The sequence below is a fragment of the Dactylosporangium sp. NPDC000521 genome, assembly GCF_042898305.1.
GTDB lineage: Bacteria > Actinomycetota > Actinomycetes > Mycobacteriales > Micromonosporaceae > Dactylosporangium.
In genome coordinates this window covers 115,724-172,722 of sequence record NZ_JBIAYW010000003.1, presented here as the reverse complement: position 1 = coordinate 172,722, position 56,999 = coordinate 115,724, and the positions used below count along the sequence as shown (strand labels likewise).

Sequence of the window (56,999 nt, the reverse complement as noted above, 5' to 3'; positions counted from 1 at the left end):
ATCGAGAAATACATCGCGAACAGCGCCGCGAAGAACATCAACTCGCTGGAGAGCCACACGATCGTCCCGACACTGACCATGTTGGGCCTGGTCAGTGAGTGGATCTGGCTCTTGGCAATCGCTGGGGCCGCAGTCACGCCGTCATTATTGCCCCCCGATCATCACCGACTTTTCACGGGGTCCACCAGAGAGGGACGATTCGGCCTCCGACATAGGCTGTGCACGTGTTGCTAGCTGCAGAACCAGGGCCTCCGTCCGTCGCGGCCATCCTCGGCACGGTGCACGTGTCGTGGCTGACGCTGCTGCTGGTCGTCGCCGCCGGGGTGTACCTCGCGGGCGTGCTGAGCCTGCGCCGGCGCGGTGACGCCTGGCCGATGGCGAGGGTCGTGCTCTTCCTCGGGCCGGGCCTCGGCTCGATCGCGGCGGTCACCATGTCCGGCGTCGAGCGCTATGACACGACGCTGCTGAGCGTCCACATGATCCAGCACATGATGCTGTCGATGATCGCGCCGATCTTCCTCGCCCTCGGCGCGCCCGTGACCCTCGCGCTGCGCACGCTGCCGCCGCGGGGCCGGCGGGTGCTGCTGGCCGTGGTGCACTCGCGGGCGGCGCGGATCCTGGCGTTCCCACTGGTGGCGTTCGGCTTCTTCGTGGTGACGCCGTTCGTGCTGTATTTCACCGGCCTGTACGAGCTGACGATGCGCCACGGCTGGGTGCACGAGCTGACCCACGCCCACTTCATCGCCGTGGGCTGCCTGTTCTTCTGGCCGCTGATCGGTCTCGACCCGTTGCCGGGGCGCTGGCCGTACCCGGCGCGGGCGCTGCTGATGTTCCTGTCCACGCCGTTCCACACGGTCCTCGGGCTGACGATCATGCAGAGCAAGGAGCTGCTCGGCGGCGACTGGTATCCGTCGCTGGGCCTGACCTGGGCCGACCCGGCGCACGACCAGGTCGTCGCCGGCGGGGTCCTGTGGGCGGGCGGGGAGTTCGTCTCCGTGACGATGCTCGCCGTGCTCGTCGTGCAGTGGATGCGCCAGTCGGACCGGGAGGCGAAGCGGATCGACCGGCGCCTCGACCGCGAGGAGCGGCAGCGGCTCGAGGAGCAGGAGTGGTCCGCCCGCACCGGCATCACCATCACGGATGACGGTACGATCCCCGAGGCACCCGCCACACGAGGAGCAGCGCGCACATGACACAGCACACCGTCCTGCTGTACAGCGACGATCCCGAGGTCCGCGACCGCATGCGGCTCGCCATCGGCAGCCGTCCCGCGGCCGACCTCACGGTGAAGTTCGTCGACGCCTCCACCTACGCGGAGGTCGTCAAGCTCGTCGACGACACCGACGTGGACCTGCTGGTCCTCGACGGCGAGGCGAGCCCCGGCGGCGGTCTCGGCATCGCCCGCCAGCTCAAGGACGAGATCACCGACCCGCCGCCGGTCGTCCTGGCGATCGCCCGGGCGGCCGACCGCTGGCTGGCGTCCTACGCGCGCGTCGAGGGCACGATCATGTACCCGCTGGACCCGGTCACCACGGGCAAGACGGTGTCGGACCTCCTGCGCTCGCTCCCCGTCCAGGGCTGAGCATGGGCGAGCGGACCTGGCCCCAGCTGCTCAACGCCCTGCTCCGGGGCGAGGACCTGTCCAACGACGACACCGGCTGGGCGATGGGCGAGATCATGGCCGGCTCGGCCACGCCCAGCCAGATCGCCGCGTTCGTCGTCGCGCTGCGCGCCAAGGGTGAGACGATCACCGAGGTGGCCGGCGTGGCGGAGACGATGCTGTCCATCGCGCCGAAGGTCCCGCTCACCGACGCCCAGCGCGACGCCGCCGTCGACATCGTCGGCACCGGCGGCGACCGCGCCAACACCGTCAACATCTCCACCATGGCCGCGATCGTCACCGCCGCCGCCGGCGTGCCGGTCGTGAAGCACGGCAACCGCGCCGCCTCCTCCTCCACCGGCGCCGCAGACCTCCTCGAGGCGCTCGGGGTCACCATCGACCTCGGCCCCGACGAGGTGGCCCGCTGCGTGCAGGAGGTCGGGATCGGCTTCTGCTTCGCGGCCCGCTTCCACCCCGGCATGCGCCACGCCTCGGCCACCCGCCGCGAGATGGGCGTGCCGACGGTCTTCAACTTCCTCGGCCCGCTCACCAACCCGGCGCAGCCCACCGCGGCGACCGTCGGATGCTTCGACGCGCGCATGGCGTCGGTGATGGCGTCCGTACTGGCGAGGCGCAACTTCTCCGTGCTGCTCGTCCGCGGCGAGGACGGCCTGGACGAGTTCACCACCGGCGCACCCACCCGCGTGTGGGTGGTCAGCGGCGGCACGGTCACCGAGACCGTCATCGACGCCACCGACCTGGGCCTGCCCCGCTCCGCCCCGGGTGACCTGCGCGGCGGCGACCCGGCCCACAACGTCGCGGTGGCGCACCGCATGTTCGCCGGCGAGACCGGCCCGGTCCGTGACGCGGTCCTGCTCAACGCGGCAGCCGCCATCGCCGCCCGCGACGGCCTCTCCCCCACCGACCTGCCCGCCCAGCTCCGCGCCGGCATCACCCGCGCCGCCGCCGCCGTCGACTCAGGCGCCGCGACCGCCCTGGTCGACCGCTGGGCCGCCTTCAAGCCGTAACCCCGCTCCGCTGCGCCGCCGCGTGATCGAATGGCGGATCTGGTCGTGATGACGGCCGGATCCGCTGGTCGATCCCTGTGGGCCGCACTGTTCCCTCGGTTATGTCGGGGCGCTTCGTACCCGACATAACCGAAATTTCGGATATGTTCGCGGAGCGGACATGTCCGGGGAAGTCACGCACCGGCCGCGGGCCGCGGCATTGCCGCGTGACCCCGAAGCGGTGCGGGGCGTTGACGAAGCGTGGCCAACACTCCCAACTCGCAGAAGAAGGCGCTGGTGTCGGCGGTCCTTGCCGGGGCGTTGACGCTCGGGTTCGCCGGCATGATGGCGAAGTCGTGCGGCGCGCCGGTGCAGGAGCAGGCCGAGGCCGCCAACCCCGCCCTCGAACTGGTCGACAGCCTCGCGTCCAGGCTGGTGCTCGGGCTGCAGACGGACGCGACGATCCAGTACCAGACCGCCGCCGGGGCCAACGTCGTCGTCTCGCAGTCGATGCCGCGGCGGGCCTACCGGGGGTTCGGCGTGACGTACATCGCGACGCCCGACGGCACGTACCTGTGCAGGAACGTGACCCCCTCGCCGTCGCCGAAGGCCAAGAAGAGCCCTCAGCCGGTCCCTCAGTGCGACGAAGGCCCCGGGGCGGACACGATGTCCCCCTCGCAGGCCAAGTCCATCAGCGACGCGTTCGGGGGCGAATTCCTGGCCCCTGAGGCGGCGATGGGGCGGCTCGCCACGATCGCCCGGGGCGAGGAGGTGCGGACCGGCACGTCCAAGCGCGGCGACGCCCAGTGCGTGTCGGTGACGGCGCGCGGGCTCCGCACGGAGACGGCGTGCGTCAACCCGGCGGGCCTGCTGGCGTACTTCGAGGGCACCACGGACGCCGGGAAGTACACGCAGCTCACACTGCAGTACACGACCCCGAGCGTCAGCGACGAGGCGTTCCTGCCGCCGACGGTCGAGCCGGCCGCCAAGACCACGCCGAAGGCCCCCGCGAAGGCGACCCCCAGCCCGACCCGGGCCCCGAGGCCGAGCGCTACCGAAAAGTGATGTGACACGCCGCGGGCCGTCCACAGCAGGGGCGGCCCGCGATGGCAGCGTGGCCCACATGGAGCTGCACTGCGACACCTGCGCCCGGCAGCGGATCTTCGAGCAGCCGGCGTGCCCCGACCACCCGCGGGCGACCTGCCCTGACCGGGCCTGCACGGCCTGCGGCGCCGCGATCGTGGTAGCGCCGGTCATCCTGCTGATGGACCGCCGCTCGCGGGTGATCCTCCGGCGGCGGCAGCAAGCGGCCTGAACGGCCGTTCAGCTCTCCGTGGGTACCGTTCGGCGCAAGTTCCGCGCCGGTACACATCGAGGCCGGACAATCTGTTCATGAATCTCCGGCGCGCCGCCGGCCTCGCGCTCGCTTGCGCGGTGGCCGGCATCGTCACCACCGCATCCCCCGCCGCCGCGGCCGGCATCGACGAGAAGCTGGCCGTCATGTCGTCGTGGTCACAGCCGACCGCCGCGAGCTACAACGTCTGGAACGCCGCCCGCCAGCACCAGTCCGACTGGGCGGGCTACGGCTTCGACTGGTCCACCGACTACTGCTCCAGCAGCCCGGACCAGCCGCTCGGCTTCGACTTCCGGCTGCCGTGCCAGCGACACGACTTCGGCTACCGCAACTACAAGGCGGTCGGGCAGTTCCCGGCCAACAAGTCCCGCATCGACGACGCGTTCCACCGCGACCTGAAGGCCAGGTGCGCGACGTACAACGCGTTCGTCCGGCCCGCCTGCACCAGCCTCGCGTGGACGTACTACCAGGCCGTGTCCGCGTTCGGGAACCTCGTCGTCAGCGACGGCGACCTGCAGCGCGCCGCGGACCTCAAGGAGCGCGGCGAGCTCGCCGCCGCCAGGTCCCGAGCATGACGGAGGGGGCCCACCAGGGGCCCCCTCCGACAACGGAAACTCAGTGCTCGGCGCCGCGCCGGCTGCCGGTGTAGTACTCGAACATCAGCCCGCAGGTGGCGACGATGACCGAGGCCAGGCCGACCGCGACGAGCCACCACTGGTCGAACGCCAGGCCGAGGCTGGCGGTCGCCGCGGCGAGCGCGATGCCGATCGGCCAGTAGCTGCCCGGGCTGAAGAAGCCCAGGTCACCGGCGCCCTCATGGATCTCCGCGTCGGGCCGGTCCTCGGGACGCGGCTCGATGCGGCGCGAGATCAGCCACAGCGCGCTGCCGACCATCGTGAGCAGCAGCCCCGACAGGACCAGCGCGACCACGCCGATCCACTCGACGCCACGGTGTCCGGTCTGCTCGTGCGGGGCCACGCTGGTCCACCAGCCGTAGAGCGCGGCCATCGCGAACACGAACAACGCGAGCACGAAGAACAAGCGTCCTTCTGACTTCATCGCCGTGGCCCTTTCTCAGCTCGAGGACCGCTTGGTGCGGTCGGTGTCGAACGGCTGCGTCTTCGTCGCGTAGCCCTGGTTCGGGAAGCCCATCTGCGCCAGGGCCTCCGGGGTGCTCTTACCGGCGGTGCGCAGGTCCAGGTACTGCTGGTACTGCTCCGCCGACACGACCCGCACCTCGAAGTTCATCATCGAGTGGTACGTGCCGCACAGCTCCGCGCACCGGCCGACGTAGGCGCCCGAGGCGTTGTCCTTCAGCCTGATCTCGAACCTGTTCTCCACGCCGGGGATGACGTCCCGCTTGAACAGGATGTCCGGCACCCAGAACGAGTGGATGACGTCGCGCGAGGTCTCCTTGAACTGCACCGACTTGCCCGCCGGCAGCACCAGCACCGGGATGTAGTCGTCGGCGCCGACCGTCGTGATCGGCTTGCCGTCCGGGCCCTTGGTGTCGCTGTACACGAACTGCCAGTTCCACTTCGAGGCGATGACCTCGACGTTGACGTCCGGGTTCTTCGACAGCCGGTCGACGTCGGTCTGGATGATCGCGGTGTAGAAGAACAACACGGCGATGACCACGAACGGCGCGACCGTGTACAGGATCTCGAACGGCATGTTGTACCGCGTCTGCGGCGGCAGCTCGTCGCCGCGCTTGCGGTACCGCACGACGCACCAGAAGATCAGGGCCCACACGAAGACACCGACCACGAGCGCGGCGACCACGGACCCGATCCACAGGTCATACATGCGATCGCCCTGCTGGGTGATGCCCCTCGGCCAGCCGAACCCGTTGAACGCGTCACCGACGGAGCACCCGGCGAGCAGGGTCGTCACCGCGACGGCCGAGACGGCGAGCCCCACGGCGCGCGCGGGGCTCAAACCCTTTGAGACCACCTGCTCCTGCCTCCTTAGCAGCGCCGCGCGGCCCGTCTCCGGATGCGTCACGCGGCAAGCCTCACCAACGCTGGCGAGCGTACTCGACCATGAGTGGTCCGCCCGGCTTGGGGTGGCAGTGTCCGGCTCGCGATAGCGTTGCGCAGGTGGGTGTCTACTTCGACGCGGCCACCGCCATGCCACCGCATCCCGTTGCGCGGCAAGCGTTTCTGGCCGCACTGGACGACGGCTGGGCCGACCCCGGCAAGCTCTACACCCCTGCCCGGCGGGCCCGCCGGCTGCTGGACGCGGCCCGGGCCACCGTCGCGGACGTCCTCGGCGTCCGCCCCGACGAGCTGCACTTCACCGCCGGCGGCACCGACGCGATCCGGCGCGCCGTCAGCGGCGTCAGGAGGGCCCGCGACCTGCGCCGCGTGGTCCACAGCGCGGTCGAGCACTCCGCGGTCATCAAGGCGGCGGGCGCCGACGCCGTCGCGGCACCGGTGTCGCTGACCGGCCGGATCGAGCTCGACGCGTTCGAAACGGCGCTGAATTCCCCGGAAGTGGCCCTGGCTGCGGTCCAGAGCGCGAATCATGAGGTAGGAACCCGGCAACCGGTCGAGGCGGCCGCCTCGCTGTGCGCCGCCGCCGGCGTGCCGCTGCTGGTCGACGCCGCCCAGTCGATCGGTCGCACGCCGCTGCCCACGGGCTGGTCACTGCTGGCCGGGAGCGCCCGCAAGTGGGGCGGGCCGGCCGGGGTCGGCGTCCTCGCCGTGCGCAAGGGCACCCGCTGGGAGCAGCCCTGGGAGCCGCACGAGGACGTGCCGGCGGTGGTCGCCGCCGCGGCGTCGTTGCGGGCCGTGCACGCCGAGGCGGCCGCCGAGGCCGTCCGGCTGAGCGCCCTCGTCGACGAGATCCGGGCCACGGTCGCGGCGACCGTCCCCGACGTGGAGATCGTCGGCGACCCCGTCGAGCGGCTGCCGCACATCGTGACGTTCTCCTGCCTGTACGTCGACGGCGAGGTCCTCCTGCACGCCCTGGACCGGGCCGGGTTCGCGGTGTCGTCGGGCTCCGCGTGCACCGCCGACACCCTCCAGCCGTCACATGTCCTGGCCGCGATGGGCGTCCTCACCCACGGCAACGTCCGCGTCTCGCTCCACAGTGGAGTCACCGCCGACGATGTCCGCCGCTTCCTGGCGGTGCTGCCGGGCCTGGTCGCCGACGTGCGGGCCGAGGCGGGCCTGTGAGCGCGCCGCTGGTGGTCGAGGCCATCGGCAAGCGCTGCCCGCTGCCGGTGATCATGCTGGCGAAGCTCGCCGCGACGCAGCCGGCGGGCACGCGCATCGAAGTCCTCGCCGACGACCCGGCCGCCGCCGTCGACATCCCCGCCTGGTGCCGCCTGCGCGGCCACACCTTCATCTCCACGGAAGGCACCCGCCACACCGTCGAGCTCCGCTGAACGACCCCGCCGGCGGCCGGTATGCTACGGACAGTAGCGACGCCGAACATCAACTTGGATGCCTGGGGTACGGTCGAGGAGTAGCGGAGGCCCGTCGCCGGGTCATCCGATTCGGGTCGTCGCGCCGGGCGAAGCGCTCGCGATTCGGGGTTTGCTGCGATGCGGGGTGACCGCGCCGGCGATTCGGGCTACCGCGCCGGGCGGACGCGCTTGATCAGCAGGTACGCCTCGCAACCCAGGCAGAGCCCGAAAGCGGAGTTCAGGAAGGCCGCCACCAGGGCGAACGACGCGCCGACAACGCCGAGCACGGTGACGCCCGACAGGTATCCGGCGACGGTGACCACGGTGAAGAGCAGGCCGACCCCCTGAGCGAAGCGCACCGGGGCGCCGTCCTCACGCTCGGCGGGCGGCGCGAGCCGCGGGGCGACCAGGTAGCGGTAGAGCAGCCCGTACGGCGTGAGGCGCGGGTCGTACGCACCGATGGCGAAGATCACCGCCTGGGCGAGGGCGAGCCAGCCGCTGCCGGTGAGCAGGACGATCACGAAGACGACCGTGGTGAGGGCGGCGGCGAAGCGTGGGCCGCGCGGGTCGAGGGTCATGCGGCCAGGACCTCCGTAATGGTGGCGCACAGGAGCGCGCGGTCGGGGACGCCAGCCGCGCGGCCGGCGATGGCGCCGCAGCGGGTGACCGCAGCGCGGCAGGCGAGGGTCATGCGGCCAGGACCTGCGTGATGGCGGCGCGCAACGCGGCGCGGCCGAGGACGCCGACAGCGTGGCGGGTGAAGGCGGCGCGGCGGGCGGAGGTCATGCGGCCAGGACCTCTGTGACGGTGGCGTGCAGGGAGGCGCGGTCGGGGACGCCGACGGTGCGGCGGGCGATGGTGCCGTGCGCGTCCACGATGAGCAGTGTCGGTAGGCGCCAGATGCCCAGCTCACGGACGGCGGCGAGGTGCTCCTCGGCGTCCAGTTCGACGTGGCGGACGCCGGCGACGGCGGCGGCGAGGTCGGTGCAGACGGCGCGGACCTGCCGGCAGGGGGCGCACGTCGCGGAGGAGAACTGCAGCAGGGTGACCGTGTCGCGGGCCGGGGAGAGCAGGCCCGCGGGCAGGTCACCCCCGGCGGCGCGGAGGCGACCGTAGCGGGCCCGGTAGACGAGGCCCGCCACGGTCGCGAGGGCGAGCAGCGCCACGACCACGATCGTCACAGCGGCAACTGTACGCCCACTCCTACTACACCGATAGGGATGGTTCGACCCCGGGAGGCTCAGGCGGGGAGGTGGGCGCGGATCTCGTCCGCGGCGGTGTCGCCGTACGACTCGGCGATGCGCTTGACGAACTCGGCGGGCAGGATCTCGTACTCCTGCGGGCCGACGGTCTCCAGGACCTGCGCGGCGACCATCGAGCCGACCTGCGCGGCGCGCTCCAGGCCCAGGCCCCACGACAGGGCGGCGAAGAAGCCGGCCCGGAAGCCGTCGCCGACGCCGGTCGGGTCGTTGGCGACGACGCCCTTGGCGACCGGGACGTGGATCTCGGCGGGCAGGTCGCGGCCGCGGATGAGGGCGCCGTCCTTGCCGAGGGTGGTGACGAGGACGCCGACCTTGTCCAGCAGCGACTCGGTCGTGAGCCCGGTCTTCGACTCGAGGAGCTCCTTCTCGTAGTCGTTGGTCAGCAGGTACGCGGCGCCGTCGATCAGCTTGCGGATCTCCTCGGCGGACATGCGGGCGAGCTGCTGCGAGCAGTCGGCGGCGAACGGCACGCCGAGCGCGCGGGCCTCCTCGGTGTGCCGGACCATCGCGACCGGGTCGTTGGCGCTGATCAGGATGAGGTCGATGCCGCCGACCCGGGCGTTGACCGGGGACAGCTCGATGTTGCGGGCCTCGGACATGGCGCCGGCGTAGAAGGAGGCGATCTGACACAGGTCGTCGTCGGTGGTGCAGACGAACCGGGCGGTGTGCGCGATCTCGCTCACGTAGACGGAGTCGCAGTCGACGCCGTGGCGGGTGAGCCAGCTGCGGTAGTCGCCGAAGTCGGCGCCGACGGCACCGACGAGGATCGGCCGGAGGCCGAGGAGGGCCATGCCGTACGCGATGTTGGGTGCGATCCCGCCGCGACGGACGGTCAGGTCGTCGACGAGGAACGACAGCGAGACCTTGTGCAGCTGGTCGGGCAGGAGCTGCTCGGCGAAGCGGCCCGGGAAGTGCATCAGGTGGTCGGTCGCGATCGAGCCGGTGACGACGATCTTCATGGAAACCTCGGTCTCAAGACGGCAGGGCCTGAACAGCCTACTGGCCCGGTCCAGCCCCTGCGGACACCCCACAGAAGCCCGGGAAGAGCACCAAAAGCCGCCCTCCGGAATCGGAGAGCGGCCCTTGGGGAGAGGCAGAGACTTAGTGGAAGGAGTCGCCGCAGGCGCAGGAGCCCTGGGCGTTGGGGTTGTCGATGGTGAAGCCCTGCGCGTCGATCCGGTCGGCGAAGTCGATCGTCGCGCCGGTGAGGTACGGCACACTCATGCGGTCGACGACGACCTCGAAGCCGTCGTAGGTGCTGACCTTGTCCCCGTCGAGCGAACGCTCGTCGAAGAACAGCTGGTAGCGCAGGCCGGAGCAGCCGCCGGGCTGGACCGCGACGCGGAGCCGCAGGTCGTCCCGCCCTTCCTGCTCGAGCAGTGCCTTCACCTTGACAGCGGCATCCGCGGTGAGGCCGATGCCGGCCGGGTTGTCCGTCTGAACAGGCTCGGCAAACTTCGAAGCGGTCACGATCAAGGCTCCCTGCGGTGATGTCTACAGTTCCACCGGTTGCCAACGCGGAGGCGACCGACGGCATTCCCTCTCATAGTGACACGGTTTCGTGCTAGCGGCTCCACTGCAGAGCCAGCCGTTCGCCCAGTTCCCGCAGGCCGTCGGCTGGTCGGGCGAGCGCCTCGGCGACGCTGCCGAAGTGCTGGACCAGGGAATGTGCCTCCGTGACGCCGATGCTGGCGGCCTCCCGGCGGCCCGCGTCGACCCGCCCGGCGACCACGACGCAGGGCACGCCGAGGTCGCGTGCGGCGTTCGCCACACCCGCCACGACCTTCCCGCGCAGCGACTGCTCGTCGAAGGAGCCCTCACCGGTCACCACCAGGGAGACCTCGTCCAGCGCGGCGTCCAGCCGGGTCAGCTCCCGGACCAGGGCGATGCCGGAGGTGACCCGGCCGCCGAGGGCGAGCAGGGCGGCGCCGAGCCCGCCGGCGGCGCCCGCGCCGGGCTGGTCGGCGAGGCCGGCGGGGGCGGTCGGCAGGGCCTGCAGGACGCCGGCCCAGCGGGTCAGCGCGGCGTCGAGCAGGAAGACGTCCTCCCTGGTCGCGCCCTTCTGCGGGCCGTAGACGGCGCTCGCGCCGTGCAGCCCGAGCAGGGGGCTGTCGACGTCCGTGGCGGCGATGACCGTCGCGCCGCGGAGTCGAGGTGTACCGCCGAGCGAGGCGCACTCGCCGAGGGCCGCTCCCCCGTACGGCAGGGCGTAGCCGGATGGGGACAGCGGTGCGGCGCCGAGGGCGGCGAGCAGGCCGGCGCCGCCGTCGTTGGTGCCGCTGCCGCCGAGCCCGACGACGAGGGTGGTCGCGCCGGCCTCGACCGCGGCGAGCAGCAGCGTGCCGAGCCCGAAGGTCGTGGTGTGCTTCGGGTCACGTTCGTCGTCGGCGAGCAGGTGCAGGCCGCAGGCCTCGGCGCTCTCGATGTACGCGGTCGTGCCGTCGAGCACGACGTGCCCTTCGGCCGGGCGGCCGAGGGGGTCCGTGGCCGGCACGGTCAGGACGCGTGCGTGCGGCAGCGCCGCCGCCAGTACACCCGCGAAACCCGGACCTCCGTCCGACAGCGGCCGCAGGACGAGCTCGTCGCCGGGCCTGGCCGCGAGCCAGCCGGCGCTGAATGCCTCGGCGGCGTCGACGGCCGGAAGGGTCCCGGCGAACTTGTCGGGGCACACGAGGACGCGCATCCGGACATTGTGGTCGTAAGGGGGTCCGTGGCCCGGGCGGGGGTGCGCGTCTCGTAGGTCACAGTTCCGTGGTACCGCACGCGTGGGACGATCGAGGGGTGACCTGGGCTGAACCGTCGTCAACCGCCACCGCGCTCCTGCTGCTGGGCCGCGGCACCGACCCTGACACCGAGAAGGGTGTCGAGTGCCCCGGCGATCTGCCCGCACCGAGCGACCCCGACCTCGTCGAGCGCGCCCGGCGCGCCAAGGCCGCCCTCGGCGACCGCGTCTTCGTGCTGGGCCACCACTACCAGCGGGACGAGGTCATCCAGTTCGCCGACGTGACCGGCGACTCGTTCAAGCTGGCGCGGGAGGCCGCCGCCCGGCCCGACGCGGAGTACATCGTGTTCTGCGGCGTGCACTTCATGGCCGAGAGCGCCGACATCCTGACCTCCGACCGGCAGCAGGTCGTGCTGCCGGACCTGGCCGCCGGCTGCTCGATGGCCGACATGGCCGCGCTCGTGCAGGTGGAGAAGGCCTGGGACCACTTCACCGAGCTGGGCATCGCCGGCGACGTGGTGCCGGTGACGTACATGAACTCGACCGCCGACATCAAGGGGTTCGTCGGCCGCCGCGACGGCGTCGTGTGCACGTCGTCCAACGCGGAGACGGCCCTGAAGTGGTCGTTCGAGCAGGGTTCGAAGGTGTTCTTCCTGCCGGACCAGCACCTGGGCCGCAACACCGCCGTGCTGAAGCTGGGCATGAGCCTCGACGACTGCGTGCTGTACGACCCGCACAAGCCCGCCGGTGGGCTGACCGACCAGCAGCTGCGTGCCGCGAAGATGATCCTGTGGCGCGGCCACTGCTCGGTGCACGGCCGGTTCACCCTCGACAGCGTGCGCGACGTGCGGGAGCGGGTGCCGGGCGTCAACGTGCTGGTCCACCCCGAGTGCAGGCACGAGGTCGTCACCGCCGCCGACCACATCGGCTCGACCGAGTACATCATCCGGATGATCGAGGCGGCGCCCGCCGGCTCGGCGTGGGCGGTCGGCACCGAGCTCAACCTGGTCCGCCGGCTCGCGCTCGCGCACCCGGACAAACAGATCATGTTCCTGGACCGCAACGTCTGCTACTGCTCGACGATGAACCGGATCGACCTGCCGCACCTCGTGTGGGCGCTGGAGGAGCTCGTCGCCGGCCGCGTGCCGAACGTGATCACGGTCGACGCCGACACCGCGCACCACGCCAGGGTGGCACTCGATCGGATGCTCGCCCTGCCGTAACGCTGACCGTTCCGTCACCTTCTGTAATGATTCAAGGTTGATCGCTGTCGGAGTCCCGTCTTCGTGCCATGACTGACGTGCGGTCTGCGCTCGCATGCCGTAGATGTGGTTATGCTGCTGCGCGGGTTCACGCTCCGTCAGCACATCAGCCTTCAATCCCTGCCTGCAGGAGGGTCTTCCGTGACCAACTACGACGCCGGTGACGTCCTCACCGTGCACGGTGGCGCGCCGCTCAACGGCGAGCTGCGGGTGCGCGGCGCCAAGAACCTCGTGTCCAAGGCGATGGTCGCGGCGGTGCTGGGCGAAACCCCGAGCACGCTCTTCGACGTGCCGGCGATCCGCGACGTCGAGGTGGTCACCGGCCTGCTGGAGCTGCACGGGGTGAAGGTGACCCGGGGCCCGCTCGACGGCGAGCTGCGCTTCGACACCTCCGACGTCGAGTCGGCCAACGTCGACGAGATCAACGTCCACGCCGGCTCCAGCCGCATCCCGATCCTGTTCTGCGGGCCGCTGCTGCACCGCCTCGGCCACGCGTTCATCCCCGACCTCGGCGGCTGCAACATCGGCGGGCGGCCCATCGACTTCCACATCCAGGCGCTGCGGGAGTTCGGCGCGGTCGTGGAGAAGTCCGAGAAGGGCATGGACATCACCGCGCCCAACGGGCTGCACGGCGCGAAGCTGCAGCTGCCGTACCCGAGCGTCGGCGCGACCGAGCAGATCCTGCTCACCGCCGTGCGCGCCGAGGGCGTCACCGAGCTGCGCAACGCCGCGGTCGAGCCGGAGATCATCGACCTCATCTGCGTGCTGCAGAAGATGGGCGCGATCATCAAGGTCCACACCGACCGGGTGATCGAGATCCAGGGTGTACCGCGGCTCACCGGCTACACCCACCGCCCCATCCCCGACCGCATCGAGGCGGCCAGCTGGGGTGCGGCCGCGCTCGCCACTCGCGGCGACGTGTTCGTCCGCGGCGCCCGCCAGGCCGACATGATGACGTTCCTCAACCTGTTCACGTCCGTCGGCGGCGCGTTCGAGATCGACGACACCCCCGGCGTGGGCGGCATCCGCTTCTGGCACCCGGGCGGCGAGCTCAACGCCGTGGCGATGGAGACCGACGTGCACCCCGGTTTCATGACCGACTGGCAGCAGCCGATGGTCGTGGCGCTCACGCAGGCCCGGGGGCTCTCGATCGTGCACGAGACGGTGTACGAGCGGCGCCTCGGCTACACCGCCGCGCTCAACCAGATGGGCGCCACGATCCAGACGTACCGGGAGTGCCTCGGTGGCACGCCGTGCCGCTTCGGCCGGCGCAACTTCATGCACTCCGCCGTCATCGCCGGACCGGCCAAGCTGCACGCCGCCGACCTGGTGATCCCCGACCTGCGGGCCGGGTTCAGCCACCTGATCGCGGCGCTCGCGGCCGAGGGCACCTCCCGCGTGTACGGCGTGAAGCTCATCCAGCGCGGCTACGAGGACTTCGAGGGCAAGCTCAACGGCCTGGGCGCCCACGTCGAGCTGGGCTGACGCCGTTCTTCACCGACGGTGTGCGGTCGGCCCGTGGCGTTGGGCCGCTCGCACACCGTCCGCTACCCTTCACGGCGTGCCGTCGTTGTTTTCCCGTAAGTCAGCAGAGCCCGCCGCCGCACCCGCCCCTGAGCCCGCCGAGCCCGAGGTCACGGCCGGTAGGCGCCAGACGCTGAGCAAGCGCGAGCTGGGCAAGACCACGCCCAAGCGGGTCGTGGCCGGTCGGCGCGTCGCCGAGCCGCCCGCGGCGAACCGTCGCGAGGCCGCGAAGAAGATGCGGGAGCGGCAGCGGGCGGAGCGCCTCGAGGCCCGCGAGGGCATGGCCAACGGCGACGAGCGCTTCCTGCTGGCCCGCGACAGGGGGCCGGAGCGGCGGCTCGTGCGCGACATCGTCGACTCGCGGCGGACGATCGGCACGTTCTTCTTCGGCACGACGTTCCTGGTGATGCTGGTGGGGTTCAACAAGAACCTCAACCCGAGCATCTACTTCGCGGCGAACGCCCTCTTCGGCGTCATGGCCGTCGCGACCGCGATCGACAGCTTCCTGATCTCGCGGACCGTCAAGCGCCTCATCAAGCAGCGCTTCCCCAACAGCACCGAGAAGCTCGGCCGGCTGTACTTCTACGCGATCATGCGCGCCATCTCGTTCCGCTTCATCCGCAACCCGAAACCGCAGGTGAAGATCGGCGCCTCGGTTTAGCAACTGCCTGGCCGGCGGATCCGGCTCCTCGGGCGACAACGATTCGGCGGCGGCGCTCCGTCCGACGGTGGCGGTGGGAGGGTCCCAAGCCGTACCCTCCCTTCGCGACCGGACCACGATTTCACCGGGTAGGCGCGTGGCGGGCGCCGGTGCATGACTGGCGCCGGTGTGGGGCGAGGAGAGCGAAGCTGTGAGCGACGAGTACCCGGGGGAAGAGCCGGGAACCGCCGCGCCCACCTGGGCCGCAGCGCAGACGATGCCGTGGACCAGGGTGCCGGAGCAGCGACGTGACGAGCAGGCGCCGTCGGGTCGCGGCGGTCCGGAGCACGGTCCGCACCATCAGGGCGGCGAGCAGTGGGGCGACGACCCGTCCGGCCGCCGCCAGCAGGGCCGGCCGTTTGGCGGCGACCCGCGGCACCCCGGCGACCCGCGCCTGACCGATCCGCGCGCCGGTGATCCTCGCGGGCCCGTCGACGAGCACGGCCGTCCGCAGCCACGCTGGGTGCAGGGCGGGCCTCCGCCGCAGGGGTACCAGCCGCCGCAGGTCCCGCAGCAGGGCCGTCCCCCGCAGCAGGGGCGTCCGCAGCAGGGCGGCTACCCGGGACAACAGGGGTATCCGCAGGTGCCGCAGCAGGGGCGCCACCCGCAGCAGGGGCGCGACGACCGCCGCGGGCACGAGCGCGGCCACGACGGCCCGTACGACGACCGGCGTGGCTACGACGCGCCCTTCGACGACCGCCGCGGGTACGACCCCGGGTATGACGCGGGGTATGACGACCGGCGGGGGCACGCCGGTCACGACCCCCGCCGCGACGACCGGCGCGGCTTTGACGACGACCGGCGCGGGGATCCCCGGCGCGACGACCGGCGGGGCTACGACGACGACCGCCGGGACGACCGGCGCGGCGAAGTCCGGCACGACGACCGCCGCGGATACGAGCCCGGGCACGACGACCGGCGTGACGACTTCCGGCGCGACGACCGCCGCGGGTACGACGACCGCCGCGACGACCGGCGCGGGTATGACGCCGGCTACGACGAGCGGCGCGGCGACTTCCGGCACGACGACCGCCGCGGATACGAGCCCGGGTACGACGACCGGCGGGGTTACGACGACCGGCGGGGCTTCGACGGTCCGCCGCCCGGGTACGGGCACCCGCAGCAGGGGCACGGCCGGCCGCGCAACACCGCCCTGAACGAGCCGACCGACGAGGTCCCCCGCGTGCGCCGCGGCGCCGCTCCGCCGGCCGCACCGCAGTCGGCCCCGCCCGGCGCGGGCCGGGCCACGGTCTACGGCGCTCCCCCGCCGGTGGACGCGCCGATGAGCGCACCGCCGGCCGGGACGACGTACGGCGGTCAGGGCCGCTCCACCGTCTACGGCGCCCCCGCCCAGCCGGGTGGCGGACCGGGCCAGCACGGCGCCCCGCAGCAGGGACGCACCTACGGCGCCCCGGTCCAGGGCGCCCCGGCGCACGGCGACCACGGCATGCCCGACGCACCCGTGTCGGCCGCGCCGGTCTCGTCGGCACCGGTCTCGTCGGCACCGGTCTCGGCCGCGCCGCACTCCCAGGTGCCGGGTCACGGCCGGCACGAGGACCTCGCCGACCAGCCCGTGTCGTCCGCGCCGGTGTCGTCCGCCCCCTCGTGGCACGCCGGGCACGGCCGGCACGAGGACCCGGGCAACCGGCCGGTGTCCGCGGCGCCCGTCTCCTCGGCCCCGATCTCCGCGGCGCCCGTCTCCTCGGTGCCGGTCTCGTCCGTGCCCGTCTCCGCCGCGCCGGCGCAGGCCGCTCCCGTCCCGGCCGCTCCCGTCCCGGCCGCTCCCGTGCCGGCGGCGCCCGTGGCCGCGGCGCCCGTGGCCGGCGGGGGCGGTGCGGTGGCCGAAGGTGTGAAGCCGCCGGCCGGCGACGAGGTGGTCGTGACGGTCGCGCCGCTGAGCGCGCCACCGCTGGACGCGCCGGACGTGCAGTTCAACGCGTTCGGGCCCGCCGGAGGCGGCGACGCGGAAGGGCCGGCGCAGGCAGTACCGACGCCGCAAACGGAACCCGAGGGGTCCGGCGCGGTGCAGCAGACGGCGATGGACGCCTATCGCTCCGCGCCGCTGACCGGGGCGGGCGTCGACGGGCTGCAGGCGACGGGCTATCTGCCGATCGTGCGGCCCGGTGCGGAAGGGTTCCCGGCCGAGCTGGCGGCGCTGCTGCCGACGTCGCCGGCGGCGCCCGGGCGCGGCGAGCAGAAGCCGGAGGAGGCCGCGGGGCCCGACCCGGAGCAGGTCCTCGCCGGGTACGTGTGGCGCTTCGACCCCGACACGCTGCGTGAGCAGATCGAGGGCGACGAGGTGCGGGAGCTCACCGAGATCCGCGACTCGCTGACCGCGAAGCTGAACCGCGTCGAGGACAACCCGACGCGGGCGCGGCTGCTGAGCCTGCGCGCCGTGGTGTCCCGGATCCTGAACGACCTGCCGAAGGCGTTCGCGGACGGCAAGCTCGCCCTCGCGCACGCCGAGGCGACCGGTGAGCTGCGCCGGATCGCGATCGCGCAGGCACGGCTGGCGCACGTGCTGCAGTGGCGGGAGGAGTTCGAGGAGGCCGACCGGCTCTTCACGCTCGCCAACTCCAGCGAGCTGCCGGACCGGCTGCGCGCCACCATGCACCAGCACGCCGGCAAGTGCGCCTACGACCAGGGCCGCTACATGGAGGCCTGCAACCACTTCGAACGGGCCCTCGACCTGCGCAAGGAGGAGGACCCGGAGCTCATCGCGCAGACCGAGCTGGCGCTCGACGCGGTGTTCCGGCGGGTCGCCGAGAAGGGGTGGGGCCCGTACCCGCGCAGCCGCGAGGAGATCCTGCAGATCCGCAAGGCGCCGACGCCCGCGTTCGACGAGCAGAGCCAGCGCTGGGGGTACATCGAACCCGACGGCAACTTCTGCATCGGCCCCGGCTACCTGGACGTGCAGCCGTTCCGCGACGGCGTGGCGTGGGTGCAGCGGCAGGGGTCCGAGACGTGGGAGCTCATCGACGACACCGGCAAGCTGCTCATCGAGCCCAGCGCCGGGTACCTGGGCGTCGGCAGCTTCTCCGACGGGGTCGCCTGGGTGTCCCGCGACGGCACGAACCGCTGGATCGCGATCGACAAGACCAACGCGGTGCTCATCTCGACCGGGTACGACGACGTGCGGCCGTTCCGGCGCGGGGTCGCGGCGGTCCGGCGCGGCGAGCACTGGGGCGCCGTCGACAGCGTCGGCCGGGTCGTCGTGTCGTTCCAGTACGACGGGTTCGCCACCGCGCTGCTCGACGGCCGGTACATCGACGGCTTCAGTGACGAAGGTCTCGCCGTCGTTTCGCTGGACGGGCGCAAGGGTGTCGTGGACCGGTCGGGCCGGGTGCTGGTGCCGCCGATCCACCACACGCTGATGATCCACCCGGTCGCGTTCCTGTTCGTGGACGACTCGCAGCGGTGGGGCGCTCTCGACCGGCGCGGCCGGACCGTGATCGAGGCCACGTTCCCGAGCCGGACCGGGGTGACGGACGAGATCGACCGTCTGCTCGCCGACACGCGCCCCGTCATGTAAGCAGTTAGTCATGGAGTTTCGTCACCTCGGCCGGTCCGGGATGCTCGTCAGCGAGATCTCGTACGGCAACTGGATCACCCACGGCTCGCAGGTCGAGGCGGAGCAGGCGACCGCCTGCGTGCACGCCGCCCTCGACCTCGGCATCACCACGTTCGACACCGCCGACGTCTACGCCGGCACCCGGGCGGAGGTCGTGCTCGGCGAGGCCCTGAAGGGGCAGCGCCGCGAGGGCCTGGAGATCTTCACCAAGGTCTACTGGCCGACTGGCCCGGGCCGCAACGACCGCGGCCTGTCACGGAAGCACATTCTCGAGTCGATCAACGGCTCGCTCCGTCGCCTGCAGACGGACTATGTCGACCTGTACCAGGCTCACCGGTACGACTACGCGACCCCGCTCGAGGAGACCATGGAGGCGTTCGCCGACGTGGTGCGCAGCGGCAAGGCGCACTACATCGGCGTCTCGGAGTGGCGGGCGGACGAGATCAAGGCCGCTCACGCACTCGCGCGCGAATTGAAGATCCAGCTGGTCTCCAACCAGCCGCAGTACTCGGCGCTGTACCGGGTCATCGAGGCGGAGGTCGTCCCGACGTCGCAGGAGCTCGGCATCGGCCAGATCGTGTGGTCGCCGCTGGCTCAGGGCGTCCTCACCGGCAAGTACCTGCCGGGCCAGCCGCCGCCGGCCGGGTCGCGGGCCACCGACGAGAAGTCGGGCGCCGGCTTCATCTCCACGCTGCTGCGCGACGAGGTGCTCACCGCGGTGCAGCAGCTCAAGCCGCTCGCCGAGCAGGCCGGGCTGACCATGGCGCAGCTGGGCGTCGCGTGGGTGCTGCAGAACCCGAACGTGTCCTCGGCGATCGTCGGGGCGACCCGCCCCGAGCAGCTGCAGGACAACGTGAAGGCGGCGGGCGTGAAGCTCGACACGGAGCTGCTCAAGCGGATCGACGAGGTGCTCGACCCGGTCGTGGAGCGCGACCCGGGCAAGACGCAGAGCCCCGCCAAGCGCCCCTGACCGGTTGAGGCGGGGCCGTTTCGACGGGTCCCTGACCGGTTGTGACGGGGGCCGCTGCGACGGTTCCTGATCGGTTGTGACGGGGGCCGTTTCGACGGCCCTCGTCTCACGACCAGAAGCGGAACAGGTTGAGACCGTCGCTGACGAGCTCCCTCGGCAGGCCGAGCACGTCACCGATGCCGAGCACGATGGTGAAGAACCACGCGTTGATCACCGGTGACCACAGCAGCGCGATCAGCAGCAGCATCCCGTACGGCGCGACGTGGTTGAACCCCCGCTGCCACTGCGGGCTCAGCCACGGGAAGAGCAGGTTGCCGCCGTCCACGCCGGGCATCGGCACGAAGTTGAGGATGCTCGCCGTCAGCTGCAGAAACGCCAGGAACGCCAGGGCGGCCCAGAACGCCTCGGTGCCGCCGTGGTCCATGCCCATCGCGAACGGCAGGACCAGCACGACGGCGAGGACCATGTTGGTGGCCGGCCCGACGAAGCTGATCAGGCTGTCCATGAACCGGCTGCGGATCACCGAGTGGTTGACCCACACGGCGCCGCCGGGCAGGCCGATGCCGCCGATCAGCAGGAACACCACCGGCAGCACGATGGACAGCAGCGGGTGGGCGTACTTCAGCGGATCGAGCGTCAGGTAGCCGCGGTGCGCCACGTCGTGGTCGCCGCCCTTGTACGCGACGAGGGCGTGCGCGTATTCGTGCAGGCACAGTGAGACCGTCCAGCCCGACGCGACGAACAGGAACACGTCGACCTGCTCGCTGCCGAACCCCGTCCAGGTCATCCAGCCGGAGACCGCGAACAGCGCGAGGATGCCGAGGAAGAGCGGGCTCGGCCGGAACGCCTCACGGGGCAGCCCCGCGACGCGCCCCGGCGACCGGCCGAAGGCCACCGTGTCAGCCCTCCGCCGCCGGCAGAAGGCTCATCTTGTACTCCGTGCGCTCGTCCTCGGTCAGGATCGCCGTCGTAGCGCCCTTGGCGACCAGCTCACGCCAGCTCTGGCCGAGCCAGGACTCCGCGTCGGACTGGCTGGAAAACGCCTCGTTCGGGCCGTCGACCGTCCGGCTCTCAGCGTCTTCGAACTGCCATGTCCACGCCATCAGTCACGCTCCCGTCCCAGGTAGGTAGTTTCGAGCGTATCGGCAAGACCGCGATGTGCCGATGCCGCCCACCGGAAAGTGAACCCCGGGCCATAAAGTACGGGGCATGCGGTTGCTGGTGCTCGGTGGAATCCGGTCCGGGAAGTCGGAAGTGGCGGAGTCGCTCGTCGCGGACGCGGAGCGGGTGCGCTATGTCGCGACCACGCCCGAGTTGCCGGGCGGACTGACCGATGAGGCGTGGTCGGCGCGGCTGGCCAGGCACCGGGAGCGACGGCCCGCGGGCTGGAGCACCGAGGAGATCGGCACCGAGCCGGAGCGCCTCGCGGACCTGCTGCACAGCGCGAAGCCCGAGGACGTGCTGCTCGTCGACGACCTCGGCGGGTGGCTCACCGCCGTGTTCGACACCGCCGGCGACTGGTCCGACGCGCACGCCGCGGACGGACGCATCGCCGCGCTCGCCGACGCCGTCCGCGGCTGCCCGGCGGCGCTGCTGGTCCTGGTCGCGCCCGAGGTCGGGCTCGCTGTGATGCCCGCCACTGAGGCCGGGCGCACCTTCGCCGACGCCAACGGGCTGCTCAACCAGCGGGTCGCGGCCGCCAGCGACGGGGTCGCCATGGTCGTCGCCGGGGAGGTCACCTGGCTGCGCGGCGGCGCCGGCGTCGGCTTCGCGGGCGGCCGGGAGGCCGCCGCCCCTGTCGTGGCCGCCGCGCCGTTCTCCTTCACCGGTGCGGTCGCCGGGGCGGTGCTGTCGACGGCCGACGGCGGCGAGGCCCTGTCGTTCCAGCCGGGCATGGAGCTGCCGCTGCCCGACGAGTCGACCGCGGCCGAGGCCGGCGAGCGACTGCTGACCCTCAAGCTCAACGGCGCCGGCCTGGGCGGGCTCGTGCCCGTCGTCCGCTTCGCCGGCGGCGCCCAGGGCCGGCCCGACCCGCGCCCGTGGCAGCAGCCGCGGATCCTGGTCCTGCGGGGCGACCGGACCGGCGGCTTCGCGGCCGGTGACTCGTCGGCGGCCGCCGACGAGCGCCTCCAGGACGTCGTGGAGGGCACCGGCACCCTGGCGATGCTCGCCGCCACCGCCGGCGCCAGCGTGCAGGCCATCGACTGCCCCGAGGCGGGCCCCGCCGAGCTGCACGACGCCCTCGACGACACCAGCGTCGACGCGGCGCTGACCCTCGGCTGGCGGCTCGCCGACGCCGCCGCCAACGAGGGTGTCGACCTGCTCGTCCTGGGCGCCTGCGGCTCCGGCTCCGACGCGGCCGCCGCGGCGATCGTGGCCGTCCTCACCGGCGGCGAGCCCGCCGCGCTGCTCGGCCGGGTCGTCGACGCGACCGGCTTCGTCGACGACGCCGCCTGGATCCGCAAGGTCGGCGCGATCCGCGACGCCCGGCACCGCATCCGCGCCCGCAGCCGCGAGCCGCACACGATCCTGTCGATGCTCGGCGGCGGCGACATCGCGGTCGCGACCGGCGTCCTGCTCGGCGCCGCGTCCCGCAAGCTGCCCGTCATGATCGACGGCCCGGTGGGCATCGCCGCCGGCCTGGTCGCCCGCGACTACGGCGCGCAGACCCGCCACTGGCTCCTCATGCCCGACCACGGCGAGAACCCGACGGTGAAGCTCGCCGCCGACGTGCTCGGCGTGACCCCGTTCCTGCAGCTCAAGCTCAGCCTCGGCGAAGGCGGCACGGCCCTGGCCACGCTGCCGCTGATCAACACGGCGCTCACCCTGGCCGCGGCGACCCCGCCCCGCGTGCCGGTTCCCGCCGATCCGCCCTCCGACGGCCTCACCGAGCAGGAGCGGATCGAGGCGGAGATCCAGCGGGTCGTCGCCGACTCCCCCACCGCCGAGATGCCGTACGTGAAACCGTCGTGGGAGGACTGAGGCTCGCCCTGACCCTCTTCACGATCGCCCCGCTGGGCGTGTCGCGGGTCGACCGGCCGGCGGCCCGCACGGCGATGGCCGTGGCTCCCCTGGTCGGCGTCATACTGGGAGTCGTACTGGCGGGCGCCGCCCTCGGGCTGCGCTCCGCGGGCGCGTCGCCCCTGCTGGCCGCGGCCGCGACGGTCGCCCTCGCCGCCGTCTGCACCCGCGCCCTCCACCTGGACGGCCTGGCGGACACGGCCGACGGCCTGGGCTCGTTCGCCCCGACCGACAGAGCCCTAGAAATCATGAAAAAATCGGACATCGGCCCTTTCGGCGTGGTGTCCATCGTGTCGGTGCTGCTGCTCGACACGGCCGCCCTGACCGGCATCCTGTCCCACCCGTGGCCGGCCGCCCTGACCATGATCGTCACCGGCGTCGCCGCGGGCCGCCTCGGCGCCACGATCGCCTGCCGCGCGGGCCTGCCGGCGGCGCGCCCCGAGGGCCTCGGCGCCCTGGTCGCCGCGACCCTCCCCCGCCCGCTGATCGCCACGGTCACCCTGCTGCTCGCCGCCGCCGCGGCCGGCCTGGCCACCACGACGGGCTTCACCGACCCGATCCGCGCCCCGCTCGCGGTTCTCCTGGCCGCCGCCACCGCCTGGTCCCTGACCCACCACACGAGACGCCGCCTCGGCGGCATCACCGGCGACGTGATCGGCGCCGCTGTGGAACTTGCCACAACGACCGCCTGGCTGGTCCTCGCCACCACCCCTTGACTGACTGACACCGACTGACTGACACCGCCGAGCGCTGGCGACGCTGCTCGCACGCCCCCCACCGTTGATCCAAGGACGAATCCGGCCGTGCGCACAGCCACGGCCATCCTTGGATCACGCCATCAGGACCAGCCCCCGCCACCACCCACCGCCGGCGGTTTGAGAACCACAGACGCAAGGACGGCGACGCGGCGATGGCACCTCCGCCCGCAGCCCTGCCGTCGACGCCCGCACGCCACCCGGAAACGCCTCATCAGCAGACGTTCGACTGCACGAACGGGGACTCCACGACGAAGACGGCCGGGCAACGGCCACGGACGTCCCGAGCGGCCTCAACATTGGCCGACGCTGGTGGCGCCGCTCGCACGCCACCCCCACCGTTGATCCAAGGACGGATCCGGCCGTGCGGACAGCCACGGCCGTCCTTGGATCACGCCACGAGGACCAGCGCCCGCCACCCACCGACCTACCCTCGGGCAAAGTGATGGCGTACCACCGCCGCCGGTGCGCGAGGACGGCGACGCGGCACGCCTCATCAGCGGACGTCCGACCGCACGAACTGGGGCTCCACGACGCAGACGGCCGGGCAACGGGCGCGGACATCCAGGGCGGCCTCGCCACCCTCCGGCACCCCTGCCGAGGTGTCGATGCTCCGGCACTCCTGTCTAAGTGTCGATGAGGGCCAAGCCGATGCCGACCTTACGGATCGGGGACGACGTGCCGCCTCGCCGCCGTCGCTGCCTGGGTCCTGGCCCAGCACGCCAGACCACTGCCTCAGCGGCGTCACCGGCGACGTGATCGGCGCCACTGTGGAACTTGCCACAACGACCGCCTGGCTGGTCCTCGCCACCACCCCCTGGCCCGGCCCCGCGCCGTCCTGTCGGCAACCGCCCCGCCGCTCAGGTGCGACGCGAGGCGGACGTCTCTCCGCAAACCGCTCGCCCCGCCGCTGAGGGGTGACGTGAAGCGGGCGACGCAAGGCGGGCGACGCAAGGCGGGCGTCTTTCGGGGCGACGCGGGGGCGGGCATCGCGCCGGGCTGTTGCGCGGGCGGGCGGGCGCGGGTAGGCGGGGTTAGGCGGCTGGTCGGGACAGGGCATGCGGTCACGGCGTCGTTGCTCGAATGGCGGGGAGGCGGGCCAGGCCGGTGTGTGCCTGCTCCGCTTTCTGCACCCTACTCCCACCATCCTAATTGATCTTCAGAAGCGGAGTCGATCAATCACGAAAGGCGATAACCGCTGCTCCGGGCGGGGCGTGCAATGGCAGTCCCGCCCGGAAGCAGTAGAGCGTCAGCGGACGTTGGACTTCACGAACGGGGGTCTCACGACGCGGACGGTGGAGCGGCGGCCGCGGACGTCCAGGGCGACCTCGTCACCCTCCGACACCCCGGCCGAGGTGTCGATGAGGGCCAGGCCGATGCCGACCTTGCGGGTCGGGGAGAACGTGCCGCTGGTCACCTCGCCGATCGGGGTGTCCCCGGAGGCCGGGAGAACGGCCATGTGGGCCCGGGGGATGCCGCGGTCCAGGGACTCGATGCCGAAGAGGAGGCGGCGCGGGCCGGCGGCCTTCTCGGCCAGCAGGGCGTCGCGGCCCCAGAACTGCTCCTTGCTCCAGCCGACGGCCCAGCCCGAGCGGGCCTGGACGGGGCTGATGTCCAGCGACAGGTCCTGGCCGTGCAGGGGGTACCCCATCTCGGTGCGCAGCGTGTCGCGGGCGGCGAGGCCGCACGGGCGGGCGCCGGCGGCGGTGATCGCGTCCCAGAGGGTGTGGGCGTCATGGGAGGGCACGACCAGCTCGTAGCCGTGTTCGCCGGTGTACCCCGTGCGGCACACCACGACGTCGCTGCCTTCGAAGGCCGAGACGGTGAAGCTCATGTAGTCGTGGCTCGTCGGCAGTCCGATGCCGGACAGCAGCTCCGCGGAGCGGGGGCCCTGCACGGCGAGGACGGCGAAGATCTCGTGCTGGTCGACGACGCTGATCCCGGTCGGGGCCGCGGCGACGAGCCGGCGGACGACCTCGGCGGTGTTGGCCGCGTTGGGGATGAGGAAGACGTCGTCGTCGCCGAAGCGGTACGCGATGAGGTCGTCGACCACGCCGCCGGATTCGTCGAGGCACAGGGTGTACTGCGCCTGACCTGCGGCGATACGGTTGAGGTCGTTGCTGAGGCAGCGGTTGACGAAGTCGGCGGCGCCGCGGCCGCGGACCCGGGCCTTGCCCAGGTGCGACACGTCGAACACGCCGGCGTCCTCCCGGACCGCTGCGTGCTCCTTGAGCACGCCGCCTCCGGCGTATTCCAGGGGCATCTCCCAGCCACCGAACGCCGCGAACTTGGCACCGAGCGCCGCATGGCGGTGATACAACGCGGGGTGCCGCAAGGGTTGCGTCATGCCCGCAACCTATCGCGTTGGTTATCGTGTCCAGCACCCGATTCGACGGCATGCTGAAGGTGCGGTACCGCCGCAACCGACGCTGACGCAGAACACACCAGTGATGTGGAGCCCGAGTGACCGCCCTGAACCTGGTCGACACCGACCCCGCCGAGCTCGCCGTCGACGCCGTGGTCGTCGGCGTGTACGCACACGACGGCGGTGATGCCAAGCTGCTGCTCGCCTCCGGAGCGGAGAGTGTCGCGGCGGCGTTCAGCGATCGGCCGGGTGGCGGGCTGGCCGAGACGCTGCGGATGCTCGGCGCGACCGGGGCGGTCGGCGAGGTGACGAAGGTCGCCGCGTTCGGCGCGGTGACGGCGCCGCTCGTGGTGGCGGTGGGGCTCGGGCCGGAGCCGGCGGGTGCCGCTCCCGCGGCGGAGACGCTGCGGCGGGCCGCCGGGTCGGCGACGCGCGCCCTGGCCGGGTCCACGTCGGTGGCGCTCGTGCTGCCGCTGTCGGACCGGGACCCGCTCACCGACGACGAGCTGACCGCGGGCGTGCGGGCCGTCGCCGAGGGCGCGGTGCTGGGGGCGTACCAGTTCGCCGGGTACAAGACGAAGGCGGTCCGCAAGGACCCGGTCCGCAAGGTGGTGCTGCACGTGCCCGACGCGGCGGCGCGCCTGGCGAAGGCGGCGGTGAAGCGGACCGGGACGGTGACCGCGGCCGTGACCCGGACCCGCGACTGGATCAACACCGCGCCGAACGAGCTGCGCCCGCCCCAGTTCGCCGCGCAGGCGAAGGAGGCCGCGGAGGCGGCGCAGCTGGACGTGACCGTCCTGGACGAGAAGGCTCTGGCGAAGCAGGGGTACGGCGGCATCCTCGCGGTCGGGCTCGGCTCGGCGGCGGCGCCGCGGCTGGTGCGGATCGCGTACGAGCCGGCGGGCGCGACGAGAAGGGTGGCGCTGATCGGCAAGGGCATCACGTTCGACACGGGCGGCGTGTCGATCAAGCCGGCGCAGGGCATGTGGGAGATGAAGTCCGACATGTCGGGTGCGGCGGCGGTCGTGTCGACGATGATCGCGATCGCGGCGCTGAAGCCGAAGGTCGCTGTCGTGGCGTACGCGCCGATGGCCGAGAACATGGCGTCCGGCAGCGCGTACCGGCCGGGCGACGTCGTGACGATGTACAACGGCCGCAAGGTCGAGGTGCTCAACACCGACGCCGAGGGCCGCATGATCCTCGGTGACGCGATCGCCCGGGCGTGCGAGGACGAGCCCGACTACCTGTTCGAGGTGTCGACGCTGACCGGCGGCCAGGTGATCGCGCTCGGCAAGCGGATCTCCGGGGTGATGGGCACGCCGGAGCTGTGCGAGCGGGTCCGCGCCGCGGGCGACCTGGCCGGCGAGCCGGCGTGGCCGATGCCGCTGCCGGAGGACGTCCGCAAGGGCATGGACTCCGAGGTCGCCGACATCTCGCAGGTCAACGCGGGCATGGACCGGGCGGGGCACATGCTGCAGGGCGGCGTGTTCCTGTCCGAGTTCGTCGCCGAGGGCGTCCAGTGGGCGCACATCGACATCGCCGGCCCCAGCTACCACTCCGGTGAGGCGTTCGGCTACTGGGCGAAGGGCGGCACCGGCGTGCCGGTGCGCACCCTGATCGGCCTGGTGGAGGAGATCGCCGCCGAGGCCTAGCCGGCAACGAGGAGACGCCGCCGAGAGCTGGTCGAGAGCTGAGAGCTGGCCAAGTGCTGGCCGAGCACTAGACGCGCTTGTTGCGGGCGTTGTAGTCGCGCATCCGCTGCGGGTACCCGACGAGCGCCACGTCGTAGATCGGCATGCTCAGCTTGTGGGCGAACTGGCGGGCCGCCTGCGGGTCGTCGACGCGGCGGCGGGTCCACTCGCCGTCGTGTGCGATCAGCAACAGTGTCGTTTCTGTCACTGCCGTGCGGGGCTCGATGAACCCTTCGACGCCCCGCCGGGACCGGACGAACTCCTCCAGGTGCCGCAGGTCCTCACGGTTGGCGGTGCGCCCACCTGCGGCGGTTCTGTTGCGGCGGAACCAGGCCACGATCCGTGCCCCTCCCCGTGACGATGCCGTGACGACCTCCCGCGAACGGGCACCCGGCGTACGACGTCGGGGCACCTACCGTCGCAGGCGGACAGCGGTGGTGACAAGATGGCCAAGGATCGTCATGCCATCACGGACCCAACCGGTCCGTGCATCACCTGGGAGAATTCGTGAGCGACCCACACGCCAACTCCTTCGACGTCCTGATCCTGGGCGGCGGCAGCGGCGGCTACGCGGCGGCGTTCCGCGCGGCGCAGCTCGGCCTGTCCGTCGGCCTGGTCGAGAAGGACAAGCTCGGCGGCACCTGCCTGCACCGCGGCTGCATCCCTACGAAGGCGCTGCTGCACGCAGGTGAGGTCGCCGACGCGGCCCGCGAGGCGGAGCAGTTCGGCGTCCAGGCGAAGTTCAACGGCGTCGACATGAAGGGGGTCAACGCCTACAAGGACGGTGTCATCACCAAGCTCTACAAGGGGCTGCAGGGCCTGGCGAAGGCCCGCAAGGTGACGCTGATCGAGGGCGAGGGCCGGCTCGTCGCCGCCGACACGGTCGAGGTGGCAGGCACGCGGTACAAGGGCAAGAACGTCGTCCTGGCGACGGGCTCCTACTCCAAGTCCCTGCCGGGCCTGGACGTCGACGGCGAGCGGGTGCTGACCAGCGAGCACGCCCTGGCCCTGGAGCACGTGCCGGCGTCGGCGGTGATCCTCGGCGGTGGCGTGATCGGCTGCGAGTTCGCCAGCGCGTGGAAGTCCTTCGGGGTGGACGTGACGATCGTCGAGGCCCTCCCGCGGCTCATCGCGGTCGAGGACGAGGCGAGCTCGAAGGCCCTGGAGCGGGCGTTCCGCAAGCGTGGGATCAAGTTCAAGACCGGCAAGCCGTTCGAGAAGGTCGAGCGCTCCGGCTCCGGCGTCAAGGTGACGATCCAGGGCGGCGAGACGATCGAGGCGGAGCTGCTGCTCGTCGCGGTCGGCCGCGGCCCGACGACGGCCGGCCTCGGCTACGAGGAGCAGGGCGTGAAGATGGAGCGCGGGTTCGTCATCACCGACGAGCGGCTGCGCACCAGCGTCCCCGGCGTCTACGCGGTCGGCGACATCGTGCCGGGTGTCCAGCTCGCGCACCGCGGCTTCCAGCAGGGCATCTTCGTCGCCGAGGAGATCGCCGGGCAGCACCCGCAGGTGATCGACGAGGCCGGCATCCCACGCGTCACGTACTCGGAGCCGGAGGTCGCCTCTGTCGGGCTCAACGAGTCGAAGGCCCGTGAGCTGCACGGCGACAAGATCGAGGTGCTGCAGTACGACCTGTCCGGCAACGGCAAGAGCCAGATCCTGAAGACCGCCGGCTTCGTGAAGCTGGTGCGGGTCAAGGACGGTCCCGTCGTCGGCGTCCACATGGTGGGCGCCCGGGTCAGCGAGCTGATCGGCGAAGGTCAGTTGATCTACAACTGGGAGGCCTTCCCGGGCGACGTCGCCCCGCTCGTGCACATGCACCCCACGCAGAACGAGGCCATCGGTGAGGCGTTCCTGGCGCTCGCCGGAAAGCCGCTGCACGTCCACTGATTCCATCTGGGACCCGACCGCCACAAGCACTGTTCGAGGAGACTGTTCATATGCCGGTATCGGTCACCATGCCCCGGTTGGGCGAGAGCGTCACTGAGGGCACCGTCACTCGCTGGTTGAAGCAGGAAGGCGACCAGGTCGAGGCCGACGAGCCGTTGCTCGAGGTCTCCACCGACAAGGTCGACACGGAGATCCCGTCACCGGCGGCCGGGGTGCTCACGCGCATCGTGGTGCAGGAGGACGAGACCGCGGAGGTCGGCGCCGAGCTCGCCGTCATCGGTGACGCCGGTGACGCGGGCGGTGCCGCCCCGGCCGAGGAGCCGGCCGCCGCCGAGGAGCCCGCTCAGGCGGAGGAGCCGGCCGCCCAGGCCGAGGCACCCCAGGCCGAGGCGCCCGCCGCGGAAGCGGCGTCGGGGGAGACCACGTCGCTGAAGATGCCGGCGCTGGGCGAGTCCGTCACCGAGGGCACCGTCACCCGCTGGCTCAAGCAGGTCGGCGACGCCGTCGAGGCCGACGAGCCGCTGCTCGAGGTCTCCACCGACAAGGTCGACACGGAGATCCCGTCGCCGGTCGCCGGCACGCTGCTGGAGATCAAGGTCGCCGAGGACGAGACCGTCGAGGTCGGCGCCGAGCTGGCCGTCATCGGCGCCCCGGGCGCGAGCGGTGGCGGCGCCCAGCCGGCGCAGCACGCCCCGGCCGAGGAGGCCCAGCCGGTGCAGCAGGCCCAGCCCGCCCAGCAGGTGGAGCAGCCCAAGCCGCCGGCCGAGCCCAAGCCGGAGCCGAAGCAGGCCGCCGCTCCCGCGCAGGCGGCCACCCCGGCTCCCGCGCAGCCGGCGCAGACCAAGCCGGCCGCGGCCGCTCCGGTCGCCGCGGGCCCGGCCACCTCGGTCGAGCCGAGCGCCAACGGCAAGGCCGAGGGCGACGCCGGGTACGTGACGCCGCTGGTCCGCAAGCTCGCCTCCGAGCACGGGGTCAACCTGGCGACGCTGTCCGGCACCGGGGTCGGCGGGCGCATCCGCAAGCAGGACGTCCTCGACGCCGCGGCCAAGGCCAAGCAGGCCGCGGAGGCCAAGCCGGCGGCGGCCCCGGCCGCGGAGCCCAGGGCGGCGGTCCCGGCGGCGAAGGCGGCGCCGAGCCCGCTGCGCGGCCAGACGCAGAAGCTGACCCGCATGCGCGCGCTCATCGCCCGCCGCATGGTCGAGTCGCTGCAGGTGTCGGCGCAGCTCACCACGGTCGTCGAGGTCGACGTCACCAAGGTGGCGAAGCTGCGGGCGAAGGCGAAGCAGCAGTTCCTCGACACGCACGGCGTGAAGCTGTCGTTCCTGCCGTTCTTCGCCCTCGCGGCGGTCGAGGCGCTGCGGGTCCACCCGTCGGTGAACTCCTCGATCGACCTGGAGGCGGGCACCGTCACGTACCACGACGCCGAGCACCTCGGCATGGCCGTCGACACCGAGAAGGGGCTCATCGTCCCGGTCATCCGCAACGCGGGCGACCTGAACCTCGGCGGCCTCGCCAAGCGGATCGCGGACGTGGCCGAGCGCACCCGCACCAACAAGCTGAACCCGGACGACATCACGGGCGGCACGTTCACGCTGACGAACACCGGCAGCCGCGGCGCCCTGTTCGACACGCCGATCATCAACCAGCCGCAGGTGGCGATCCTCGGCACCGGCGCGGTCGTGAAGCGTGCCGTCGTCGTCAACGACCCGGAGCTCGGCGAGATCATCGCGCCGCGGTCCATGGTGTACCTGGCGCTGTCCTACGACCACCGGATCGTCGACGGCGCCGACGCGGCCCGCTTCCTGACGACGGTCAAGGAGCGTCTCGAGGGCGGCAACTTCGAGGCCGACCTCGGCCTGTAACACCGCACGTGAAACAGGGGCGCCCAGTGGGCGCCCCTGTTTGTGGTTTGTGGGCGTCCGGTGGGCAAGATGAAGGGTATGCAGATCCTCATCGCGGGCGCGTCCGGGTTTCTCGGCGGGCGGCTCGTGCCGCACCTGCGCGCCGCCGGGCACCAGGTCACCCGGCTCGTGCGGCGGCCCGTCCGCGACCCGGGCGAGCTGCGCTGGGACCCGGCCGCCGGTCTGCTCGACGCGTCCGCCCTCGCCGGCAAGGACGCCGTCATCAACCTGGCCGGTGCCGGTGTCGGCGACCGGCGCTGGACCGAGCAGTACAAGCGGACCCTGCACACCAGTCGCGTCGACACCACCGGGACCCTCGCGAAGGCGATCGCCGCGGCCGGGCCGGACCGGCCGAAGGTGCTGCTGAACTCGTCCGCGGTCGGGTTCTACGGCGACACCGGCGACCGGGCCGTCGACGAGCAGTCACCGGCCGGTGAGGGGTTCCTCGCCGACCTGTGCCAGGTATGGGAGGCCGCGACCCGCCCGGCGGAGGACGCCGGGACGAGGGTCGCGCTGCTGCGCACCGGCCTGCCGCTCGCCCGTGACGGCGGGCTGCTGAAGCCGCTGTACCTGCAGTTCAAGCTGTTCGCCGGCGGGAGGATGGGCAGCGGCCGGCAGTACCTGCCGTGGATGTCGCTGCCGGACTGGCTGAACGCCGTCGAGTTCGTCCTCCAGCGGGACCTCGCCGGGCCGGTGAACCTCACCGGTCCCGAACCGGTCACCAACGCCGAGTTCTCCGCGGCCCTGGCGAAGGTGCTGCACCGGCCCAACCTGCTGCCGGTGCCCGGGTTCGCGTTGAAGGCGGCCGCCGGCGAGTTCGGCGGCGAGGCCCTGGCCAGCCAGCGGGTGCTGCCCGGGGTCCTGGTGCGCGAGGGTTTCCCGTTCGCGCACCGGACCGTCGAGGCGGCGCTTCAGCAGGCGGTGTCGGCGACGACGTAGAAGTTCGGGCCGGTCTGCTGCAGGCCGTGCGTGGTGAACACGTTGTAGAGGCCCATCGCCTGGTTGGACCCGTTGGCGTACACGTAGCCGCCGCTCTGGTGCGCCCGCCCGGCGGTGACGTGCGCATAGTTCGACGCCCGGACACAAGGACCGGCGGTCGGCGTGGGAGAAGCCGAAGGCGTCGCGGACGGCGAAGCGGTCGGCGAGCCCGTGGGGGTCACGCCGCCGTCGAGGCCCCAGTCGAGCGCCTGGTAGTAGGACGAGCAGATGGTGTCCTTGTAGTACGTGCCGGCCGTCCCGCACTGCGACGTGGCCGAGCCCGGGTCGACGGGCGTCGCGTGCGTCATGCCCTGCACCAGGTACACCTTGACCTTGTCGCCGTAGTTCGACAGGGACGTGCCGCCGGGCAGCGACGCGGTCGACGTCGGGGTCTGCGAGACGCCGAGGACGTTCGTCCACTGGTCGCGCAGCTCGGTCGCGTTCGCCGGGGCGACGGTCGTGTCCGACGTGCCGTGCCAGACCGACACCCGCGGGCGGGCGCCCGTGTAGCCGCTGTAGGCGTTGCGGACCAGGTCGCCCCAGGCCGCGGGGGTCTTGTCGACGCCCGGGTTCATGCAGCTGAAGGCGCTCGTCGTCGAGGTCGCGCAGCGGTACGGGATGCCGGCCATGATCGCGCCGCCGGCGAAGACGTCCGGGTACGTGGCGAGCATCACGGCGGTCATGGCGGCACCGGCGGACAGGCCCGTCACGTACACCCGGCCGCGGTTGACCTGGTAGTTGGTGGCGGCGTAGTCGACCATCTGCTTCACGGACAGCGCCTCGCCGGAGCCGCGGGCCGTGTCGCCGGTCTCGAACCAGTTGAAGCAGCTGGAGCTGTTGTTCGCGGACTTCTGCTCCGGCAGGACCAGGGCGAAGCGCCACAGGTCCGCGTACTTGCGCCAGCCGGCGTTGGTGAAGTAGTCGGTGGCGTTCTGGGTGCAGCCGTGCATGGCGACGACCAGCGGCGCGTTCGCCGGCAGGCCGTCGGGCCGGTAGCTGTACATGGTGAGGTTGCCGGGGTTGGAGCCGAAGCTCGGCACCGCGGTCAGCGACGCGGCGTAGGCGGGGGTGGACACGACGGTCAGGCCGGCGGCGGTCGCCACGGCGGCGATCACGGGCAGCATGAAGCGCAACCAGCGGGGCATGGCGGTGCCCTTCCTCTCGGGGATGCCCACGCTAGGTGTGACGCTTCACGCACCACTATGTCCGTTGTCCACACATTCCAGCCCCGGTCGGCGTGCGGGTGCTGGCGTTACGCTGAGGCGTGACCAGCATTCTGGGTTTTGAGGTTGTACGGGCCGGCCTGGTCGACTACGAGACGGCCCTGGCCGAGCAGCGGCGGATCCATGAGGCCGTCGCGACCGGCGCCGCGCCCGACACGGTGCTGCTGCTGGAGCACCCGAGCGTCTACACGGCGGGCAAGCGGACCGAGCCCGCGGACCGCCCGTTCGACGGCACCCCGGTCATCGACGTCGACCGCGGCGGCAAGATCACCTGGCACGGCCCGGGGCAGCTGGTGGGCTACCCGATCGTCAAGCTGCCCGACCCGATCGACGTCGTGGCGTACGTGCGCCGCATGGAGCAGGTCCTGATCGACGTCTGTGCCGAGTTCGGCCTGGCCACGGTCCGGGTCGAGGGGCGCAGCGGGGTGTGGGTCGCCGCCGACGAGCGCGGGCCGGACCGCAAGATCGCCGCGATCGGGATCCGGGTCGCCCGGGGGGTGACGCTGCACGGGTTCGCCATCAACGCCGACTGTGACCTGTCCCGCTACGACATCTTCGTCCCGTGCGGCATCCGCGACGCGGGCGTGACGTCGCTGTCGGCCGAGCTGGGCCGCGACGTCACGGTCGACGAGGTCCTGCCGGTGGTCGAGCGGCACCTCGCGACGCTGCACCAGGGCTGAGGCCGGCGGCGGGCCTGGCCGGCACCGGGCAGGCCCGCCGGACATCGACGGGGTCGCGCTCCCGGCATAGACCATCGACGTGTCGTGGAGCGCCACGGATGCGTGATCGCCGGGTGTACGGACCGGGAACCCTCGTGGACGTGACGTCAATCGCGTTCCCGTCGGCTGGGCTGGCCTCGGGCGTAGGCTTTCCCGTGTGACTGCCGTTGTTCCGGAAGGCCGTCGTCTGCTGCGCATCGAAGCGCGAAACGCGGAGACGCCGATTGAGCGCAAGCCGCCGTGGATCAAGGTCTCCGCGAAGATGGGGCCTGAGTACACGCACCTGCGAGGCCTCGTGCAACGCGAGGGCCTCCACACGGTGTGCCAGGAGGCCGGCTGTCCCAACATCTACGAGTGCTGGGAAGACCGCGAGGCGACGTTCCTCATCGGCGGTGACCAGTGCACCCGGCGGTGCGACTTCTGCCAGATCGACACCGGCAAGCCCGCCGAGTTCGACGCCGACGAGCCGCGCCGGGTCGCCGAGTCGGTGGCGACGATGGGCCTGCGCTACGCGACGGTGACCGGTGTCGCCCGCGACGACCTGCCCGACGGTGGCGCCTGGCTCTACGCGGAGACCGTCCGGCAGATCCACGGCCTGGTCGACGGCTGCGGCGTGGAGCTGCTCATCCCCGACTTCAACGGCGAGCCGAAGCTGCTCGGCGAGGTCTTCGAGGCCGGCCCCGAGGTGCTCGCGCACAACGTGGAGACCGTCCCGCGGATCTTCAAGCGGATCCGTCCCGCGTTCCGCTACGAGCGGTCCCTCGACGTGATCACGCAGGCCCGCACCGCCGGTCTCGTCACCAAGTCCAACCTGATCCTCGGCATGGGCGAGGAGCGGGCCGAGGTCACCCAGGCGCTGCGCGACCTGCACGACGCCGGCTGCGAGCTGGTGACGATCACGCAGTACCTGCGGCCGACGCCGCGGCACCACCCGGTGGAGCGCTGGGTGAAGCCCGAGGAGTTCGTGGAGCTGCGCGAGGAGGCTGAGCAGATCGGCTTCGCCGGCGTGCTCAGCGGGCCGCTGGTGCGCTCGTCGTACCGCGCCGGCCGCCTGTACCGGCAGGCCCTGGACAGCCGCGCGCTGAAGGCGTGACGGCTGGGCGCTGACGGTGTGGCGGCCGGGCGCTGAAGGTGTCGGTGGTTCCCACTAGAGTGGGAGGTATGGCAAAGGCCCAGGAGCCGGAGAAGGTCTCCTTCTTCACGCGGCTCAAGCAGATCGGCATGGTGTTCTCGTTCACCGCCAAGCGGGACAAGCTCTTCGTCCCGCTGGTCCTGGTGGTGGTCCTCGTGCCGCTCATCGCCGTCGGCGTGGCCATCGGCCTCGGCGTGTCCTGGGTGTGGGCGCCGATCGGCGTCCTGGCCGCGCTGCTGGGCACCGTCATCGTGCTCAACCTGCGCTCACAGAAGGCCATGATGCGCGAGGCCGAGGGGCAGCCGGGCGCGGCCGCCTCGATCATCGAGAACATGCGCGGCGACTGGCGGGTCACGCCCGCGATCGTCTCCACGACGCAGTTCGACATGGTGCACCTGGTCATCGGCCGGCCCGGCGTGATCCTCCTCGGCGAGGGCAACCCGAGCCGGGTCCGCGGCCTGATCAACCAGGAGCGCCGCCGCCTGGTGAAGGTCATCGGCAACGCGGACCTGCGCGACTTCGTGATCGGCAACGAGGAGGGTCAGCTGCCCCTCGCGAAGCTGCGCAACACGCTGGTCCGGCTGCCGCGCACGATCACCGGCAAGGACGTCAACGCGCTCGACAAGCGGCTCACGGCCCTGTCCGCGCGCCCGCAGATGCCGCGCGGCGCGATGCCGAAGAACATGAAGCCCCCGAAGGGCGCGTTCAAGGCGATGCGCGGCCGCTGAAAAGCGTTACGAAGCCGCCGGCTGGGTGCTCACGACCCACGAGCCGGCGGCTTTGTCGTGCAGCCCCCGGCCGTCCTTGTCCATGATCAGCGCCGGCACGAACAGCAGCAGCAACACGCCGCGCAGGATCGCCCGGGGCACGCCGATCGGGCCGCCTGTGGCCATTGACACACACCGGATGCGCATCAGCCGCATCCCGAGGGTCTGGGCGAAGAAGCCGAGGAACAGCCCGTACACCACCAGCAGCAGCCCCGGCGCGAGCCACGGCGCCTCGACCGGATCCGCGAACGCCCTGCTGATGAGCAGGCACAACAGCCAGTCGACGAAGATCGCGCCGAAGCGCCTGGACAGCGATGCCGCGGTGAGCTCCACGGCGGGCCAGCCTACCGGGCGTCTCACGGGTCGCCGTTCAGCGAATCCCCCACGGCGAAACACAGCGGAAACAATCGAGACATGCCTGGGCAATCGCGCGGTTCTACGGTCGCCTCCAACCAGCCACCTTCACACTGAAGTGATCACCACGAGACTGGTACTGCCTGCGACCTGGAGGACGAGTGTTCGCCAATTCTGACGAGCTGCTGCGATACGTGAAGGACGAGGGCGTCCGCTTCGTCGACATTCGCTTCTGCGACCTGCCGGGCGTCATGCAGCACTTCAATGTCCCCGCCGAGGCGTTCGACGAGAGCGTGTTCAGCGACGGTCTCGCGTTCGACGGTTCGTCCATCCGTGGCTTCCAGGCGATCCACGAGTCGGACATGATGCTGCTGCCCGACCCGACGTCCGCCTTCATCGACCCGTTCCGGATCGAGAAGACCCTGGCGCTCAACTTCTTCATCCACGACCCGTTCACGCGTGAGGCCTACTCGCGTGACCCGCGCAACGTGGCGAAGAAGGCCGAGGCGTACCTCGCGTCGAGCGGCATCGCCGACACCGCCTACTTCGGCCCCGAGGCCGAGTTCTACATCTTCGACTCGATCCGGCACGAGACGTCAGCCAACCAGGCCTACTACTACATCGACTCGGTCGAGGGCTGGTGGAACTCCGGCAAGGACGAGCCGGGCGGCAACCGCGGTTACAAGACCGCCTACAAGGGTGGCTACTTCCCGGTCCCGCCGGTCGACCACTACGCCGACCTGCGTGACCAGATCGTCCAGCGCCTCCTCGGCGCCGGCTTCGTCGTCGAGCGCTCGCACCACGAGGTCGGCACCGCCGGCCAGGCCGAGATCAACTACCGCTTCGGCACGCTGCTGCAGGCCGCCGACCAGCTCCAGCTCTTCAAGTACATCGTGAAGAACACCGCCTGGGCTGCCGGCAAGACCGCGACCTTCATGCCGAAGCCGCTCTTCGGCGACAACGGCTCCGGCATGCACACCCACCAGTCCCTCTGGCTGGGTGGCGAGCCGCTGTTCTACGACGAGGCCGGCTACGGCGGCCTGTCGGACACGGCCCGCTGGTACATCGGCGGCCTCCTGCACCACGCGCCGTCGCTGCTGGCCTTCACCAACCCGACGGTCAACTCCTACCGTCGCCTGGTCCCCGGCTACGAGGCCCCGGTCAACCTGGTCTACTCGCAGCGCAACCGCTCCGCGTGCACCCGCATCCCGGTCACCGGCACCAACGCCAAGGCCAAGCGCGTCGAGTTCCGCGTCCCGGACCCGTCGGCCAACGTCTACCTGGCCTTCGCGTCCATGCTGATGGCCGGCCTGGACGGCATCAAGAACAAGATCGAGCCGCCGGCCCCGATCGACAAGGACCTCTACGACCTCCCGCCGGAGGAGGTCGCCAACGTCCGGCAGGTCCCCGCCTCGCTCGACGAGGTCCTCGACACCCTCGAGGGCGACCACGGCTTCCTCCTCGAGGGCGGCGTGTTCACCCAGGACCTGATCGACACCTGGATCTCCTACAAGCGCGCCAACGAGGTCGACCCGGTCCGCCTGCGCCCGACCCCGCACGAGTTCGCCATGTACTACGACGTGTGATGTAGCGTCAGCGCTCTGATCCGGTTCTCGACCCGCTGCCAAACTCGCGGGAACAGACCCGGCACGACGCACGCAACGGCGGTCATGCCCGGCTCACAGCCGGCGTGACCGCCGTTTCGCGTCTCCAGGTACCCCTACCTACCCCCTCCGGCGAGCGAACGGATGCAGCCTGCCCGCTCACGCATGTCCGTGCCGAGGGTGATCACCTGCGCGAGCGGCCAAACCCCGGCCGGACGTCTTGCGGCTTTCCGCCCCCGACCGACCAGCCGCCAGCACGGCCAGGGCGGGGCGGCTCCGGCTGGACGAGGGGGTTCCGGCTGGACGGAGAGTTCAGCCGGCGCGGGTATCGGCGACCCGGCCGACGGCTTCGAGGTCGTCGACAGTAATCCCGACCGGCGGCGGCGAGTCCGTCGAGGGCGATCCCGACCCGGCGGCGAGTCCGTCGAGGGCGATCCCGACCCGGCGGCGAGTCCGTCGAGGGCGATCCCGACCTGCGACGGCACTACAGAGGCGGGACGAAGGTGCCGACGCCATCCAAGCGCGGCAACACGTGGACGTGCACCGCGACGCCACATGGCCGCTCGGCGACCTTGCCATGCGAGACGCAGCCCAGCGGCACGCCGGAGCGGGACCAAAGGCATCGACGCCGTCCAGGCGTACGTGGCAGTGCGCGGCAACGCGTGGACATGCACCGCAGCGCGACGTCGCGTCTCAGCGGCCTTGCCGTGCGTGATCCGGCCGGGCAGCACAACACGGGCGCGGCCGGTGGCGGTGACAACACACGACGGCCCGACAGCACGACAGCACGTGGAATGCACCGCGACACGACTTCGCAGCTCAGCAAGCTTGCCATGCGAGACCCAACCCGACAGCACAAACCGCGTGCGACCGGGAACCGGTGACGACGCACGACAGCGTGGCAGCGCCCGGCAACGCGGCAACTTGCACCGCGGCGGGGCGTTGCAGCTCAGCGAGATTGCCGGGCGGGACACGGTCAGGCGGCGCGGCGCGGGTGTGGCCGGTGGTGGTGCCGACCTGCGCGAGACCCGGCGCGGGCGTGCGGGACCTGGGTGGCGATGCGGGCGGCGAGAAGCCGGCCGTGACCGACGTGACCTTCGACCCCGAGGCGAAGCGACCCGCGGATCCGGGTGCACCGGGACCGGCGGCCGTCCGAAGGACGGGTGGCGCGGTCAGCCGTAGCGTTCGGTCCGGATGCTTCTGGTGTCGTGGCCGAGGGCGACCATGATGTCGGCGACGGTCTCCACGAAGCCGGTCGGGCCGCAGACGAAGACCGCGGGGGCGAAGTCGGCCGGCCAGGCGTGGGTGTTGACGTCGGCGACGCCGACCCGGGAGCCGCGCACCCTGGTGTGGACGAACCGCACGTCGAGACCGCGGTCGTCACGGGCGCGCTGCCGGAGCTCGTCGGCGTAGATGACGTCCTGCGGGGTGCGCACCGAGTAGAGCAGCCGGAACGGGGTCCGCACGCCGTGTGCCGCCCGGGACCGGATCATCGCCATCAGCGGGACGATGCCGGAGCCGCCCGCGACCAGCTGCACCGGCGCGGGGTCGGTGTGCCGCCACACGAACCAGCCGCCGACCGGCCCGCGCAGCTCGATGGGCTGCCCGATGTCGTAGACGTCGGCGAGGAACGGGCTGACCTCGCCGTCGTCGAGCCGCTGCACGGTGATCTCCAGGGCACCCGCTGCGGCGGGACCCGACGCCGACGCGATCGAATAGCTGCGCTGTGCCGTGTACCCGTCCTCGGCGGTCAACCGCACGTCGACATGCTGGCCCGGTAGGTGCCCCGGCCAGTCCGGCACATCGAAGACCAGGGTCCGCGCCGACGACGTCTCCCAGCGCGCCGCCGTCAGCGTCGCCTTCCGCCAGGTCAGTCGCCCTCCGCTGCGCTCCGGCCGCCTGACCTCCGGACTGTGCCCATGCTGCACGGCTCCTCCGCTCCGCTCCAGACCGTTCAGTCGCCCTGGTACCGCTGCTCGCGCCATGGGTCTCCGTAGTCGTGGTAGCCGGCCGTCTCCCAGAAGCCCGGCTCGTCCTCCAGCATCAGCCGCAGGCCGTGCACCCACTTCGCGGACTTCCAGAAGTACAGGTGCGGGACGAGCAGCCGCGCGGGGCCGCCGTGCTCGGGGGTGAGCGGCTCGTCGTCGTAGCGGTAGGCCACCCACGCCTGGCCGTCGAGGAGGTCTTCCAGGGGGAGGTTGGTGGTATACCCGTCGTAGGAGTGCGCCATCACGAAGTCGGCGGCCGACTCGACGTCCTCCATGAGTGTGTCGATCGACACGCCCCGCCAGCCGGTCCCCAGCTTCGACCACTTGGTGACGCAGTGGATGTCGACGGTGACGTCCTCGTGTGGCAGCGCGGTGAACTCCGCCCACGTCCACGTCGTCTGCGCCCCGGACTCGGTGGTGATGACGAACTCCCACCGGTCCGTGCTCAACCGAGGCGTCGGCCCGGCGGACAGCACAGGGAAGTCATGGGCGAGATACTGCCCCGGCGGCAGGTCAGGCTCCTGCGCCCGCCGCTTGCCAGCAAACCCCGGGGTCACGAAACTCATGCAGCCATCCTGCCCCAGCCACAACCCCACGCCATCAGTCAAAAGACTGGTCAGCGCGTGACGTGAGGCAGCCCACGGTCGTGTCCAGCTCAGCCTGCGCGCCGAGCACCACCGTCTCCTGCCCGGCCCCGTGCCCGATCCGCAGCCCGCCCAGCACCGGCACCCCCAGACCGCCGAGAAACGCGCGCAGCACGTCCACGACCGTCGGTCCCGCGCCCACGCAGTCCGTGAACTGCCCCACAGCCACCCCCGCGACGCCTTCGAACGCGCCCGCCCGCCGCAGGTGCGTCAGCATCCGGTCCACCCGGTACGGTGCCTCGCCGACGTCCTCCAGCACCATGATCTTCCCGGTGAACGAGGGCATGTCGACGGTGCCTGCCGTGCTGGCCAGCATCGAGAGGTTCCCGCCCAGCAGCACCCCACGGACCACCGGGCCGGGCACCGTCACCGCGCTCGTCTCCTCGTCGTCGCTCGCGTACGACCGCAGCGGCCCCGACGTGAACAGCGCGGCCCGCAACGACTCCGCCGAGGAGGCCGGCAGGCGGTCGTCGAACCACGCACCGCCCGGCCCGTGCACGCTCGCCCACCCGGCCCGCCGCCACACCGCGAGCTGCAGCGCGGTGATGTCGGAGAACCCGACCAGATGCCTCGGCCCGCCCAGGCGCAGCCCGTCGACGACGCGTTGTGCGCCGTACCCGCCTCTCGTACACACGACGGCGCGGATCTCGGGATCCTCGAACGCGTCGTTGAGGTCGCTGAGCCGGTCGTCGTCGGACCCGGCCAGGTAACCGCTCCGGTCGAACACGTGCCGGCCCGCGCGGACCTGAAGCCCCCAGCCCGACAGCAGCTCGATGCCGCGGGCCACCCGGTCCGGCCTGGTCGGGCCCGACGGTGACACCAGTCCGACCACGTCTCCGCGTCGCAGCTCTCGCACGCCGTTATTGTCGGGTCGTGACGATCGAAGGGTCCCCGCGGGGACGGGTGGCGCTCGTGGTGGAGAACGACCCCAGCGACGGCCTGGCGCGCCTCGGCGGCTGGCTGACCGGCGGCGGCCTGGAGCTGGCCGTCGTCCGCCCGCACGCCGGTGAGGAGCTGCCCGCCGACCTGGAGGGGTATGCCGCGCTCGTCGTGCTCGGCGGCGAGCAGGACGCGTTCCCCGGGCCCGGCGGGGAGCGGGCCGCGCCGTGGTTCGCCCAGCTGGAAGGCCTGCTGCGCAAAGCGGTCCGGCACAAGGTGCCGACCCTCGCGATCTGCCTGGGCGCGCAGCTGCTCGCGCAGGCACACGGCGGCACGGTCGAGCGCAGCTCCGCCGGCCCGGAGATCGGGGTGCGGCTCGTCGCCCGCCGCGACGTCGCCGACAACGACCCGGTGTTCGCCGCGGTGCCGTTCGCCCCGGACGTGCTGCACTGGCACCGCGACGAGATCGTCGAGCTGCCCGTCACCGCGACGCTGCTCGCCGCGTCCACCCACTACCCGGTGCAGGCGTTCCGGATCGGGCCGTCCGCGTGGGGCCTGCAGTTCCACATCGAGTGCGACCTGGAGATGTTCGCCGCGTGGGCGATGGACGGCGTCGGCACGCTGGGCGAGCTCGGCATCGATCCGATCGAGCTGCTCGAGAGCGTCGAGGCGGCGCTGCCGGACGTCGCCGAGGTGTGGCAGCCGTTCGTGGAGCGGTTCGCGGCCGTCGCGCTGGGCCGGACCCCCCGCGGCGACGGCGGCCTGCGGTCCCTGCCGCTGCTGGGGCCCGCCTGATGCCCCCCGCCGGTCACCTCGCCCGGTTCGGGTTCACCGACGACGCCCGCTCCTCCGCGCTCGCCGGCCCCGAGGGGCTGCGGCTGTGGGACGCCGAGGCGCGCCGGCCCGTCGACGACGCCGCCGCGACGCTGCTCGACACGCTGTACTTCGCCGCCGACCCCGACCTGGCGCTGTTCCAGCTGCACCGGCTCGTCGAGGCGGCCGGGGAGGAGGTCCGCGAGGCCGTCCTCACCGACCGGTCGCTGCGGCAGCGGCTCATCGGGGTGCTCGGCGTGTCCGCGACCCTCGGCGACCTGCTCGTCGCCAACCCCGACGAGTGGAAGGAGCTGCGCGGCGAGCAGAACAAGCGCCCCGCCGGCTTCGCGACCCGCGACGTGTCGACCGTGCCGTCGTTGCGCAGCTCGTACCGGCGGGAGCTGCTGCGCATCGTCGCGGCCGACCTGACGGGTGCTGCGGACGTCGACGTCACGATGCGCCGCCTCACCGAGCTCGCCGACGCCACACTGGCCGCCGCCCTGGCGATCGTCCAGGTCGAGCACCCGTCCTTCGCCGACGTCTGCACGTTGTCGGTCGTCGCGATGGGCAAGTGCGGCGGGCGGGAGCTCAACTACGTCAGCGACGTCGACGTCGTGTTCGTCTGCGAGCCGGTCGGCGGCGCCGACGTCGAGGCCGCGATGCGGGCCGGCAGCACCCTCGCCGCCGGGATGATGGAGATCTGCGGCTTCGTCGCCTGGCCCGTCGACGCCGCCCTGCGCCCCGAGGGCAGCCGAGGTGCGCTGGTGCGGACCGTCGCCTCGCACCTCGCGTACTACCGCAAGTGGGCGAAGACGTGGGAGTTCCAGGCGCTGCTGAAGGCCCGGCCCGCCGCCGGCGACCTGGAGCTCGGCGCCCGCTGGCTGGCGGAGCTGCAGCCGCTGATCTGGTCCGCCGCCGAGCGCCCCGAGGCCGTCGACGAGGTCCGCGCGATGCGCCGCCGGATCATCGAGCAGATCCCGCGCAGCGAGCTCGACCGGGAGATCAAGCGCGGCCCGGGCGGGCTGCGCGACATCGAGTTCGCGGTGCAGCTGCTGCAGCTCGTCCACGGCCGCGCCGACGAGTCGCTGCGCACCCCGACCACGATCGCCGGCCTGCGGGCCCTCATCGAGGGCGGGTACGTCGGCCTCGCCGACGGTGAGGCGCTGCTGCGCGCGTACCGGTTCCTGCGCACCGTCGAGCACCGCCTCCAGCTGCAGCGCCTCCGGCGCACCCACACGGTGCCCGACGACCCGGCCGCGCTGCGCTGGCTCGCGCACGCCCTCGGCTACCGTCCCAACGCCGCGCGCGACGCCGTCGAGTCCTTCAGGGCCGACTGGGTCCGGCACGCGCAGGAGGTACGGCGGCTGCACGCGAAACTCCTCTACCGTCCGCTGCTGGAGGCGGTCGCCCGGGTCCCCAGCGAGCAGCTGCGGCTCACCGCGACCGCCGCCATGGCCCGCCTCGAACTGCTCGGCTTCGCCGACCCGGCCGGGGCGCTGCGCCACATCGAGTCCCTCACCGGCGGTGTCTCCCGCACCGCGGCGATCCAGCGGCAGCTCCTGCCGGTCCTGCTCAGCGAGTTCGCCGACGCCCCCGAGCCCGACCGCGGGCTGCTGGCCTACCGGCAGGTCTCCGACAAACTCGGCAACACCCCCTGGTACCTGCGGCTCCTGCGCGACGAGGGCCCGGTCGCGCTGCGCCTGGCCCGGCTGCTCGCCCTGTCCCGCTACGTCACCGAGCTGCTCGTCCACGACCCGGAGGCGCTGCGGCTGCTCGCCGACGACGCCGAGCTCGTCCCGCGCACCGCCGCCCAGCTCGCGACGCAGTTCGCCGCCGCCGCGGCCCGCCACGACCACCCCGAGACCGCGATCAACGCCGTCCGCGCCTCCCGCCGCCGCGAGCTCTTCCGCATCGCCTGCGCCGACCTGCTCGGCTTCCTCGACGTCTCCGCCGTCGGCGAGGCCCTGTCCGCCGTCATCGACGCCACGCTGCGGGCGACCCTCGACGTCACGTCGGCGCCGGCCGCCGATCGCGGCCTCGAGTTCGCGATCATCGGCATGGGCCGGCTCGGCAGCGAGGAGACCAGCTACCCGTCGGACGCCGACGTCCTCTTCGTCTACGAACCACCGGCCGGCATGGCCGACGACGCCGCCAGCGGGCTCGCCCTCACCGTCGCCGAGGACCTGCGCCGCCTCCTCGCCCGGCCCGCCCCCGACCCGCCGCTCGGCGTCGACGCCGACCTGCGCCCCGAGGGCCGTCAGGGGCCGCTGGTGCGCAGCCTCTTCGCGTACCGGCAGTACTACGCCCGCTGGTCGAAGGTGTGGGAGGCGCAGGCCCTGCTCCGCGCCCGCCACGTCGCCGGCTCCGCGGGCCTCGGCGGACGGTTCCTGGAGCTCGCCGACACGATGCGCTTCCCTGACGGCGGCCTCACCCGCGACCAGATCCACGAGATCCGCCGCCTGAAGGCCCGCGTCGACTCCGAACGCCTCCCCCGCGGCGCCGACCCCGCCACGCACACGAAACTCGGCCGCGGCGGCCTCGCCGACGTGGAGTGGACCGTGCAGCTGCTGCAGCTCCTGCACGGCCGGACCGTCCCCGGCCTGCGCACCACCCGCACCCTGTCGGCCCTGGCCGCCGCCACCGACGCCGGCCTCGTCGACCCGGCGGACGCCGCCGCGCTGCGCGCCGGCTGGGAGCAGGCCTCGCGCGTCCGGAACCTGCTGACCCTGGTCCGCGGCCGCGCCACCGACCAGCTCCCCCGCCAGGGCCCCGACCTGGCGGCGGTGGCGAGGATCCTGGGCGGCGTGGAGCCGCAGGAGTTCCTGGACGAGTACCTGCGCGTCGCCCGCCGGGCCCGCCAGTCCGTCGAACGCGTCTTCGCGGCCTGACCCAGGGACGGGGGCGAGCATGGTGGTCTTCCGTGAGGACGAGGCGTGCCGTCAGCTGGCACGGGTCCACGGCTGGGACCCCGCCGCCCTCGACGCCGCCCGCGAGCACGCGCTGGCCCGGAACCTGCGGTGCGTGTGGGAAGGGCCGTGGAAGGCTGCCCCGGCCGGCGGCACCGGGCCCGCGGCGTGGCCGGGATCGCGCGGGACGGCACCGGGTGGGCCCGGCTGGAGGTCGCGACCAGCGCCGGCACGCCGGTCGCCCGCAGCGAGGGGGCACCGGCGTCGTGCGACACGGCGGACCTTCGATGGCTGTGCCGGACAGTACGGTGGAACTCGCCGACCCAGGTCACGATGGTGGCCGCCGTCGATCCCTACGGCTGGCGGCCGCAGGGGCTGCTGACGGTCAGCACCGCCGGCGACGCCCCGCCGCCGCCCCGCCGGGAGGCGCGCTTCCACCCGCCGCGCCGCCCGGCGTGACCCGTACGACTACATGATGCCGAGGTAGCGCTCGCGCTCGAACGGGGTGACGACGCGGCGGTACTCTTCCCACTCGGTGCGCTTGTTCTTCAGGAAGAAGTCGAAGACGTGCTCGCCGAGGACCTCGGCGACCAGCTCCGAGCCGGCCATGGCGTCGACGGCCTGGGACAGGTTCTCCGGCAGCGACTCGTAGCCGGCGGCGCGGCGCTCGCCGTCGGTGAGGGCCCACACGTCGTCCTCGGCGCCCGGGGGCAGCTCGTAGCCCTGCTCGATGCCGCGCATGCCGGCGCCGAGCATGACGGCGTAGGCGAGGTAGGGGTTCGTGGCCGAGTCGAGCGAGCGGACCTCGACGCGGGCCGAGTTGGGCTTGCCGTAGGCGGGGACGCGGACCAGGGCGGAGCGGTTCGTGTGGCCCCAGCAGACGTACGCGGGCGACTCGGTGATCCGGTTCGGCACCGACTGCGGGAAGAGCCGCTTGTAGGAGTTGACCCACTGGTTGGTGATCGCCGTGTACTCCCGCGCGTGCACCAGCAGGCCGGCGATGAACGCCTGGCCGACCTTCGACAGCTTCATCGGGTCGCTCGCGTCGTGGAACGCGTTGCGCTCGCCCTCGAACAGCGACAGGTGCGTGTGCATGCCGCTGCCGGGCTGGTCGGTGAACGGCTTCGGCATGAAGGTGGCGTGCACCCCGTGGGAGAGCGCGACCTCCTTGATGACGTGCCGGAAGGTCATGATGTTGTCGGCGGTGGTCAGCGCGTCCGCATACCGCAGGTCGATCTCCTGCTGGCCGGGCGCGACCTCGTGGTGGCTGAACTCGACCGAGATGCCGATCCGCTCCAGGGCGAGGACCGCCTGGCGGCGGAAGTCGCGGGCGACGGCGTGGGTGGTGTGGTCGAAGTAGCCGCCGGTGTCGACCGGGACCGGCAGCGAGCCGTGCTCACCCAGCGACTCGAGCAGGAAGAACTCGATCTCGGGGTGGGTGTAGAAGGTGAAGCCCTTCTCCGCCGCCCGCGACAGGGCCCGGCGCAGCACGTGGCGCGGGTCGGCCCACGACGGCGAGCCGTCGGGCAGGGTGATGTCGCAGAACATGCGGGCGCTCTCCCCCGACATGCCACCCTCGAACGGGAACACCTGGAACGTGGTCGGGTCCGGCTTCGCGACCATGTCCGACTCGTACACCCGGGCGAAGCCCTCGATCGCCGAGCCGTCGAAGCCGATGCCCTCCTCGAACGCCGACTCCAGCTCGGCCGGCGCGACCGACACGCTCTTCAGCGTGCCGAGCACGTCGGTGAACCACAGACGTACGAAGCGGATGTCGCGCTCTTCGAGCGTCCGGAGCACGAACTCCTGCTGACGGTCCACGGTGGTTCCCCCACGAGCTGCGGTATTCGGCTGATTCGGGCAAGTCTCGCCCGGACGTATTACGCCCAAGTTACCGGACCAGCCCATCCTGCCCCGCACTGGAGTGAACGTCACAGGAGCACCGGGTCCGGCGTTGGTCCACACTTGAGGCATGCCACGGTTGCGCCTCGCGCTCGCCCAGATCGACCCGACCGTCGGGGACCTCCCCGGCAACTCGTCCCTGGTGCACGGCTGGACCAGCAAGGCCGCCGGTGCGGGCGCGCACGTCGTCGCGTTCCCGGAGATGATGCTGACCGGGTATCCGGTCGAGGACCTCGTGTTCCGCCGGTCCTTCGTCGCCGCCTCCAAGCGGGCCGTCGCCGACCTCGCCGCCCAGCTCGCGACCGACGGCCTCGGCGAGACCGTCGTCATCGTCGGCTATCTCGACGCCGACGAGGTCGGCCCGCGCAACGCGCTCGCGGTGCTGCACCGCGGCGCGCAGGTCGCCACGTACTTCAAGCACCACCTGCCCAACTACGGCGTCTTCGACGAGGACCGTTACTTCGAGCCGGGTGACTCGCTCACCGTCATCCGGGTCGGCGGGGTCGACATCGCCCTCACCATCTGTGAGGACCTGTGGCAGGAGGGCGGCCCGTTCGCGGTCGCCGCGGCCGCGAAGGTCGGCCTGGTCGTCAACATCAACGGCTCGCCGTACGAGCTGAACAAGGACGACACCCGCCTGGCGCTCGTCGCCCGCCGGGCCGCGGAGGCCCGGGCGACCGTCGCCTACGTCAACACCGTCGGCGCGCAGGACGAGCTGGTCTTCGACGGCGACTCGATGGTCGTGCGCCCCGACGGGTCGCTGATCGCCCGGGCGCAGCAGTTCGCCGAGCAGCTCATGGTGCTCGACCTGGACCTGCCCGCCGCGGAGCCGGCCCCGCCCGTCGTCGAGGACGCCGAGATGCGGGTCGTCAACGTCCTCATCTCCGACAGCGTCATGGCGAGCGACCAGCCGGCGCCCGCCCCGGAGATCGCCGCCCGCGTCACCGACGAGGCCGAGATCTGGCAGGCGCTCGTCCTCGGCCTGCGGGACTACGTGCGCAAGAACGGCTTCCGCGGCGTCGCGGTCGCCCTCTCCGGCGGCATCGACTCCGCCGTCGTCACCGCCATCGCCTGCGACGCCCTCGGCCCGGACAACGTCACCGCGGTGTCGCTGCCGAGCGCCCACTCCTCGCAGCACTCCAAGGACGACGCCGAGGACATGGCCCGCCGCACCGGCCTGGACTACCGGGTCGAGCCGATCCAGCCGATGGTCGACGGCTTCCTGGCCAACATGGCGCTGTCCGGCCTCGCCATGGAGAACCTGCAGGCCCGCGTCCGCGGCGTCGTCATGATGGCCATCTCCAACCAGGAGGGCCCCCTCGTCCTCACCACCGGCAACAAGAGCGAGCTCGCGGTCGGGTATTCCACGCTGTACGGCGACTCCGTCGGTGCGTTCAACCCGCTGAAGGACGTGCCGAAGACGCTGGTCTGGAAGCTCGCCCGCTGGCGCAACGAGGAGGCCGAGCGCCGCGGCGACGTGCCGCCGATCCCCGAGCGCTCCATCACCAAACCGCCGAGCGCCGAGCTGCGCCCCGGCCAGCTCGACTCCGACTCGCTCCCCGACTACGAGGTCCTCGACGCCATCCTCGCCGGCTACGTCGACGGCGACCTCGGCCGCGACGACCTGATCGCCGCCGGCCACGACCCCGCCGTCGTCGACCGCATCCTGCGCCTGGTCGACCTCGCCGAGTACAAGCGCCGCCAGAGCGCCCCCGGCACGAAGATCTCCATCAAGGCCTTCGGCCGCGACCGGCGCCTCCCCATCACCAACCGCTTCCGGGAGACCCCCTCCTGACGCCACCGCTTGGCTGGGCCGGTTATGTCGGCTCGCTGCGCTCCCCGACATAACCGAAATTTCGGATATGTTCGCGCAGCGGACATGTCCGGGGAGATTCCGCGCAGCCGACTCATCGCGGGCGGCCGGAGCCCCGGGCCTCACGGCGCAGAGGATCCGCCGCCACGGACGCGACACAGTGCACAAGCCGGCGCCACGGCGCAGGCCGGACCCGATCGCAGTCGCCATCGACACCGCCGGGCCCACAGCACATCGACCCTCTCCTCGCAGCGGACGGGCGGGGCCGGTTATGTCGGCTCGCTCCGCTCCCCGACATAACCGAAATTTCGGGTATGTTCGCGCAGCGGACATACCCGGGGAGAGGCCGTGCGGCGGACATATCCGGGGAGAAGCCGTGCGGCGAACCTGTCGGCGAGGATCCGCACCACAAGCGCGACAGACCTGCGGCGACGACGCCAGGTCGCCGCTCCGCGCCGTTCGCTCCGACACGACGCCGAGTCGGGGTGGCCGCGGAATGCACGCGTGAGCGGCATCCTGCCGCGCGTCAGCGCAGGCAGTGCGCCGCGCAGCGGCGCATTGGGGTGCGGGTGAGAATCCCCGCCGGGACCCGCCGCGCCAGCGGTGGGGGCGGAAGCGCGGTGACCTCGGCCTGCCGCGCCAGCGGCGGGCCGAGCTCAGTGAGATTCAGCATCCGCCCTGCCGGAAGGCGGAATGCGGTGCGACCATCGGGGGGTAAGGCCCGGGGACCCCACGACGGGGCCTCGAGGAACCCGAAGGAGGACAGTGATGTCCGAGGTTCAGTCGCTGTACGGCGGTGCCGTCAACCGCCGGGTGCGCACCAGGGACCTGCTCGCCGCCAAGGAGCGCGGGGAGCGGTGGCCGATGCTGACGTCGTACGACCAGTACACGGCGGGCATCTTCGACGAGGCCGGCATCCCGGTCCTGCTGGTCGGTGACTCGGCCGCCAACAACGTGTACGGCTACGCCTCGACCGTGTCGGTCACCGAGGACGAGCTGCTGCCCCTCGTCAGGGCCGTGGTCCGGTCCACGAAGCGGGCGCTCGTCGTCGGTGACCTGCCGTTCGGCTCGTACGAGGAGGGGCCGGCGCAGGCGCTGCGGACCGCGGTGCGGTTCATGAAGGAGGGCGGCTGTCACGCCGTCAAGCTGGAGGGTGGCGTGCGGGTCGCGCCGCAGATCGCCGCGCTGACCGGGGCCGGGATTCCGGTGATGGCGCACATCGGGTTCACGCCGCAGAGCGAGCACACCATCGGCGGGTACCGGGTGCAGGGCCGCGGGGACGCCGCCGACGAGGTGGTCGCGGACGCGCACGCGGTCGCGGATGCCGGCGCGTTCGCGGTGGTCCTGGAGATGGTGCCGGGTGAGGTCGCGAAGCGCGTCACCCACGAGCTGCGGATCCCCACGGTCGGCATCGGCGCGGGCGCCGAGACCGACGCGCAGGTGCTCGTCTGGCAGGACATGGCGGGGCTGCGCACCGGCAGGACGCCGCGGTTCGTGAAGCAGTACGCGGACCTGGCCGGCGTCCTCGGCGACGCGACCCGGGCGTTCGCCGACGAGGTGCGCTCCGGGGTCTTCCCGGCCCAGGAGCACACCTTCTAGCGGTCCGCCCGGGGAACACGTCCTCCAGCGGTCCGCGGGGCAGCAGCCCGTACAGAAGCGGCAAACGCGAACGTCGGAACGTGAAGTGCGTGACCGGCTGGCGCAGGTCCTGCGACATCTGCGCCAGTTCGGTCGCGCTGCCCTGACAGGCCGCTACAGCGAGACCTCGAGCTTCTCCAGGCCTCTGATCACGAACCCCGGCTTCCACTGCGGCTCCCGTTCCAGCCGCAGGCCGGGCGCCTTCGCCAGCAGCGCGCCGAACGACGCGGCGAGCTCGATCCGCGCGAGCGGGGCGCCCAGGCAGTAGTGGATTCCGGCGCCGAAGGAGATGTGCGGGTTGTCGCGGCGCTCGATGTCCAGGCGCTCCGGGTCGCTGAACACGGCCGGGTCGTGGTTCGCCGAGCCGAACAGCAGCGCCACCTCCTGGCCTTTGCGAATGGTGTGCCCGCGCACCTCGATGTCCTCGAGCACCCACCGTTCGAACATCTGCAGCGGCGTGTCGTAGCGCATCAGTTCTTCGAGCGCCGTCGGTACCAGTGCGGTATTTGTCCGAAGTTTTTGCAGTTGCTCCGGATTGCGGAACAGGGCCCACCATCCGTTGCCCGTCACATTGACGGTCGCCTCATGCCCGGCGTTGAGCAGCAGCACACAGGTGCCGATGAGCTCGTCCTCGCTGAGGCCTTCGACCGCGGTGAGGGCGCTGATCAGGTCGTCCTGCGGGTCGCCGGCGCGACGCCGGGCCAGGGTGCGCAGGTAGTCGGAGAACTCCTCCGCGGCGCGGACCGCCGCGGCCGCCGTCTCCCGCGGCGGATTCAGCTCGTACATGCCGCAGATCGCCGCCGACCAGGGTCGCAGCAGGTGCCGGTCCGGCTCGGGAATGCCGAGCAGCTCGGCGATGACGGTCACCGGGAGCGGCTCGGCGACCTCCGCGATCAGGTCACCGCCGCCCTTGGCGACGAACGCGTCGACGAGGCCGTCGGCGAGCCGCTGCACCACGGGGCGCAGCGCCTCGACCCGCCGCGGCGTGAACGCCTGCGACACGAGCCGCCGCAGCCGGGTGTGGTCCGGCGGCTCGCGGTCGAGCATGCCGTTGTTGTTGAGCTTCCAGAACGGGTCGTCCTCCGCCGGCGGCGGCGTGCGCCCCATCTCCTCGTGCGTGGCGACGTGCAGGTAGGTGCGGCCGAGCCGGCGGTCCCGCAGCAGCGCGTTGACGTCCTCGTGCCGCGACACGAGGAACTGGCCGCTCGGCTCGAACCAGACGACCGGGTCCTGCTCCCGCAGCCGCCGGTACGCGTCGTAAGGGTGCGCGACGAACGCCGGCGACCACGGGTCGAAGGTGCTCACAGGTCCGTCACCCGCACGCCGGCGTGAACCTTGTACCGCTTGTTGATCGCGATCAGGTTGGCCGTGAGCGCCTCCACCTGCCCCGCGTTGCGCAACCGCCCCGCGAACACGCCCCGCATGCCGTCGACCTTCTCGGCGATGGCCTGCACCTGCAGCGCCGCGTCGCGGTCGTCGCCGAGGACGAGCACGTCCAGGTCGATCTTCGCGATCTCCGGGTCGGTCAGCAGCGCGGCGCTGACGTGGTGGAACGCGGCGCACACCCGCGCCTCCGGCAGCAGCGTCGCCGCCTGCTCGGCGGCGCTGCCCTCGGCCACCGGCAGCGAGTACGGCCCCTGCTTGTCGAACCCGAGCGGGTTGACACAGTCGACCACGATCTTGCCGCCGGTCAGGTGCGGCGCCAGCTCGGCGACCGTCGACTCGTGGCCCTCCCACGGCACCGCGATGACCACGACGTCGGCCTGGCAGGCGAAGGTGTTGTCGCCGCCCTCCGCCTGCTGCTGGACACCCGGCAGCGCGTTGAGCTCCTCGGCGGCCTGCGCCCCGCGCTCCGTGGAACGCGAACCGAGGACGACCCGCAGGCCGGCCCTGGCGAACCGGTACGCGAGCCCGCGCCCCTGCGGGCCGGTGCCGCCGATGATGCCGATCCGCAGCGCCGAGACGTCGGGCAGTTCGATCTGGTCGTAGGTCATGACTCAAGTCTTACCGTGCTGAAGAGCACCTTGCGGCTGGCGGGGTCCGCAGCTGTGAGGATTACCCGGATCCGCTCCCCCAGCGGCAGCCCGTCGCCCTCGCAGCGGGCCCGGACCGGCGGCTCGTCGAGGGCGATGTCCGCCCGGTGCTTCTCGACGTCCAGCACCGCCGCGTCGAACTCCTCCCCGATGCGGTGCTGCAGCAGGACGGCCTCCACGAGGTCGACCGCGCCCCGCTCGGCGGCGTTGGCGACCCGGTCGGTGCGGCTCATGACCTCCGGCAGCCGGGGCAGCGCCTCCCGCGCCCACCCCGGCACCTCGGTGCCGTTGTGCAGGGCCAGGCAGACCTCGGTGACATACCGGTCGGCGAGCCGCCGCAGCGGTGCGGTGACGTGGGCGTACGGGGCGGCGACGGCACCGTGCAGCGGCTGCTCCGGCCGCGCGCCGTCGAACGGGGTGTAGCCGGCGCCGCGCATCATCTCGGCGGCCTGGTCGATGAGCGCCGCCGCCCGCGGGTCCATCGGGTCGAGCGCCGCGATGACCTCACCCGGACCCTGCCCTTCGGGCCACTCCAGACGCAGCGCCTTCGCCGCCAGCCGCAGCTTGCGCACCGCCTCCTCCTCCGGCGGCGGCATGGTGCGCAGCAGCCCGACGCCGTGCTCGAGCATGATCTGCGCGGCGGCCATGCCCGTCAGCAGCGAGATCTGCGCGTTGTACTCCTCGACCGGCACCGGCCCGCGGATGGCGAGCCGCCAGCCGTCGCCGTCGGGCTCGATCTCCTGCTCGGGCATCGGCAGGTTGATCGCCCCGCGCTCCAGGCCCTTCTGTACCAGCAGCTTGCCGATCTCCGGCAGGCTCGCGATCGACGGGTGCACGGTGCCGGCGTCGACATCGCGCTGGACCTGCTCGTAGCTGAGCTTCGCGCGGCTGCGGACGGTCGCCCTGCGCACGTCGACCGCCGTGGTGGTGCCGCTCTGGTCGATGTCGATCGTCCACAGCACGGCCGGCCGGTCCTGGTCCGGCAGCAGGCTGGCGGCGCCCTCGCTGAGCACCGCCGGGTGCAGCGGGACCTTGCCGTCCGGCAGGTACACCGTCTGCCCCCGCCGCCAGCTCTCCTGCTCGATCGCGGGCGCGCCGCTGGTGAACGCGGCGACGTCGGCGATGGCGTAGTACACCCGATAGCCGCCGTCGGTGCGCTCCAGGAGCAGCGCCTGGTCGAGGTCCTTGGACGTCGGGGGGTCGATCGTCACGAACTCGAGCGCCGTGCGGTCCTCCCGGTCGTCGTGCGGGTCCTTGGCGGCGGCTTCCGCCTCCCGGTCGGCCGCGTCGGGGAAGCCGGTGGGCAGGTCGAGCTCTCGGCGCAGCCCGGAGAAGTCGATGCGGGCGGCTCGGATACGTCGTAAGGCCACGGCACAGTCTTACCACCGGCACCCCGTCACACGGCAGCGCCACGGCCCTTCGTGCGGACCGTGGCGCTGCTGTGGCTGGTTCCTGTCGTTACCGGCTGCCTGCCGGCCGCGTGCCTGCCGCGCCCTTACGGGCGGGCGAGGCTCGCCCAGTCCTCGGGCGTCATGCTCGAGGCCTCTTCGACGTTGTTGCCGTTCTCGCGGCCGGGGATCGCCTCGGTGGCGGCGCCACCGGCGGGCGCCATCGAGGCACCCTCGACGTCACCGGCGCTGCCCGCGTCGAGCCCACCCTCGGACACGACGGCCGGCGGGGTCGCCGCCTCCACCGTCTCGGCGGCTGGCGCGCTCTGCGTGCCGGCTTCCGGCGTGGCCGGTTCCTGGGCCGGGGCTGGCGTTTCGGGGGCCTCCCGCTCCGCCGCCGCGGTCGTGCTCGGCGCCGCCTTGGTGGCCTTGCTCGGCGTGGCCTTGCTGGCCGCGGTCTTGCTCGGCGTGGCCTTCTTGGCCGCGGCCTTGGTGGCCTTGGCCGTCTTCGCCGGGGCCTGCGCCGCTGCCGACTCGGTCGCTGCCTTGTCGGTCGCCGCCGGCTCGGTCGTCGCCGGGGCCGCCTCGGTCGTCGCCGGGGTCGCCTCCGTCGCTGCCGGCGCGGTCTCGGCCGGCTCCGGGGTGGCCTTGGCCGCGGCGGTCTTGGCCGCCTTGGCCGGGGCTGCCTTCGCCGTCGTGGCCTTCGCCGTCTTCGCCGGGGCTGCCTTGGCCGCCTTCGCCGCCTTGGCCGGGGCCGCCTTCGCCGCGGTCTTGCTCGGCGCCGCCTTGGCGGTGGTGGCCTTGGCCGCGGGGGCCGTGGCGGTGGCGGGCGTCGCCGGCGTCTCCGCAGCGGTCGCCGCCGTGCTCGTGGCCGTGGCCGCCTTCGCCGGGGCCGCCTTGGCACCGGTCGACTTCGCGGCGGTCGCCTTCGCGGTCTTCGCCGGGGCCGTCTTCGTGGCCGGGGCGGCCTTGGCGGTGGTCGCCTTGGCAGCCGTCGACTTGGCGGTGGTCGCCTTGGCAGCTGCCTTCGCCGGGGCCGCCGCCGTCTTGGCCGGGGCCGCCTTCGCCGCCGTAGCCTTCGCCGTCTTCGCGGGGGCCGCCTTCGCCGCCGTGGCCTTCGCCGTCTTCGCGGGAGCCGCCTTCGCCGTGGCCTTGGCCGCCGTCGACTTCGCGGCGGTGGCCTTGCTCGCCGTGGCCTTCGTGGCCGCGGGCGTCGCCTTGGCCGTGGCCGCCTTCGCCGGAGCCGCCTTCGCCGTGCTCTTCGCAGCGGTGGCCTTCGCCGCCGTCGCCTTCGCAGCGGTGGACTTGGCAGCCGACTTGGCCGGAGCCTTCGCCGGGGCCGCCTTGGCGGTGGCCGCCTTCGCGGCGGTGGCCTTCGCGGTCTTCGCCGGGGCAGCCTTCGCCGCCGTGGCCTTGGCCGTCTTGGCCGGGGCAGCCTTCGCCGCCGTGGCCTTGGCCGTCTTGGCCGGGGCAGCCTTCGCCGCCGTGGCCTTGGCCGTCTTCGCCGGAGCCGCCTTCGCCGTGGCCTTGGCCGCCGTCGACTTCGCGGCGGTCGACTTCGCGGCGGTGGCCTTGCTCGCCGTGGCCTTCGTGGCCGCGGGCGCCGCCTTGGCCGTGGCCGCCTTCGCCGGAGCCGCCTTCGCCGTGCTCTTCGCAGCGGTGGACTTGGCAGCCGACTTCGCCGGAGCCTTCGCCGGGGCCGCCTTGGCGGTGGTCGCCTTGGCGGCGGTGGCCTTCGCGGTCTTCGCGGGGGCCGCCTTGGCAGTGGCCTTCGCTGCCTTCGCCGGAGCCGCCTTCGCCGTGGCCTTGGCCGCCGTCGACTTCGCGGCGGTCGACTTCGCGGCGGTGGCCTTGCTCGCCGTGGCCTTCGTGGCCGCGGGCGTCGCCTTGGCCGTGGCCGCCTTCGCCGGAGCCGCCTTCGCCGTGCTCTTCGCAGCGGTGGCCTTCGCCGCCGACTTCGCCGGAGCCGCCTTGGCGGTGGTGGCCTTCGCGGTCTTCGCGGGGGCCGCCTTCGTCGCCGTGGACTTCACGGCCGCCTTGGCGGGGGCCGACTTGGCCGCGGTGGTCTTCGCCGGGGCCGCCTTCGCCGTGGACTTGGCAGCGGTGGCCTTGGTAGCCGCGGTCTTGGCCGGAGTCGCCTTCGCCGTCGTGGCCTTGGTGCCGGTGGACTTCGCTGCCGGGGTCGCCTTGGCCGTCGTCGACTTGGTGGCTGCCGTCTTGGCGGGCGCCGCCGCCTTGGCCGTGGTGGCCTTCGCCGCCGTCGACTTCGCGGCCGGGGTCGCCTTAGCCGTGGTGGCCTTCGCCGCCGTCGACTTCGCCGCCGGGGTCGCCTTAGCCGTGGTGGCCTTCGCCGTGGCCGTCTTCGCCGCTGTGGACTTCGCGGCCGGGGTTGCCTTCGCGGTGGTGGCCTTCGCCGCCGTCGACTTCGCGGCCGGGGTCGCCTTCGCCGTGGCCGTCTTCGCCGCCGTGGACTTCGCGGCCGGGGTTGCCTTCGCGGTGGTGGCCTTGGCTGCCGTCGACTTCGCGGCCGGGGTGGCCGTGGTCGCCTTCGCCGCCGTGGACCTCGCGGCGGGGGTGGCCTTCGCCGTCGTCGCGTCGGCGGTCGTGGCCTTCGCGGCGGGGGTCGCCGACCTCGTCGTGGCCCGGCCGGTCGTGGACCTCGCCGCCGCCGACTTCGCCGCGGGGGTCTTCGCCACGGAGGCGCCCGTCGACTTGGCCGCCGGGGTCTTCGCGGTGGTGGCACCCGTTGCCTTCGCTGCCGGGGTGGCCGACTTCGCCGCCGCCGACTTCGCCGCCGGGGTCTTCGCCGCGGAGGCGCCCGTCGACTTGGCCGCCGGGGTCTTCGCGGTCGTGGTGTCCGTGGCCTTCGCCGCCGGGGTCTTCGCCGCGGTGGCACCCGTTGCCTTCGCTGCCGGGGTGGCCGACCTCGCCGCCGCCGACCTCGCCGCCGGGGACTTCGCCGCGGAGGCGCCCGACGTCTTGGCCGCCGGGGTCTTCGCGGTCGTGGTGTCCGTGGCCTTCGCCGCCGGGGTCTTCGCCGCGGTGGCATCCGTTGCCTTGGCTGCCGGGGTGGCCGACTTCGCCGCCGCCGACTTCGCCGCGGAGGCGCCCGTCGACTTGGCCGCCGGGGTCTTCGCGGTCGTGGTGTCCGTGGCCTTCGCCGCCGGGGTCTTCGCCGCGGTGGCATCCGTTGCCTTGGCTGCCGGGGTGG

The 56,999-nt window shown here is 72.4% G+C and carries 52 protein-coding genes (1 of these 52 cut by a window edge); 29 read left to right on the top strand and 23 right to left on the bottom strand.

Going from position 1 to position 56,999, the window contains the following annotated elements; all coding sequences use genetic code 11:
- Positions 1-137: the 5' end (the start) of a heme-copper oxidase subunit III gene (locus ACFY3L_RS10980; protein ID WP_389321506.1), read on the bottom strand. 463 nt of this gene lie to the left of the window's left edge; only the first 137 of its 600 coding nucleotides appear in the window; its start codon is at positions 135-137; its stop codon lies beyond the left edge, outside the window.
- 87 nt (positions 138-224) lie between these two features.
- Here ACFY3L_RS10980 and ACFY3L_RS10975 point away from each other — a divergent pair, with 87 nt between their 5' ends.
- The 6 genes from ACFY3L_RS10975 to ACFY3L_RS10950 all read left to right on the top strand — a co-directional run bounded on the left by ACFY3L_RS10975 (position 225) and on the right by ACFY3L_RS10950 (position 4,536).
- Positions 225-1,193, top strand: coding sequence for a cytochrome c oxidase assembly protein (locus ACFY3L_RS10975; RefSeq protein ID WP_389321504.1), 969 nt, complete (start codon positions 225-227; stop codon positions 1,191-1,193).
- Entirely contained in the window at positions 1,190-1,582 is a 393-nt protein-coding gene (locus ACFY3L_RS10970) for a hypothetical protein (RefSeq protein ID WP_389321502.1), read from the top strand. Before ACFY3L_RS10975 ends, ACFY3L_RS10970 begins: the two co-directional genes overlap by 4 nt.
- 2 nt (positions 1,583-1,584) lie before the next feature.
- Entirely contained in the window at positions 1,585-2,628 is a 1,044-nt protein-coding gene (gene trpD, locus ACFY3L_RS10965) for an anthranilate phosphoribosyltransferase (protein WP_389321500.1), read from the top strand.
- Between the two features lie 240 nt (positions 2,629-2,868).
- A complete protein-coding gene (locus tag ACFY3L_RS10960) occupies positions 2,869-3,672 on the top strand; it encodes a hypothetical protein (protein WP_389321498.1) in 804 nt (267 codons plus the stop codon).
- Between the two features lie 58 nt (positions 3,673-3,730).
- On the top strand, positions 3,731-3,922 hold the full coding sequence (locus ACFY3L_RS10955) for a hypothetical protein (protein WP_389321496.1): 192 nt from the start codon (positions 3,731-3,733) through the stop codon (positions 3,920-3,922).
- A gap of 77 nt (positions 3,923-3,999) precedes the next feature.
- Positions 4,000-4,536 (top strand): phospholipase, encoded by a 537-nt coding sequence (locus ACFY3L_RS10950; protein ID WP_389321494.1) that lies wholly within the window; start codon positions 4,000-4,002, stop codon positions 4,534-4,536.
- Positions 4,537-4,576: 40 nt separating this feature from the next.
- Here the strand turns inward: ACFY3L_RS10950 and ACFY3L_RS10945 are convergent, their stop codons facing one another.
- Positions 4,577-5,020, bottom strand: coding sequence for a cytochrome c oxidase subunit 4 (locus ACFY3L_RS10945; RefSeq protein ID WP_389321492.1), 444 nt, complete (start codon positions 5,018-5,020; stop codon positions 4,577-4,579).
- Positions 5,021-5,035: 15 nt separating this feature from the next.
- Positions 5,036-5,899, bottom strand: a complete 864-nt coding sequence (gene coxB, locus ACFY3L_RS10940) for a cytochrome c oxidase subunit II (RefSeq protein ID WP_389321490.1) — start codon at positions 5,897-5,899, stop codon at positions 5,036-5,038.
- A 104-nt stretch (positions 5,900-6,003) separates the two neighbouring features.
- Here coxB and ACFY3L_RS10935 point away from each other — a divergent pair, with 104 nt between their 5' ends.
- Both ACFY3L_RS10935 and ACFY3L_RS10930 read left to right on the top strand, forming a co-directional pair.
- A complete protein-coding gene (locus tag ACFY3L_RS10935; RefSeq protein WP_389321488.1) occupies positions 6,004-7,140 on the top strand; it encodes a cysteine desulfurase family protein in 1,137 nt (378 codons plus the stop codon).
- Positions 7,137-7,352 carry a sulfurtransferase TusA family protein gene (locus ACFY3L_RS10930; protein ID WP_389321486.1) on the top strand — a complete coding sequence of 72 codons (216 nt, stop codon included), beginning with the start codon at positions 7,137-7,139 and terminating at the stop codon, positions 7,350-7,352. Before ACFY3L_RS10935 ends, ACFY3L_RS10930 begins: the two co-directional genes overlap by 4 nt.
- 188 nt (positions 7,353-7,540) lie before the next feature.
- Here ACFY3L_RS10930 and ACFY3L_RS10925 read toward each other — a convergent pair whose 3' ends face one another.
- The 5 genes from ACFY3L_RS10925 to ACFY3L_RS10905 form a co-directional block, all read right to left on the bottom strand.
- Complete coding sequence (locus ACFY3L_RS10925) at positions 7,541-7,951, bottom strand: DUF4395 domain-containing protein (protein WP_389321484.1); 411 nt, start codon at positions 7,949-7,951, stop codon at positions 7,541-7,543.
- Positions 7,952-8,155: 204 nt separating this feature from the next.
- A complete protein-coding gene (locus ACFY3L_RS10920; RefSeq protein WP_389321482.1) occupies positions 8,156-8,554 on the bottom strand; it encodes a TlpA family protein disulfide reductase in 399 nt (132 codons plus the stop codon).
- A 59-nt stretch (positions 8,555-8,613) separates the two neighbouring features.
- Positions 8,614-9,594 carry a carbohydrate kinase family protein gene (locus ACFY3L_RS10915; RefSeq protein WP_389321480.1) on the bottom strand — a complete coding sequence of 327 codons (981 nt, stop codon included), beginning with the start codon at positions 9,592-9,594 and terminating at the stop codon, positions 8,614-8,616.
- A 142-nt stretch (positions 9,595-9,736) separates the two neighbouring features.
- Complete coding sequence (locus ACFY3L_RS10910; protein WP_389321478.1) at positions 9,737-10,105, bottom strand: HesB/IscA family protein; 369 nt, start codon at positions 10,103-10,105, stop codon at positions 9,737-9,739.
- Between the two features lie 94 nt (positions 10,106-10,199).
- Complete coding sequence (locus ACFY3L_RS10905; RefSeq protein ID WP_389321476.1) at positions 10,200-11,318, bottom strand: glycerate kinase; 1,119 nt, start codon at positions 11,316-11,318, stop codon at positions 10,200-10,202.
- Between the two features lie 98 nt (positions 11,319-11,416).
- Here ACFY3L_RS10905 and nadA point away from each other — a divergent pair, with 98 nt between their 5' ends.
- From nadA to ACFY3L_RS10880, 5 genes are all read left to right on the top strand, one after another.
- On the top strand, positions 11,417-12,580 hold the full coding sequence (nadA, locus tag ACFY3L_RS10900; protein ID WP_389321474.1) for a quinolinate synthase NadA: 1,164 nt from the start codon (positions 11,417-11,419) through the stop codon (positions 12,578-12,580).
- Between the two features lie 180 nt (positions 12,581-12,760).
- On the top strand, positions 12,761-14,104 hold the full coding sequence (murA, locus tag ACFY3L_RS10895) for a UDP-N-acetylglucosamine 1-carboxyvinyltransferase (RefSeq protein WP_389321472.1): 1,344 nt from the start codon (positions 12,761-12,763) through the stop codon (positions 14,102-14,104).
- A 76-nt stretch (positions 14,105-14,180) separates the two neighbouring features.
- Positions 14,181-14,804, top strand: a complete 624-nt coding sequence (locus ACFY3L_RS10890; protein WP_389321470.1) for a DUF3043 domain-containing protein — start codon at positions 14,181-14,183, stop codon at positions 14,802-14,804.
- Between the two features lie 190 nt (positions 14,805-14,994).
- Positions 14,995-18,375, top strand: a complete 3,381-nt coding sequence (locus ACFY3L_RS10885; protein WP_389321468.1) for a WG repeat-containing protein — start codon at positions 14,995-14,997, stop codon at positions 18,373-18,375.
- A 10-nt stretch (positions 18,376-18,385) separates the two neighbouring features.
- Positions 18,386-19,384, top strand: a complete 999-nt coding sequence (locus ACFY3L_RS10880) for an aldo/keto reductase family protein (protein ID WP_389321466.1) — start codon at positions 18,386-18,388, stop codon at positions 19,382-19,384.
- Positions 19,385-19,490: 106 nt separating this feature from the next.
- Here ACFY3L_RS10880 and ACFY3L_RS10875 read toward each other — a convergent pair whose 3' ends face one another.
- Entirely contained in the window at positions 19,491-20,279 is a 789-nt protein-coding gene (locus ACFY3L_RS10875) for a site-2 protease family protein (RefSeq protein WP_389321464.1), read from the bottom strand.
- Positions 20,280-20,283: 4 nt separating this feature from the next.
- Positions 20,284-20,487 (bottom strand): hypothetical protein, encoded by a 204-nt coding sequence (locus tag ACFY3L_RS10870; protein WP_389321462.1) that lies wholly within the window; start codon positions 20,485-20,487, stop codon positions 20,284-20,286.
- 106 nt (positions 20,488-20,593) lie between these two features.
- Here ACFY3L_RS10870 and ACFY3L_RS10865 point away from each other — a divergent pair, with 106 nt between their 5' ends.
- Positions 20,594-22,366 (top strand): bifunctional adenosylcobinamide kinase/adenosylcobinamide-phosphate guanylyltransferase, encoded by a 1,773-nt coding sequence (locus tag ACFY3L_RS10865; RefSeq protein WP_389321460.1) that lies wholly within the window; start codon positions 20,594-20,596, stop codon positions 22,364-22,366.
- Positions 22,354-23,121 carry an adenosylcobinamide-GDP ribazoletransferase gene (locus tag ACFY3L_RS10860; RefSeq protein WP_389321458.1) on the top strand — a complete coding sequence of 256 codons (768 nt, stop codon included), beginning with the start codon at positions 22,354-22,356 and terminating at the stop codon, positions 23,119-23,121. Before ACFY3L_RS10865 ends, ACFY3L_RS10860 begins: the two co-directional genes overlap by 13 nt.
- Positions 23,122-24,409: 1,288 nt before the next feature.
- Here ACFY3L_RS10860 and gcvT read toward each other — a convergent pair.
- Positions 24,410-25,507 carry a glycine cleavage system aminomethyltransferase GcvT gene (gcvT, locus tag ACFY3L_RS10855; protein WP_389321456.1) on the bottom strand — a complete coding sequence of 366 codons (1,098 nt, stop codon included), beginning with the start codon at positions 25,505-25,507 and terminating at the stop codon, positions 24,410-24,412.
- 116 nt (positions 25,508-25,623) lie between these two features.
- On the opposite strand from gcvT, the gene ACFY3L_RS10850 reads away from it, so the two are divergent.
- Positions 25,624-27,177, top strand: a complete 1,554-nt coding sequence (locus ACFY3L_RS10850) for a leucyl aminopeptidase (RefSeq protein WP_389321454.1) — start codon at positions 25,624-25,626, stop codon at positions 27,175-27,177.
- A gap of 67 nt (positions 27,178-27,244) precedes the next feature.
- On the opposite strand, the gene ACFY3L_RS10845 is transcribed toward ACFY3L_RS10850, so the two are convergent.
- Positions 27,245-27,553 (bottom strand): hypothetical protein, encoded by a 309-nt coding sequence (locus ACFY3L_RS10845; protein WP_389321452.1) that lies wholly within the window; start codon positions 27,551-27,553, stop codon positions 27,245-27,247.
- Between the two features lie 170 nt (positions 27,554-27,723).
- Here ACFY3L_RS10845 and lpdA point away from each other — a divergent pair, with 170 nt between their 5' ends.
- From lpdA to ACFY3L_RS10830, 3 genes are all read left to right on the top strand, one after another.
- A complete protein-coding gene (gene lpdA / locus ACFY3L_RS10840) occupies positions 27,724-29,106 on the top strand; it encodes a dihydrolipoyl dehydrogenase (protein ID WP_389321450.1) in 1,383 nt (460 codons plus the stop codon).
- A 50-nt stretch (positions 29,107-29,156) separates the two neighbouring features.
- The gene (gene sucB / locus ACFY3L_RS10835; RefSeq protein WP_389321448.1) at positions 29,157-30,968 is read left to right on the top strand and encodes a 2-oxoglutarate dehydrogenase, E2 component, dihydrolipoamide succinyltransferase; all 1,812 of its coding nucleotides are present in this window, start codon (positions 29,157-29,159) and stop codon (positions 30,966-30,968) included.
- A gap of 78 nt (positions 30,969-31,046) precedes the next feature.
- Entirely contained in the window at positions 31,047-31,946 is a 900-nt protein-coding gene (locus ACFY3L_RS10830; protein ID WP_389321446.1) for a TIGR01777 family oxidoreductase, read from the top strand.
- Here ACFY3L_RS10830 and ACFY3L_RS10825 read toward each other — a convergent pair.
- A complete protein-coding gene (locus ACFY3L_RS10825) occupies positions 31,919-33,130 on the bottom strand; it encodes a PHB depolymerase family esterase (RefSeq protein WP_389321444.1) in 1,212 nt (403 codons plus the stop codon). The two genes, ACFY3L_RS10830 and ACFY3L_RS10825, sit on opposite strands and share 28 nt — an antisense overlap.
- Positions 33,131-33,249: 119 nt before the next feature.
- Between ACFY3L_RS10825 and lipB the strand changes: the two genes are divergently transcribed.
- The 3 genes from lipB to ACFY3L_RS10810 all read left to right on the top strand — a co-directional run bounded on the left by lipB (position 33,250) and on the right by ACFY3L_RS10810 (position 35,787).
- The gene (lipB, locus tag ACFY3L_RS10820; RefSeq protein WP_389321442.1) at positions 33,250-33,888 is read left to right on the top strand and encodes a lipoyl(octanoyl) transferase LipB; all 639 of its coding nucleotides are present in this window, start codon (positions 33,250-33,252) and stop codon (positions 33,886-33,888) included.
- Positions 33,889-34,084: 196 nt separating this feature from the next.
- The gene (gene lipA, locus ACFY3L_RS10815) at positions 34,085-35,020 is read left to right on the top strand and encodes a lipoyl synthase (protein ID WP_344506230.1); all 936 of its coding nucleotides are present in this window, start codon (positions 34,085-34,087) and stop codon (positions 35,018-35,020) included.
- 68 nt (positions 35,021-35,088) lie between these two features.
- Positions 35,089-35,787 (top strand): DUF4191 domain-containing protein, encoded by a 699-nt coding sequence (locus ACFY3L_RS10810; RefSeq protein ID WP_389321440.1) that lies wholly within the window; start codon positions 35,089-35,091, stop codon positions 35,785-35,787.
- Positions 35,788-35,793: 6 nt separating this feature from the next.
- Here ACFY3L_RS10810 and ACFY3L_RS10805 read toward each other — a convergent pair whose 3' ends face one another.
- Positions 35,794-36,159: an RDD family protein gene (locus ACFY3L_RS10805; protein ID WP_389321438.1), complete on the bottom strand. Its 366-nt coding sequence runs from the start codon at positions 36,157-36,159 to the stop codon at positions 35,794-35,796.
- A gap of 182 nt (positions 36,160-36,341) precedes the next feature.
- On the opposite strand from ACFY3L_RS10805, the gene glnA (ACFY3L_RS10800) reads away from it, so the two are divergent.
- Positions 36,342-37,766, top strand: a complete 1,425-nt coding sequence (gene glnA, locus ACFY3L_RS10800) for a type I glutamate--ammonia ligase (RefSeq protein WP_389321436.1) — start codon at positions 36,342-36,344, stop codon at positions 37,764-37,766.
- A 1,190-nt stretch (positions 37,767-38,956) separates the two neighbouring features.
- On the opposite strand, the gene ACFY3L_RS10795 is transcribed toward glnA (ACFY3L_RS10800), so the two are convergent.
- The 3 genes from ACFY3L_RS10795 to ACFY3L_RS10785 are packed head-to-tail and all read right to left on the bottom strand — an operon-like array spanning position 38,957 to position 41,272.
- Entirely contained in the window at positions 38,957-39,712 is a 756-nt protein-coding gene (locus ACFY3L_RS10795) for a ferredoxin reductase (RefSeq protein ID WP_389321434.1), read from the bottom strand.
- A gap of 26 nt (positions 39,713-39,738) precedes the next feature.
- Positions 39,739-40,338, bottom strand: a complete 600-nt coding sequence (locus tag ACFY3L_RS10790; RefSeq protein ID WP_389321432.1) for a sulfite oxidase-like oxidoreductase — start codon at positions 40,336-40,338, stop codon at positions 39,739-39,741.
- Between the two features lie 34 nt (positions 40,339-40,372).
- Entirely contained in the window at positions 40,373-41,272 is a 900-nt protein-coding gene (locus ACFY3L_RS10785; RefSeq protein WP_389321430.1) for an LD-carboxypeptidase, read from the bottom strand.
- A 17-nt stretch (positions 41,273-41,289) separates the two neighbouring features.
- On the opposite strand from ACFY3L_RS10785, the gene ACFY3L_RS10780 reads away from it, so the two are divergent.
- From ACFY3L_RS10780 to ACFY3L_RS10770, 3 genes are all read left to right on the top strand, one after another.
- Positions 41,290-42,090, top strand: coding sequence for a type 1 glutamine amidotransferase (locus tag ACFY3L_RS10780; RefSeq protein WP_389321428.1), 801 nt, complete (start codon positions 41,290-41,292; stop codon positions 42,088-42,090).
- Entirely contained in the window at positions 42,090-44,996 is a 2,907-nt protein-coding gene (locus ACFY3L_RS10775; protein ID WP_389321422.1) for a bifunctional [glutamine synthetase] adenylyltransferase/[glutamine synthetase]-adenylyl-L-tyrosine phosphorylase, read from the top strand. Before ACFY3L_RS10780 ends, ACFY3L_RS10775 begins: the two co-directional genes overlap by 1 nt.
- Positions 44,997-45,125: 129 nt before the next feature.
- Entirely contained in the window at positions 45,126-45,473 is a 348-nt protein-coding gene (locus tag ACFY3L_RS10770) for a hypothetical protein (RefSeq protein WP_389321420.1), read from the top strand.
- 9 nt (positions 45,474-45,482) lie between these two features.
- On the opposite strand, the gene glnA (ACFY3L_RS10765) is transcribed toward ACFY3L_RS10770, so the two are convergent.
- Positions 45,483-46,835 (bottom strand): type I glutamate--ammonia ligase, encoded by a 1,353-nt coding sequence (gene glnA, locus ACFY3L_RS10765; RefSeq protein WP_389321418.1) that lies wholly within the window; start codon positions 46,833-46,835, stop codon positions 45,483-45,485.
- A gap of 151 nt (positions 46,836-46,986) precedes the next feature.
- Here glnA (ACFY3L_RS10765) and ACFY3L_RS10760 point away from each other — a divergent pair, with 151 nt between their 5' ends.
- Positions 46,987-48,711, top strand: a complete 1,725-nt coding sequence (locus ACFY3L_RS10760) for an NAD+ synthase (RefSeq protein ID WP_389321416.1) — start codon at positions 46,987-46,989, stop codon at positions 48,709-48,711.
- A gap of 544 nt (positions 48,712-49,255) precedes the next feature.
- Here ACFY3L_RS10760 and ACFY3L_RS10755 read toward each other — a convergent pair.
- Positions 49,256-49,402: a hypothetical protein gene (locus ACFY3L_RS10755; protein WP_389321414.1), complete on the bottom strand. Its 147-nt coding sequence runs from the start codon at positions 49,400-49,402 to the stop codon at positions 49,256-49,258.
- 95 nt (positions 49,403-49,497) lie between these two features.
- On the opposite strand from ACFY3L_RS10755, the gene panB reads away from it, so the two are divergent.
- The gene (gene panB, locus ACFY3L_RS10750; RefSeq protein ID WP_389321412.1) at positions 49,498-50,328 is read left to right on the top strand and encodes a 3-methyl-2-oxobutanoate hydroxymethyltransferase; all 831 of its coding nucleotides are present in this window, start codon (positions 49,498-49,500) and stop codon (positions 50,326-50,328) included.
- Between the two features lie 153 nt (positions 50,329-50,481).
- On the opposite strand, the gene ACFY3L_RS10745 is transcribed toward panB, so the two are convergent.
- From ACFY3L_RS10745 to ACFY3L_RS10730, 4 genes are all read right to left on the bottom strand, one after another.
- A complete protein-coding gene (locus tag ACFY3L_RS10745) occupies positions 50,482-51,672 on the bottom strand; it encodes a cytochrome P450 (protein WP_389321410.1) in 1,191 nt (396 codons plus the stop codon).
- A complete protein-coding gene (npdG, locus tag ACFY3L_RS10740; RefSeq protein WP_389321408.1) occupies positions 51,669-52,361 on the bottom strand; it encodes an NADPH-dependent F420 reductase in 693 nt (230 codons plus the stop codon). Before npdG ends, ACFY3L_RS10745 begins: the two co-directional genes overlap by 4 nt.
- Complete coding sequence (locus ACFY3L_RS10735) at positions 52,358-53,770, bottom strand: RNB domain-containing ribonuclease (protein ID WP_389321406.1); 1,413 nt, start codon at positions 53,768-53,770, stop codon at positions 52,358-52,360. The genes npdG and ACFY3L_RS10735 overlap by 4 nt, the downstream gene beginning before the upstream one ends.
- A 125-nt stretch (positions 53,771-53,895) precedes the next feature.
- Positions 53,896-54,093 carry a hypothetical protein gene (locus tag ACFY3L_RS10730; protein ID WP_389321404.1) on the bottom strand — a complete coding sequence of 66 codons (198 nt, stop codon included), beginning with the start codon at positions 54,091-54,093 and terminating at the stop codon, positions 53,896-53,898.
- A gap of 100 nt (positions 54,094-54,193) precedes the next feature.
- On the opposite strand from ACFY3L_RS10730, the gene ACFY3L_RS10725 reads away from it, so the two are divergent.
- On the top strand, positions 54,194-56,999 hold a 2,806-nt coding region (locus ACFY3L_RS10725), incomplete at its 3' end, for a hypothetical protein (protein WP_389321402.1).

What these genes read in the sequence shown, in the direction of transcription:
- ACFY3L_RS10915 (WP_389321480.1), bottom strand. Translation starts at nt 9,594, where the DNA reads ATGAAGATCGTCGTCACCGGCTCGATCGCGACCGACCACCTGATGCAC.
- ACFY3L_RS10825 (WP_389321444.1), bottom strand. Translation starts at nt 33,130, where the DNA reads ATGCCCCGCTGGTTGCGCTTCATGCTGCCCGTGATCGCCGCCGTGGCG.
- ACFY3L_RS10925 (WP_389321484.1), bottom strand. Translation starts at nt 7,951, where the DNA reads ATGACCCTCGACCCGCGCGGCCCACGCTTCGCCGCCGCCCTCACCACG.
- ACFY3L_RS10865 (WP_389321460.1), top strand. Translation starts at nt 20,594, where the DNA reads ATGCGGTTGCTGGTGCTCGGTGGAATCCGGTCCGGGAAGTCGGAAGTG.
- ACFY3L_RS10870 (WP_389321462.1), bottom strand. Translation starts at nt 20,487, where the DNA reads ATGGCGTGGACATGGCAGTTCGAAGACGCTGAGAGCCGGACGGTCGAC.
- ACFY3L_RS10945 (WP_389321492.1), bottom strand. Translation starts at nt 5,020, where the DNA reads ATGAAGTCAGAAGGACGCTTGTTCTTCGTGCTCGCGTTGTTCGTGTTC.
- ACFY3L_RS10810 (WP_389321440.1), top strand. Translation starts at nt 35,089, where the DNA reads ATGGCAAAGGCCCAGGAGCCGGAGAAGGTCTCCTTCTTCACGCGGCTC.
- sucB (WP_389321448.1), top strand. Translation starts at nt 29,157, where the DNA reads ATGCCGGTATCGGTCACCATGCCCCGGTTGGGCGAGAGCGTCACTGAG.
- ACFY3L_RS10955 (WP_389321496.1), top strand. Translation starts at nt 3,731, where the DNA reads ATGGAGCTGCACTGCGACACCTGCGCCCGGCAGCGGATCTTCGAGCAG.
- ACFY3L_RS10760 (WP_389321416.1), top strand. Translation starts at nt 46,987, where the DNA reads ATGCCACGGTTGCGCCTCGCGCTCGCCCAGATCGACCCGACCGTCGGG.
- ACFY3L_RS10950 (WP_389321494.1), top strand. Translation starts at nt 4,000, where the DNA reads ATGAATCTCCGGCGCGCCGCCGGCCTCGCGCTCGCTTGCGCGGTGGCC.
- trpD (WP_389321500.1), top strand. Translation starts at nt 1,585, where the DNA reads ATGGGCGAGCGGACCTGGCCCCAGCTGCTCAACGCCCTGCTCCGGGGC.
- npdG (WP_389321408.1), bottom strand. Translation starts at nt 52,361, where the DNA reads ATGACCTACGACCAGATCGAACTGCCCGACGTCTCGGCGCTGCGGATC.
- ACFY3L_RS10935 (WP_389321488.1), top strand. Translation starts at nt 6,004, where the DNA reads ATGAGTGGTCCGCCCGGCTTGGGGTGGCAGTGTCCGGCTCGCGATAGC.
- ACFY3L_RS10775 (WP_389321422.1), top strand. Translation starts at nt 42,090, where the DNA reads ATGCCCCCCGCCGGTCACCTCGCCCGGTTCGGGTTCACCGACGACGCC.
- ACFY3L_RS10970 (WP_389321502.1), top strand. Translation starts at nt 1,190, where the DNA reads ATGACACAGCACACCGTCCTGCTGTACAGCGACGATCCCGAGGTCCGC.
- ACFY3L_RS10790 (WP_389321432.1), bottom strand. Translation starts at nt 40,338, where the DNA reads ATGAGTTTCGTGACCCCGGGGTTTGCTGGCAAGCGGCGGGCGCAGGAG.
- ACFY3L_RS10905 (WP_389321476.1), bottom strand. Translation starts at nt 11,318, where the DNA reads ATGCGCGTCCTCGTGTGCCCCGACAAGTTCGCCGGGACCCTTCCGGCC.
- panB (WP_389321412.1), top strand. Translation starts at nt 49,498, where the DNA reads ATGTCCGAGGTTCAGTCGCTGTACGGCGGTGCCGTCAACCGCCGGGTG.
- ACFY3L_RS10830 (WP_389321446.1), top strand. Translation starts at nt 31,047, where the DNA reads ATGCAGATCCTCATCGCGGGCGCGTCCGGGTTTCTCGGCGGGCGGCTC.
- ACFY3L_RS10755 (WP_389321414.1), bottom strand. Translation starts at nt 49,402, where the DNA reads ATGCTGAATCTCACTGAGCTCGGCCCGCCGCTGGCGCGGCAGGCCGAG.
- gcvT (WP_389321456.1), bottom strand. Translation starts at nt 25,507, where the DNA reads ATGACGCAACCCTTGCGGCACCCCGCGTTGTATCACCGCCATGCGGCG.
- ACFY3L_RS10880 (WP_389321466.1), top strand. Translation starts at nt 18,386, where the DNA reads ATGGAGTTTCGTCACCTCGGCCGGTCCGGGATGCTCGTCAGCGAGATC.